The organism is Lysobacter enzymogenes, assembly GCF_900106525.1.
GTDB lineage: Bacteria > Pseudomonadota > Gammaproteobacteria > Xanthomonadales > Xanthomonadaceae > Lysobacter > Lysobacter enzymogenes.
On sequence record NZ_FNOG01000003.1, the window covers coordinates 345,811 to 400,433 of the forward strand.

Sequence of the window (54,623 nt, forward strand, 5' to 3'; positions counted from 1 at the left end):
CTGCGGGGTAGCCGGTTGCGTCGTAGGCGAGATGTCGCGGTCGCGGCTTGCGCCGCTCCTACAGGGAGCGGCCGGGGTTTCGATTCAGATGAGCCGCATCGACGCTCAAGGATCCTCGACGGTATAGCCCGCCGCGCGCAAACGGTCGAGCAAGCCGCCGTTTTCCAGCAGGTCCGACACCGGCAGCGAGGCGAAGGTGCTGTTGTTCTTGGCGATGGCTTCTTCCGCCACCGCCAGCCAGTTCGCGCTCACGCGCTGGCGCAGGTCGCCCAGGTTGAGGCGGCGGGCCACGCCGGTCGCGGCCAGCGCTTCCAGGCAGATGCGGTATTGGTCGCCCTGCGGCAGCGTGCGCAGGGTGGCGATGTCGCCGATCGCCCAGGCGTTGCCGCGCGCGCGCATCGCTTCCAGGTCGGTCTCGATGCGCGAGAGGGTCTTGGCGAAGCACTCGCGGTCGTCCATCGCGCTGTCGGCGAATTCCTTGAGCGTGGCCTTGGGGTCGTCGATCTTGAGCGTGACCCGCGCCTCGGTCACCGGCACGCCGTGCTGCTTGGCGGCTTTCTCCACCACCGGCTGGACCACGCCCTTGAGCGACATTCCCGATTGCTTGATCGCCGCTTCGTAGAGCTCCTGCGCGGCGAAGATCGGCCGCCATTTCTCCACCCCGCCGTCGCGGCCGATGTAGCGCGCCTTGAGCACGCTCCAGCGCGCGTACAAGTCGGCCGGCACCACTTCGTCCAGGGTCTTGCCGTCCGGGTTCTTGCGCGCCTTCAGCGCGGTGGGGATCAGCATCATGGTGCGGAACATGCCCAGCTCGGTGCCGAGGCTGACCGAGGGCGGGGCGATGACTTCCTGCGAATCGGCGATGGTCGCCTCGACCTGGCGCGACAGCCAGGTCATGTCCTTGGGCAACGGGGTGACCGTGCCGAGGATCCACAGCACGTGGCCGCCGCGCATCACTTTCCACAGGCCGGGGCCGGGCTGTTCGCCGGTGACCACCAGGGTGTCCATGTCGCGGATGTCGCCGGCGGGCGGCGTCGGCGTCGCGGCGGGCGGCGTCTGCGCCGAGGCGGCCGGCAGCAGCGCCAGCAGGGCGAGGGCGGTGAGGGCGCGGCGCATCCTTGGCGTTCCTGAAGAGGGGGAGTGGGGGCAGGCAGGCGTGGCGGATCGTAGCCGGTCCGCGCCGTCGCCGGTGTGCGCATCTGTAACACGTTGCGGCGTCTGCGCGGTGTCGGTTTGGCGGATTGGCTGGCCGGTCCTGGTTTGCAAATGAGAACTATTGCCAACTAGACTGAGCGGGACCGGCGCGCCCGGGGCGGGCGATCCCGCCCGGCCGCGCCACCCGATCCGATCCACGGCTGTCCCTTGCTCCGTGCCCGTTCCAGACGTTCCGGCTCCCGGCAGGACGCCGCCGGCCGTTCTCACCGCCCAAGCCGCCATGACGCAAAGCTCCGCCCCCACGGCCGTCGCGACCGCCGGCCCCGACCCGCGCGCATCGGTACGCAAGCCGCGCGCGGCGCTGTCGTGGCGCTATCGCGGCGAAGTCGCGGCGCGCGCGTTCGCGGCGGTCGTGATCGGCTATTTCGTCGCCTACGGCTTCGCCGCGTTCTTCAGCATGGCGTTGCCGTTCGCGCGCGTGGACAGCGTGATCGCGGCGAGCTTGCTGAGCTTCTTCGTGTGGTGCGCGGCGGCGATGTACGCCTTCGCCGCGCGCAGCGCCTGGCGCGCGTGCTGGGCGCCGGCGGCGGTCGCGGCGTTGTTGCTGGGCGCGGCCAAGCTGTGCGGCGCGGTCGCGCTGTTCCCCGCCATGACGCCGACGAGCTGAGGCGGGAGGTCCGATGAAAAACACTTTCTCGCAAGCGATGGCGTGGCTGCACACCTGGGCCGGATTGGTGATCGGCTGGCTGCTGTTCGTGATCTTCGTCGGCGGCACCATCGCCTGCTTCGACAAGGAACTCACCCACTGGATGCAGCCGGCCCTGCACGGCCACGAGCGCAGCGCCGACAGCGTCGACCTGGACGCGGCGATGGCGCAGCTGCAGAAGGTGTCGAAGGAACACCCGCACGCCTACTACATCACCTTGCCCGGCGAGCGCAGCAAGTCGCTGCAGGGCGGGGTGTATTACGACCTCGGCGATCCGGACCTGTTCAACCTCGATCCGGCCACCGGCAAGCAGATTCCCGAGACCGCCGGCGGCGAGTTCTTCTTCACTCTGCACTTCAACCTGCATTCGCCGACCTGGGGCATGTATATCGTCGGCCTGGCCGGCATGTTCATGCTGATCGCGATCTTCACCGGCATCGTGATCCACAAGCGCATCTTCAAGGACTTCTTCACCTTCCGCCCGAAAAACGGCGGCCAGCGCGCGTGGCTGGACGGGCACAACCTCACCGGCGTGCTCGGCCTGCCGTTCCATCTGATGATCGCCTACACGGGCGTGGCGATCTTCGTCGCCAACTACATGCCGGCCGGCTTGTTCGCCGCGTTCAACGGCGACACCGAGAAGTTCTTCGTCGAGGCCGCCGACAGCTACGAACGCCCGGAAACCGGCAAGCCGCTGAAGACGATCCACTCCATCGACGCGCTGATCAAGGACGCGCGCGCGCGCCTGGGCCAGCCGGTGACCTGGGTCAGCGTGCACCATCCCGACGACACCAGCGCGACGATCTCCTTCGGCGGCGACCACAGCAAGGATGTGGCCTGGAACTTCCGCCAGGCGTTCTACGACGCCAACGACGGCCGTTTCCTGCACGTCAGCGGGCCGATGGCGGCCGGCTACCAGACCTACACCTTCATCGGCGGCATGCACATGGCGCAGTGGGGCGGCAGCGCGCTGCGCTGGCTGTACTTCGTCATGGGCATCGCCGGCTGCGTGATGATCGCCAGCGGCATGCAGGTGTGGGTCAGCAAGCGCGCCAAGAAGATCGCCGAAGCGGGCAGCCTGTCGGGCTACGGCCTGGTGCAGGCGCTGAACCTGGGCGTGGTCGGCGGCCTGCCGCTGGCGAGCGCGGCGATGGTGATCGGCAACCGCCTGATCCCGGCCGATGCGGCCGCGCGGTCCAGCGCCGAGATCACCGTGTTCTGCGCGGTGTGGATCGCCGCAACCTTGTACGCGGCGATTCCGGCCGTGCACAAGCGCGGCTGGGGCCAGTTCTTCGCGCTCAACGCGGCCGCGTTCGCGCTGGTGCCGCTGGTCAATTTCGCCACCGCGCCGAACAGCCATTTGGTCGCGACGATCGCGCGCGGCGACTGGACGCTGGCGGCGGTGGACCTGACCGCGTTCGCGCTGGCGGCGGGCTTCGCGCTGCTGGCGCGGCACAGTTTCGTCAAGGCGCGGCAGCCGGCGCCGCAACGCAAGCCGCGGCGCGAGCGCGCCGGCGGCAGCGGCGGCGAACCTTCCGGCGGCAAGCCGGCGTTGGCGGATCGCTGAGGAGCGCGCATCGATGCTTTGGTTGGGAGTGTGTCTGGGTATTGCGGCGTGGTGCCTGCTGAGCCTGGGATTGGAGAAGCACCATCAGCACGTGTTCGCCGGCGCGTTCCGCCCGGCGCGCGCGCGTGCGCTGCGCGGCGCCGGCTGGGCGCTGCTGGCGCTGGACTTCGGCCTGTTCGTCTACGGCTGGGGCTGGGCGCAGGGGCCGATCTTCTGGACCGCGGCGCTGATCGTGTCGGCGCTGGCGTGGACCTTGTTGATGACGATGGCGCCGAAGGCGAGTGCGAAGGTCGCGGCGGCTGCCTTGTTGAGCGCGTTCGTGGCGATGCCGTTGTGGGTCGGGTGATCGCGACAGCGGCTATTGCGGCAGGGATCTTTGTGGGAGGGACTTCAGTCCCGATGCTCTCCGCTCCGATCGCCTGATTGCCCGATTGCCCGATTGCCCGGCGACCCGACAGAAAAGCGTCGGGGCTGAAGCCCCTCCCACAAACGCTTACCCCCAAAAACCAAAACGCCCGGCGCGAAGCCGGGCGTTTTGCGTTGCAGCGTTCGCTCAACCCGCCGCGGACTGCGGCGCCGGTTGCGCCGCCAACGCCGGCCAGCGCTTGAGCACGCTGGCGCGGATCGAGGCCGCGTCCAGCCCGGCTTCGGCCAGCAACTGCTCGCGGCTGGCGTGGTGCTGGAACTCGTCCGGCAGGCCCAGGTGCAGCACCGGCAATACGATGCCCTCGGCCGCCAGCAGCTCGGCCACGCCGCTGCCGGCGCCGCCGGCGACGACGTTGTCTTCCAGGGTCACGAAGCCTTCGTGGCTCTTGGCCAGTTCCAGGATCAAGGCGCGGTCCAGCGGTTTGACGAAGCGCATGTTGACCAGGGTCAGCCCCAGTTCGGCGGCGACCTGTTCGGCCGCCGGCACGATCGCGCCGAACGCGAGCAGGGCGATGCGCTTGCCGCTGCGGCGCAGCTCGGCCTTGCCGATCGGCAAAGTGTCGAGGTTCGGCTGGATCGCCGCGCCCGGGCCGGTGCCGCGCGGATAGCGCACCGCGGCCGGGCCGGAGTACTGGAAGCCGGTCGACAGCATCTTGCGGCACTCGTCCTCGTCGGCCGGCGCCATCACCACCATGTTCGGCACGCAGCGCAGGAACGACAGATCGAGGTTGCCGGCATGGGTGGCGCCGTCCGGGCCGACCACGCCGCCGCGGTCGATCGCGAACATGACGTCGAGATTCTGGATCGCCACGTCGTGCACGAGCTGGTCGTAGCCGCGCTGCAGGAAGGTCGAGTAGATCGCCACCACCGGCTTGGCGCCTTCGATCGCCATGCCCGCGCCGAGCGTCACCGCGTGCTGCTCGGCGATGGCCACGTCGAAATAGCGCTGCGGGTATTCCTTGCTGAAGCGCACCAGGCCCGAGCCTTCGCGCATCGCCGGAGTGATGCCCATCAGGCGTTCGTCGGCGGCGGCCATGTCGCACAGCCACTCGCTGAAGACGTCGGTGTAGGTCGGCTTCTTGGCGCCGGGCTTGCTGATCAGGCCCTTTTCCGGATCGAACGGGCCGACCGCGTGATAGCCGATCTGGTCGCCCTCGGCGAGCTCGTAGCCCTTGCCCTTGGTGGTGATGATGTGCAGCAACTGCGGGCCCTTGAGGCCCTTGAGCGTCTTCATCGCGCTCAGCAGCGCCGGCAGGTCGTGGCCGTCGATCGGGCCGGTGTAGTGGAAGCCGACTTCCTCGAAGAAGGTCGAGGGCACGAACATGCCCTTCCAATGCTCTTCCCAACGACGCACGAACTTGGCCGCGGGCTTGCGCTTGTCGCCGAGCAGCTTCTTGCCGCCTTCGCGGATCGCGTTGAGGGTGCGGCTGCTGGTGAGGCGGCCGAGCATCTTGGTGACGCCGCCGACGTTCTCGGAGATCGACATCTGGTTGTCGTTGAGGATCACCAGCAGGTTCGGCTCGGGATCGCTCATGCCGCCGGCGTGGGCCAGCGCCTCGAACGCCATGCCGGCGGTCATCGCGCCGTCGCCGATCACCGCCACCACCTTGCGCTCGTCGCCGCGGCGCTGCAGCGCCACCGCCATGCCCAGCGCGGCCGAGATCGACGTCGAGCTGTGGCCGACGCCGAGGGTGTCGTACTCGGATTCGTCGCGCTTGGGGAACGGCGCGACGCCGTCCTTCTGCTTGACCGTGTGGATGCTGTCGCGACGGCCGGTGAGGATCTTGTGCGGGTAGCTCTGATGGCCGACGTCCCAGACCAGGCGGTCGACGGGCGTTTCGTACAGCCAGTGCAGGGCGACGGTCAGCTCGATCACGCCGAGCCCGGCGCCGAAATGGCCGCCGACGAGGGCGACCTGCTCGATCAAATAGGCGCGCAATTCCTCGGCGATCGCCGGCAGTTCCTCTTCCGGAAAGCGGCGCAGGTCGGCGGGGACCTGAATACGGGAAAGACGCGGGTAGCGCTGCGAATCGATCATTACGACCACTGGCGTTCAGCTGGTCGAGCATTGTCCCGCCGACGTGTGAGGCGGGCAAGAAGTGTGACGGTTCGTGGTTCAGGCAGGTGCCTGCGGCCAGATTCGGTCAGGCCCGGACGCGAAGCCGGTCACAACGGCATTGGCGGCCGTAGCGCGCCGATGGCGCACGTTGGCCGGCGTTCGCCGCAGAGCCCCGGCCGAGGCTCTGCGACGCCCGGACGCAGCCGCTCAGCGGCCGCGCAGACGCCCGAACAGCCCGCCGGACTTGGCCTGCTCGGCCGGCGGCGGATCGCCCTCGGCCTCGGCGAAGCCGGTGGCGAGGTTGGCGTTGATGAAATCGGCGACCTCGGGCTCGGTCACGCCGCTGGCTTCGGCGATCTCGGCCAGGTGCGCGGGGCCTTTCATCATCACCGTGGCGATGCGGAAGTGCTTGGGGTATTCGCGCTCGGTCTGCGGCCACTTGGTCATGCGGTAGCGGCGTGCGGCGTCGTAGCCCGGCGCGAGGCGGCCGCGGCCGGCGAGCAGGTTGCCGAACCATACCAGCCGCGCCAGCGGCATCGGCGCGCCCATCTGCGCGGCGGCGGCGTCCCACTGCGCCGCCGGCAGCAGTTCGAATTCGGACGAGGCGAAGCCGCGCTCGAACAGCACCGCCAGCGGCTTGAGCGCCGCCGGGCCGTGGTAGCGGCGCTGGTCGGCGTCGATCAGCAGGCGTTCTTCGCCGCTGCCCACGCGCAGCAGGCCGCGCAGGCGGCCGGGTACCAGCCAGTCGAGCAGGCCGTCGCCGCTGGCGGTGACGCCGGGCGCGGCCGGCGCGGGGGCGGCGGCTTGCGGTTGTGCCGGGGCCGCGGCGGGAGCCGGCGTCGGTGCGGGCGCGGCAGGAGCCGGCGCAGCGGCAACTGCCGGTGCGGGCGTCGCGACCGCCGCAGCGGGCGCGGCCGGCGCAGGCGCAGGCGCAGCAGGTGCAGGAGCCGGCGCAGCCGCCTTGGCCTGGGCCAGGTCGGTCTGCAACAGCTCCACCACCACGTCCGGCAGCGCCGCGGTCGGGTCGGTGCGCGGCTGCTGCGGAATCTCGACCGGCTTGGGCGCCGCGGGTGCTTCGGCCGCGCTCACCGGCTCACCGTTCTGGCCGGCGATTTCGCCGAGCAGGGCGGCGATCGAGTCGGCGCTGAAAGGATGTCCGAGCAGGAAGTCGGCCTGGGTGCGCTGGGCCGCGGTCAGCGCGATCACCGACTTGCCCGCAGCGTGCAGGCGCAGCCAGCTCATCGGTCCGTACATGCTGTCCATGTCGACTACGACGAAATCGGCCTGCGGTTCCGGGACCAAGGTCCAACGGCCTCCGAGACGGGCGTTGGCCACCTTGAAAGCGGTCTGCAGGGCAGACTCCGTCGCCGGGTCCATACCGGTCAGACCGAGGGTCAAAGGCATCGCGAATGTGTCCGTAAGTCGATGGCGACGAGTGTCCGGGACGACCGTAGTGTCGTCAACGAGCGCTTTGCGTCGCTTATGCGCGCACATCGGCACTTGAGCCAGGGCAGCGGCCGCGATACTGCGACCGCGTTCACGGCTTCTAGCCGCGCACGCGCGCGTTCTTCGGCAGCTGGTTCTTCAAGAACGCCATCTGGTCGGCCAGGATGTTCCTGTTCGACAGGATCAGGTGCTCGACCCAGCTCGGCCGGTACGGCACCGCCAGCAGCGGCATGCCGGCCTGCTGCGGGGTGCGGTTGCCCTTGCGCGAGTTGCAGGCGAAGCAGGCGGCGACCACGTTCTCCCACAGGTCGCGGCCGCCCTTGGACACCGGCACGACGTGATCGCGGGTGAGGTGCGGGCGGTGGAAGTCGTGGCCGCAGTACATGCACAGGTGGCCGTCGCGCGCGAACAGCGCGGCGTTGGTCAGCGCCGGGGTCGGGTCGAGCGCGCCGGGACGCGCGTGGCCGCGCGCGGCGACGATCGGGTGCAGCTCCAGCACGCTGCGCTCGCCGGTGAAGCGGTTGATGCCGCCGTGCACTTGCAGGCAGGGTTCGCCCAGGGTCCAGGCGACGGCGCCGCGCGCGTAGAGGCAGGCGGCGTCTTGCCAGTTCATCCAGTCGAGCACGCGCCCGTGCGCATCGAGCGACAGCAGCCGCACCGAGTTCAGTCGTTCAAGGGGGTTGCGCGGCACTGCGCGCGGCCCGGTCCAGGGCGAGTAGGGATCGCCGACACCGGAGACTTCCGGCTCACGCTGAAGCATTTCAGCGTGGGTTCCGGTGCGGACCAGGCGGATCTTCGCTCTATCGGTCTCCATCGGAGAATGAGCTTATACCCTGTCGGTTACATTTTGTGTAGACGCGGTGCGCCGCCGGTCAGTGCGCGAGCGGTCCGGGCGGCGCGCAATCCGGGCGCGCCGGGGCGGTTCGCGTCGGCCGCGACCGGCCCGGCCGATCAGCTGGAGGCGCTGAGATAGACGGTGTAGCGATCCGGACGCGATACGTCGACTTCGAGCTCGTACATCCAGTGCTCGATCTGGCTCTCGCAACGGCGATGGGCCTGTTGCGGGCGCGGAGCGAACCAGGGCGGATCGCCGTTCTGCGCCGCGCGCGCGCCGTCGTTGACCTCGCCGAGCTCGCAATGCAGCGCCGCCACCAGCGCCGGCAGTTGTTCCGGCGGCAGGTCGAAACGGTAGTACGCGGTCATCGTGCGCAATTGGTCGTCGATGTGCTCGCGCAGGTCGGTCGCGCCGGCCGGGATGGCGATGCGGCCGGGGAATTCGGTCAGCGGCGGCTGCGCCGAACAGGCGGCGAGGACCAACGCTGCCGCCGCGGTGGCGGCGAGGCTGCGAAGCCGCGATGCGGCCGTCTTCGCAGACTCGCCGCGGCGGATCACGCGTCGAAGCCTTCCGCCGCCAGCGCCATCAGCGGCGCGGTGCCGCTGTCGATCGCCGCCTTGTGCGCCTGGGTGCGCGGCAGCAGGCGGGCGAAGTAGAAGCGCGCGGTCTCGCGCTTGCCGTCCTTGAACGCCTGGCTCTGGCCCGAGGCCTCGGCCGCGGCGACGCTGCGCGCCCACCAATAAGCCAGGCACACGTAGCCCGAATAGAACAGGTAGTCGTAGGACGCCGCGCCGACCTCGTCGGCGTTGGCCGCCGCGCGCTTGCCGACCGACATGGTCAGCTGCAGCCATTCGCCCGCGGCCTTGCGCAGCGGCGCGACGAATTCGCTGACCGCTTCGTTGCTTTCGTTCTGCGCGCAGAAGGCTTCGATCTTGGCCAGCATCGTCTGCAGCCCGGCGCCCTGCAACTGCATGACCTTGCGGCCGAGCAGGTCCAGCGCCTGGATGCCGGTGGTGCCTTCGTACAAGGTGGTGATGCGCGCGTCGCGGGCGAGCTGCTCCATGCCGTGTTCGGCGATGTAGCCGTGGCCGCCGAAACACTGCAGCGCGTGGTAGGTGCATTCCACGCCCCATTCGGTCAGGCAGGCCTTGACGATCGGGGTCATGAAGCCGATCAGCGCATCGGCTTCGGCGCGTTCTTTCTCTTCCGGTGCGGCGTGGGCGATGTCGACCAGCAGCGCGGCGTCGTAGCCCATCGCGCGGCCGCCTTCGACCAGCGCCTTGCAGGTCAGCAGCATGCGCCGCACGTCGGGGTGGACGATGATCGGATCGGCCGGCAGCTCGGGGAACTTCGGGCCCGACAGCGCGCGCATCTGCAGGCGGTCGCGCGAGTAGCGCAGCGCATTCTGCAGCGCGCGATCGCTCAGCCCCAGGCCCTGCAGGCCGACCGCGAGGCGGGCGGTGTTCATCATCGTAAACATCGCCATCAGGCCCTTGTTCGGCTGCCCGATCAGATAGCCCTGGGCGCCGTCGAAGTTCATCACGCAAGTGGCCGAGCCGTGGATGCCCATCTTGTGCTCGAGGCTGCCGCAGCGCACCGCGTTGGCCTCGCCGACGCTGCCGTCGCGCGCGACCTTGACCTTGGGCACGATGAACAACGAGATGCCCTTGCTGCCGGCCGGGGCGTCCGGCAGGCGCGCGAGCACCAGGTGGATGATGTTGTCGGTGAGGTCGTGCTCGCCGGCGGTGATGAAGATCTTGGTGCCGCTGATCGAATAGCTGCCGTCGGCCTGCGGTTCCGCCTTGGTCTTGAGCAGGCCCAGGTCGGTGCCGCAATGCGGTTCGGTGAGGCACATGGTGCCGGTCCAGCGGCCTTCCACCAGCGGCTTGAGGAACACTTCCTGCTGCCATTCCTCACCGTGATGCAGCAACGCTTCGGTGGCGCCGTGCGAGAGCAGCGGGAAGTTGCCCCAGGCCAGGTTGGCCGCGTCGATCATTTCCTTGAGCGGCACGCCGGCCGCGTGCGGCAGGCCCTGGCCGCCGAACTTCGTTTCGGCGGTGAGGCCGGACCAGCCGCCGTCGACGAACTGGTCGTAGGCCTGCTTGAAGCCCGGCGGCGTGGTCACAGCGCCCGTGGCCTTGTCGTGCTTGCAGCCGATCTGGTCGCCCACGGCGTTGAGCGGGGCGAGCACGGTTTCGTTGAAGCGCGCGCCTTCTTCCAGCACCGCGTCGAGCACATCGCGGGTGGCGTCGGCATAACCCAGGCGCTGGAACTGCGCTTCGGCGCCGAGCACGTCGAACAGGACGAAACGCATGTCGTTGAGGGGGGCTTTGTAAGTGCTCATGGGCTCGTTCGGAAATGGAATAGGGAAGGGGGAATCGGAGCAGGAGGCGCGGGGCGAGAGGGAAACTCGGGAGAGACGGCTGCGGCCTGCTCTCGATTCCCTCCCGGCCTCAGCGCATCACGCCCGGCAATCCGGGCGCCGGGCTCAACGCGCTGCTGCGCTCGACCTGGAAGGTGCGCTGCTTGGCCTCGCTCGGGGTGGCGACGAGGTCGCCCTTGAGGCTGTAGTTGACGCTGCGGCCGCCGGCGAGCGCGTCGGCGATGGCGATCTTGGCGCCGCCGGCGGGCTTGAGCGCGAGGGTGACCACGTCGGCCGATTCCGGGCCGATCGATATCGCCGGCTGGGCCTGCAACTGGCCGGCGGCTTCTTCGCCGAGCTTGAGCTGCAGGTCGATGCGGTCGAACTGCATCGGGATGCTGCTGAAGTTCTCCAGGCGCAGGTCCACCGACCAACTGCCGTCGGCCTTGACCGTGAGCTGCTGGATGCGCGCGGCCGGCTCGGACACGCGCCGCACCGGACCGGACTTGCATGCCGCCAGCGCGGCCAGGACCAGCGCCGCACCCAACACCCGCACCCAGACCCCTGCCTTCATGCCGCCGCTCCGTTAAAACGCTTGTTGGGATCCCGAGGATACTACGGCGAATGGTGGGGCGGTCAGGGGGCGGGATGGCGGTTTTGGGACGGTGGGGGCGGGGCGCCGGGTGAGGGGGCGAGAGGGCGATAGCGGTCGTTGCCGCATCAGCGGGTTAGCGGGGCTCGCCGTAGTTGGGTTGGCGCGGTCGCGGCTTGCGCCGCTCCTACAGGGGCTGCGGCCGGTCCGTATCCGACTGTAGGAGCGGCGCAAGCCGCGACCGCGACACCTCAGTTACGACGACCGCCGCGCCGCAGCCGCGCATCGCGCAACGACCAACGCCCCGCACCTCAATCCACCAACCCCTTGCGCGAGGCATAACGCACCAGCTCCGCGCTGTTGCGCACATCGAGCTTGTCGAGCACCCGCGCGCGGTGGTTCTCCGCGGTCTTGACGCTGATCGTCAGGCGCCGGGCGATTTCCTTGGTGGTCAGGCCGTCGGCGATCAGGTGGAACACCTCGCGCTCGCGCGCGGTCAGGCGGCCGTAGGGATCGCCGAGGTCGCGTTCGGGATGGCGCAATTGCTCGGCCAGCGCGCGCGCCGCCTGCGGGCCGAAATAACCGCGGCCGGCGTGCACCTCGCGCACCGCCGCGAGCAGTTCCGCGGCGGGGCTGTCCTTGACCACGTAGCCGCTGGCGCCGGCGCGCACCGCCTGCAGGATGTACTCGTCTTCCTGGTGCATGGTCAGCACCAGCACGCGCGCGGCGGGCGCTTGTTCGCGCAGGCGGCGGACCACTTCCAGGCCGTTGAGGCCGGGCATCGACAGGTCGGTGACGACCACGTCCGGGCGCAGCTCCTGCGCGCGCTGCAAGGTTTCCTCGCCGTCGGCGGCCTGCGCCACGACATCGACGCCGGCGCCGCGCAACAGGCCGGCGAGGCTCTCGCGCACCATGGTGTGATCGTCGGCGATGAGCACGCGCACGTTGGGATCGGACATGGCCGCAGGGTGCGCGGGCGCGGCGCGGGGCGTCAAGCCGCGCTCAGGCATAGTCCAGCGGCACTCGCGCGCTCAGGCGCAGGCCCGCGCCCGGCGCGCTGGACAGGTCCAGGCGGCCGCCGTACAGGCGCAGGCGTTCGCGCATGCCGCTCAGGCCGTTGCCGCCGCTGGCCATCGCCGCGGCCGGGTCGCAGCCGCAGCCGTCGTCGCGCACTTGCAAGTGCAGTTCTTCGCCGCTGCGCTGCAGGCTCAGCCGGATCCGCCGCGCCTGGGCGTGGCGCGAGGCGTTGGCCAGCGCTTCCTGGGCGGTGCGGAACAGCAGGGTCTGCAGCTCGCCGTCGAGTTCGGGCAGCTCGCCCAGTTCCAGTTCGACCCGCGCGCCGCCGCGGCCGTCGTGGCTGCGCGCCAGCCAGCGCAGGGCCGAGGCCAGGCCGAGGTCGTCTAGGATCGGCGGGCGCAGCAGGCGCGAGAGTTCGCGCGTGTCTTCCAGGGTGTCGCCGCACAGCGCCAGCGCCTGGGCGAGGCCGTCGTGCAGCGCGGCCTGGGCCGGATCGAGCGCTGACTGCAGTTCGTGCAGGCGCAGCTTGAGCGCGGTGAGGTTCTGGCCGACGCCGTCGTGCAGATCGCGGGCGATGCGGCGGCGTTCGTCTTCCTGCACCCGCCACACCGCGCGGCCGAGGCGGCGGAATTCGCGTTCGTTGCGCTGCAGGCGTTGCAGCAGATCGCGATAGAGCGCGCGCAGTTCGGACGGGTCGCTCATGGCGCGGTCGCGGCGGCGCCGGTGGGTTGGGCGTTGGCCTGGGCGCGGGCCGGGTCGTAGCCGGCGCGCAAGGCCGGCGGCAGTTGTTCGCGCAGGCGCTCGCGCTCGGCCAGTGCGCGCGCGTCGCTGTCGGCGGCGTCGGCGGCGCGGCCCTGCGCGCGTTGCGCCTGCGCGGCCAGCGCGTACAGCGCGGCGGCTTCGAGATGATCGCCGCGGCGCAGCAGCGGCTGCGCGTCGCGATACGCGCGCAAGGCGGCGGCGCCGTCGCCGGCGGCGAGCGCCAGGCGCATGCGCGCGCCGGCGGCCTGCAGGCGCAGGCCGGTGTGGCCGAGCGCGGCGATGGCCTGCTCCAGCGTGGGGTCGAGGCGGCCGTCGGCTTCGGCGGCGTGCAACGCCACCTGCAATTGCAGCAGGCGCACGCCGGACTGCTCGGCCTCGCGCCGCGCCTGGGCCAGCGCGGCGCGTTCGCCGCTGCGGTCGCCGCCGCTGCGCGCCAGTTGCGCGCGCAGCAGCGCGGCGATGCCGCGTTGTTCGGAAGACGCGTGCGCCAGTTGTGGCGCCAGCGCATCGAGGCTCGCGCGCGCCTGCGCATCGGCGCGCGCGGCGGCCTGCGCCTGCGCGCGCAGCAGGCCGACGTCGGCCTGGCCGCGCGCGTCCTCGCGCTGGCGGAACAGCGCCGCGGCGGCATCGAGCTGCGCCAGTGCGGCGCCGATGCGGCCCTGCATCAGTTCCAACTCGCCGAGGTTGCGCCGCGCCACCGCGGCCTCTTCCATCATCTGCGCGGCCAGCGCGGCGTCGAGCGAGGCCTGCAGCGATTCGCGCGCCTGCGGCCACTGCCCGCGCGCGCTCGCCAGCAGGCCCAGGTTCTGCGCGGTGCGGACCTTGCCGGTCTCGTCGCCGAGCTTGGCGTAGGCCTCGCGCGACTGCACCAGATAGGCCTGGGCGTCGTCGTAGGCGCCGAGCTGGTAATGGGCGAAGCCGATGTCGTTGAGCGCCTGGGCGGTGCCGGCGGCGTCGCCGGCCTGCTGCCAGGCGGCCAGCGCGCGCCGGAACGCGGCCAGCGCGGCGGGGTAGTCGCCGCGTTCCTCGGCCAGCAGGCCGAGTTCGTTCTCGACCGCGGCCAGGCCGTGACGGTCGTCGAGCGCGGCGTAGAGTTCGCGCGCCTGATGCAGGCTGCGCGCGGCCTCGTCGAAACGGCCGGTGAGCACCAGCACATTGCCCAGGTTGCGCAGGCTGGTCGCCAGCCCGCGTCGGTTGCCGACCGTGCGGCGCAGTTCCACCGCGTTGCGGTACTGATCGAGCGCGTGATCGTTCTGGCCCAAGCGGGCGTAGCCGATGCCGAGCGCGTTCTGGGTTTCGCCTTCGCCGTAGCGGTTGCCGCCGCGCCTGTACTGGACCAGGGCGCGGGTCAGATAGTCGTCGACGGCCGGTTGCGCCTGACCGTGCAGGATCGAAAACTTGCCCAGTTCGAACCAGGCGCGCGGGTCGTCGGGATCGCGCGCGGTCAGCGCGCGCAACTGCGCGATCGCCGCGGCCGCGTCGCCGCCGGCGCCGAGCGCGCGCGCCAGCGCGAGTTGCGCGTAGGCGTCGTCGGGCGCGGCCTGCGCGCGTTCGCGCCAGTACTTGGCGACGGCGTCGAAGTCGCCGTCGAGCGCGGCGCGTTCGGCGGCGAAGCGAGCGACGGCTACGGTGTCGCCGGCGGCGGCGCGTTCGCCGCGTTCCAGCGCCGCGTAGGCGGCGTCGCCGTCACCGGCGGCGTTGCGCGCTTCGGCCAGCGCGAGCCAGGCCGCGGCGAAGCCGGGCGCGGCGGCGGTGGCGCGTTCGAAGGCGGCGATGGCGGCGGCGAGGTCGCCGCTGTCGCGGGCGCGCAGGCCGCTGCCGTAGGGTTCGAGCGCGGACGCAGGCAGGAGTGCGGCCGCGGGCGTTCGCGTCGTCGCCGCGTCCGCGCCGGGCGCCGCGGCGAGGCCGAGCGCGCTGCGCAACTGCGGCTGCGCCAACAATGCTTCCAATGCCGCGGCCGGATCCGCGCCTTGCGCCGCGAATTCCTGGATCGCCCCGGCGTGCAGGCGCGCGCGCAGCCGCCACTGGGCGCCCTCGGGCGCGAGCGCGAAGGCGAGCACGCGGTCGGCGCGCGCCAGCCGCGCCAGTTGCGTCGCCGGCGGCGGCGCCGCGCCGCTGGGGTCGAGCTGGCGCAGCGCCTGCTGGCTGCGTTCGTCGTCGACCACGGTCGCGCCGCGCGCGGTCAGCGCCTGGCGCAGCGCGGCGGCGAGCGCGCGCGGGTAACCGGGTTCGGCGGCGGAGGCCGGCGCTGAGTCCAGCGGCACGATCAACAGACGATGTAACGGCGTCGCTGCGGGCGTCGCGCTCGCTGCCGACGCGCCGGCCGGCGATGCTGCCGGCCGCAGCGACCACGCCCCGGCCGCCGCCGCGGCGAGCGCGGCGGCGCCGGCCAGGCCGATCCAGGTGCGCCGGCCCGGCCGCCAATCGCGCGGCACGCGGCGGCGGTCGATCGCGGCGATCACCGCTCCGGCATCGGCCAGGCGATGCGCGGGTTGCGGGCGCAGCAGGCGGTCGATCAGCCGCACCAGCCACGCCGGCGTATCCGCGCGCAGCCGGTCCACCGGCGGCGGCGTGCGCAGCATGCGCTGGGCCAGCACTTCGCTGGCGGTGCCGCCGGCGAAGGGCATGCGCGCGGTCAGCATCTCGTGCAGGATCAGCCCGAGCGCGTACAAGTCGCTGCGCGCGTCGGCGCCTTCGCCGCGCGCCTGCTCGGGCGAAAGGTAATCCGGCGTGCCGACGATCGCGCCGGTCTGGGTCAGGCCGCTGCCGGCGAGCGAACGGGCTACGCCGAAGTCGGCGATCAGCGCATCGCCGTTGCGGTCGAGCAGCACGTTGGCGGGTTTCAGATCGCGATGGATCACCCCGCGCGCATGCGCCGCGGCCAGGCCTTCGGCGATCTGGCGGGCGATGCGCACGGCGTCGTCGACGGCCAGCGCGCCGTCGCGGTCCAGGCGCCGGTCCAGCGCTTCGCCGTCGATCCAGTCCATGCCGATCAGCCACTGGCCTTCGTGGCGGAACAGGTCGTGGATGCGCACCACGCGCGGGCTCGATACCTGGCGCGCGGTCAGCAGTTCCTGGCGGAAACGTTCGAACGCATCGCTGCGCGCGGCCAGTTCCGGGCGCAGCAGCTTGAGCGCGACCTGGATGTCCAGGGTGGTGTCGAAGGCGCGGTAGACCTCGCCCATGCCGCCCAGGCCGAGAAGGGTTTCGATGCGGAAGCGCCCGGCCAGCAGGCTGCCGGGGGCGAGGCCGCGACCCGCGTAGCGGCCGGTCGCGGTGGCGTCGGTCACGACGAGGTGGCCTGGGCGCCGACCACGCGGGCCCAGCGCAGCGGCGCGGATGCCGGTTCCAGCGCGTCGAAGGCGCGCTGCGCCAGCAGCCACAGCGCGGCGCTGTCGGCGAAGGCGGCGAGCAGTTCCAGGTCGAACTGGCTGATCGCCTCGCCGGCGCCGCGGCGGTCGGCGTAGACCGCGCCGAGCACGCGCCCGGCGTGCAGCAGCGGCAGGCACACCAGGCTTTGCAGGCCGCCGGTGACCACCGAGGAGCGCTGCGCCAGCCACGGATCGTCGTCGATCCAGTTCACCACCACCGGCTGGCGTTCGCGCAGGCAGCGCTGGACCGCGCCGACGCTGCCGGAGAAGGCGCGCGCGTTGAGGTCCTCGCGTTCCAGCGACAGGCTGGCCTGGACCAGGAAATCCTCGCCCTGGGCCAGCAGCACGAAGCCGCGGCTGCAGCCGGCCAGCTCGACCACGCCGCGCAGGATGTCGTCGGCCAGGCCGGCGCCGGCGGCGGCGACTTCCTCGGCCGGCGCGGGCGCGTCCGCGCCGCCGCCTTCCAGCCGCCGCGTCCACGCCGCCGACAGCGCGCGGCGTTCGCGCTCGCGTTCCTGCCAGGCGCGCGCTTCGGCGTCGTCGTGCAGCGAGAACTCGCACAGCACGTCGCCGAAGCGCAGCCAGCCTTCGCTGCGTTCGAGCAGGGCCTGGACGACCTGGATGCCGTCGACGTGCGAGCCGTTCTTGCTGCCCAGATCGAGCAGCCGCCAGCCCTCGTCGTCGTGGATCAGTTCGGCGTGCTGACGCGAAATGGAGGGATGGTCGATGCGCAGCTCGCACACGGGATCGCGGCCGATGCGCAAACGCGAACCGGCGGGGATCCATCGGCTGATGGCTGCGGCTTCGGGCGGGTAAACGATCAGGCGCGCCGGCATGGCCGCATCTTACGCGCAACTCCCGCGGCCGCGACGGCGCCGGTGCGCCGGCGCCGCGCTCAAGGTCCGTAGTCGCGCAGGTAGGCCAGGCTGAAGCGCAAGGTCGCCGCGCCGGCGACGAGTTCGCCGGCATCGTTGCGATGGGTGCGCGCGGCCCGCCACTCGTTGTCGATGAAGGTGCCGCCGCGGGCGACGGCGCGTGCGCGCACGGCGTCGGCGGCGGCCAGCGCGGCGGTGTAGTCGGGCACCGCCAGCGCGGTTTCGACATCGTCGAGCAGGGCGTCGAAGCCGGCTTGCTCGCTCGCCGGCAGCAGGTCGACGCGGTCGCGCAAGCGCTGCAGCTTGGAAGCGATCACCACCGGCGTCGGCCGTGCGTCGGCGAGGATCAGGAACTGCGAGAAACCGCCGTAGGTGCCGCGGGCGCGCACGCTGCCGGCGGCGATCTCGTCGGTGACGTCGTAGAACGCGCCGCCCAGCGGCGCCTTGAACAGGCGCAGGCGGGTGCCGGCGGCGTAGGGCAGCCAATGGGTGTGGATTTCGGCGCGGCCGCTGCCCTTGAACTTCAAACCGCCGGACAGCGGCGGCTGCACCGTCACCAGCAGCGGCAGGCTGCCGGGCACGGTGGTCAGGTCGGTGTCGGGCAGGCGCGCGATGAGGTTGGGGTCGTACAGGCTGACCGTGCGCGCGGACACGCCCAGGGCGGCCGGGCTGAGCCCGCTGGCGTCGTCGAAGTCGAGCGACAGTTCGGCCAGCACCGGGCCGGGCCAGCCGGGCAGGAACGGCAGGCGCACGGTCGCTTCGGCGTGGTTGCCGGCGGCGGTCACCGTCACCGGCAGCGGGATCTGGGCGGCGGCGCCGCCGGCGCCGAGCAGCAGCCCGACGGCGACGATCCAGGCGGCCAGCCGGGGCAGGGCGCGGCGCGCGGCGCGGGCGGCGCGCGGGGTTGGGTCGGTGTGGCTCATGGTGTGGCGGTCCCCTGTGCGTCGTCGCGGGCGTGCGTGGTGGTGCATGGTCTGGAGCGTTCGGATCGAATCGGCATCGCGGCGGCGTCCGCATCGCAGGGCGCCGACGGCCGTCGCGACGGTAACCCGGAACCTGTCGCGTGCGCATGAACCGGCGCGTGCGCGTGCGTGGCGGGCGACCGCGACCCCGAGGCTACTGTGCGGCCGGTCGCCGGTCTGTAGGGGTTTTCCCCCACGCCGGCTGGGCGGTCTTCCGGATGTCGCCGCGCGGCGGCGGCGGGCCAAGGTGAGTCCACCCGGTCCTCGGGGGAACGCAGGGAGTCCGCACGACATGCAACGCAATCGCCGCACCCTTTTCAAGCTGACCGCGTTGGCCCTGGGCATGGCCGCCAGCGGCGTCAGCCTCGCCGCCGCCCGCCTCGACGCCGCGCTCGAGCGCGCCCTGGCCACGGCCGACGCCGCTGCCCCGCTGGAGGTGGTGGTGTCCTACGACCAGCCCGGCCCGCTGCGCGCGGCCCAGGTGCAAGCGCTCAAGCTGCTCGGCATCGGCCAGGGCGTGAGCATGCGCGCGCTGCCGATCGCCGGCGCATTGGCGACCCCGGCGCAGATCCGCGCCCTGGCCCAGCGCGGCGACGTGCTGTCGATCCATCTCAACAAGCCGCTGCGTTATTACAACCAGGAAGCGCGCGAACTGTCGGGCGTCAACCGGGTGCAGGCCAACCCCGGCGATTTCGGCCGTACCGTGCCGTTCACCGGCCGCGGCGTGGCGGTGATGATCAACGACTCGGGCATCGACGCCACCCATGCCGATCTCAAGTACGGCCAGCGCGTGGTGCAGAACGTGCAGGCGCTGACCAACCTGCATTCGCTGCTGGACTTCCTGCCGGTGACGGTGCTGGAAAACCAGCTCAATACCGACATCAGCTCCGGCCACGGCACCCATTGCGCCGGCACCGTCGGCGGCAGCGGCGCGCAGTCCGGCGGGCTGTACCGCGGCGTGGCGACCGGCGCGGACCTGGTCGGTTACGGCTCCGGCGCGGTGATCTCGATCCTCGACGCGGTCGGCGGTTACGACTACGCGATCTCGCACAAGAACAGCTTCGCCTCGCCGATCCGGGTGATCTCCAATTCCTGGGGCACCTCGGGCGCGTTCGACCCGACCGACCCGGTCAACCTGGCTAGCTACGAGGCCTACAAGAACGGCATCGTCAGCGTGTTCGCCGCCGGCAACGACGGCCCCAACGCCAACACCCACAATCCGTATGCCCAGGCGCCGTGGGTGATCTCGGTCGGCGCCGGCAACAAGGACGGCACGCTCGCCGACTTCTCCTCGCGCGGCAATCCGGGCGAGAGCGGAAGTTTCACCATGTCCGACGGGCAGAGCTGGACCTACGTCAACGAGCCGACCCTGGTCGCCACCGGCGTGGACATCGTCTCCACCCGCGCGCTGACCGGCGCGCTGCCGCTGCTGGCCGCGCAAAAGGACGCCGCGCTCGGCGCGCGCGCACCGTTCTATACCCACATGAGCGGCACCTCGATGGCCACGCCGCACGTGGCCGGCATCGTCGCCCTGCTGCTGGAGGCCAAGCCCTCGCTCAAGCCGCTGGAGGTCAAGCAAATCCTCGCCCAGACAGCCAATCCGATGGCCGGGCGGCAGCGGTTCGAAGTCGGCAGCGGCCATGTCGACGCCTACGAGGCGGTGGGCGTGGCCAACGCGTGGTGAGCGCCCGCTAGTCGTTGGCTCAACGCCGGTACCCGCCGGCAGGCCGGCCGCGCGCGGCGGGTGCGTGCGCGGGCCCGGCCACCTGTTCGGGCGGGTGGCGAACCCCGCCCGTTCTCCGCCCGCAGCGTCGCGTCCCCGGCGTTGCGGGCGATCTCTGCGTAGACCTGGAAGAATCAGTGCAGTGTTTGTCATGAACGGATGCCCGGGAAGGTGCGGGCATCCGTTTTTTTTGCGGCAACGCGGCTGCGTGGGTGTCGAGCCGATGAGCGCGGAAGGCGCATCGGGCGATGGGCAACAGGCGAGAGTCGAGGGGCGCGACTCGAGGGGCGCGACTCGAGAGGCGAAACCCACTGATAGCTCAGGTCGAGCGCGGTCGCCGCGCCGTCAATGCGGTGTCGCGGAAAGCGGCGTCTGCGCCGCAGCGAAATAACGCAGATGCATCGGCGGACGCGAGTCCAGCCGGAACGGTCCGGGCAAGCGCGTTTGTGCGGCGAACGCCGGAGCCAGTGGCAACATCGCGGCCGGTGTCATGGAACGGCGTGCCGCAGGCGATGCCGGATCGAGCGCGGCAGCGGCCGCCGCAACGGCGAAGGCCGAAGCGACGGGCTCAGGGAATCGGTGTGGGGAAGAGACAGAAGAAGGAACCGCCGCTCGGGCCAACAGCGCCAGCGCCGAGACGGCGGTCAGTACGAAGAGATAGCGCGGCAGCGCGCGGAACGAATCCTGGACCAAGATCGCTGCCTTCATGCACGCCCCCCGCGCACTCCTCGCGGGATCGACCGAACGGCCGTCCTGGCCGTCGGCGCCACTTCCTGTTTGCCGTGCATTGCCGCTAACCCCAACTTCTGTAATCAGTGGCCCCAGCTCCGCAGCATCGCTTGCTCAAGGCGGCGGCCTCGTCCTTTGCTGAGCGGCGTCCGTGTCGTCGCATGGCCGTGCTGCCGGGGCCCGCACAGATTGCGCCTGGGCGCCCGGCCGGCACAGTCGGCCGACAGCGCGGTGGCGTGTAGGATTTTTCTGACACTCGTCACGCCGCGGATGCGGAATCCGTCGGCTGGCCGACCCCGGCAGGAGCGGCTCTGGTCCTTTCCGCGCAGGGGCTTTGCCTATCGCGCCGGGCATCCGCGCAGACGCGGCGCGCATCGCCGCCGCATCCGCGCGTTGCCGCCCTGGCTCAGGACTTCGGCTCTTCCGGCATGGTCCCGGCCGAGCGGATCTCCTTCTGCGCCTGCTTCAACGCCTTGACGTCGAGCGGCAGGATCCGGTCGATGAAGCAGGGAATCTTGATCGACTGCTGGCCGAGCACGATGACCTTGTCGAAGCGGCGATGCACGCTGCCCATCTGGTTGGTCACCGAAATCGCCTGGGCGAAGTCGAGATCCTGGCAGCGGCCCTGCAGCTCCAGCAGATAGGCCTGGTTGGGCCGGGTCCACAGCGCCAGCGCGCTGTCGCCCAGCGGCGTCCAGCCGTCGATGCTGTCGAAGTACTGGAAGCGATCGACCGGCGCGCCGGCGTGTTCGCGATACAGCGCCAGGCGTTGGGCATCGTCGAGCTTGGGGCCGGAACTGGCGCAACCGGCGAGCAACGCTGCAGCCAATACCGCGGCCGACAACGCGGCGAACCGGCGCCGCGGAACGTGCGGATGCACAGCCGGCGAACGCGCGGACTGCGGACGCGAACCTTGCGAAAGCAGGCGTTTCATACGGGTTTCCTTTGGCGGCCAAGCCGCCGGTGGGGCTTGCGCCGCCATCATGCGCCCGCCGCGCGCGGCCGCCGCATCGACGGCCCGAATCGTTCAGCGGCGGGGAGGCTTGCCATCCGTCGAAAGCCTCCGTATCATGCCGCCTCTCTCACGGGTTGCCCGTGAAATGGCCGGGTAGCTCAGTTGGTAGAGCAGGGGATTGAAAATCCCCGTGTCGGGGGTTCGATTCCCTCCCCGGCCACCAGTTTCATCAAGGGCTTAGCAGCGATGCTAGGCCCTTTGTTTTTTGGCTTGGGCTTTCTTTGTGGCGGAATCGGTTTGCATGATTCCCTCGATGCGCGAGGCGTCGTTCGCCAAGTGCTCGGGCGAGAGGTGCGCGCAACGCAGCACCGACTTGATGGAGCGCCGGCCGTCGAGTTTCATCAGCGCACGAAGGCTCCCGCAAGCCATCACGTGTCAGCTTGCTCAGGTGTGGCGTACGTCACTGGACTAGCATCATCACGGCGTGGGCTTCGTCCGACGCGTGGTTCGTCGATTTCTACGACGGCTACGCCTACTACGGTCACCGCCTCAACGACTACGGGCTCGTGCGTTCGGTCCGGTCGTTGCCGGCCTGCACGTGATCCGCGCCTGTCGCGGGCTGCGCGAATGCGGCCGTTACCATGCGGGCCCGGCCCGCTGCGCGCGCCCCCCGACGCTTGCTGCTCTCGCCGAGTTGTCTCTGCTGCCGGCGCGGACAGTGTCGCTATCCGGGTTTCCGGCGATCTGGCCCACCTCGAGGGCGTCGCGTATCGCTACGGCCCGCATCCTTGCTCGACGAGTCGAAAGCGGCATCGTATGTTCCGACTTGCGGCGACCTTCGAATCTTTACCTTTTTTGGGCCAGCAATGAACCTCAGTACTTCTTCGGACCTTGGCCTGGAAGCTCGACCCCGCTTTATCGACAACGACGACGGCACCATCACTGACACCGTCCTGCGCCTGATCTGGTCGAAGGCGACGCTGTGCGGTGTCGAGCGCGTTAGCTACGCCGAAGCAGCCGAAGCGTGCAAGGCGCTCGGACAGGAGTGGCGGCTCCCCACGCGTGTGGAGTTGTTCCAACTGGTGGACGACACGCGCTGTAGCCCCGCCATCGACACTGCCGCATTCCCCGATACCATGGGGGGAGCGTATTGGACCGCCACCGAATACGCGTTGGTTCCGCTCTGCGTGCGGGTCGTCGGCTTCATCAGCGGCCGCGCCGACGGCTGCCACCGCGACGAAGTCCGTAACTTCGTGCGTGCGGTCCGATCGTTGCCGGCCAGCACGTGATCCGCGCCTGTCGCGGGTTGTGCTAATGCGGCCGTGACCACGCGGGCCCATCGATCCTCGCTGTTCTCGCCGAGTTGCCGCAGCTGCCGGCGCGGACAGGTCTGCTCTTATCCCTGATCAAACGACAAGTAGTTCACCCAGCCGTCCGCTGTCCACACGGCGCACCAAGAGTTAACATCGCTCTCGTTCGAAAACGCGATTGTGGCCGATGAACTGGCGCGATCCTGAAACGGGTGCCTGTTCGTGTCGATGAACTCTCGGACGTCATAGAGCAGGTCGTTTGCCGTCGCTTCGCCTCGAATCAACCGTTCGAAACTCTCGCTCCAACCCGGGGATGCCATCGCCTCATCGGGCGATTTCAAACGGCATTTTTCGCAAAGAATGGGCCAGCTAGACGCATCGAGCACGAATCGGATCGCCAGTCTGTCGTCAGCTCCGCTGCCGTCGCCATAGAGCGCCAGCGAATACCGCAGCCCATCCGAATTGGGGCGGAAGCCGAGTACGTTGCTCATGATCTCGATCGCCTTGGTCTTGTCCGCGTCAGACGATGAGTAGCGATGGTGGATTCCGTCGTATAACGAATGCATGCAGCCGACCTCGGCAGTTGACCAAAGATTGTCCGATAGGCTTCCTGTAGGAGCACTTGAATCGAACAGGGCTTAGTAAACATCGTAGCTGTAAACGGCTAACGACGGTCTACAAAAAACTGGACGATTCACTCCGCGACTGCCGCTGGACATGTCGTCATGTTCAAAGCCATCGAACGGCGGCAAGCCGGGAACGTCATCGCGAGGCTGCTGAAGCCGCGGCATTGCCCTCACGTGAAGTCGGGCGATGCGGTGTGCATCGCGTATCCGGCCCGACCATTGAGGTCTATGGCGCGCGACCGGCTTACGACGAGATCGTCGAAATTCCGGTCGTCAAGTTCCGCTACGTTCGGACGCGCCAGGTCGGGCAGTTGTTCTGGCTCCGGGCCAGCGGGAAATGGCAGGGTTACGGCCCAATGCTGGAAGCTCTCGGCCTACCAGAACTCGTGGAGGAGGTCAGGCGCGATCCATTCTGCTGCTTCTGGGGTTGACGCTCGCGCTCGAATCTCGGCCGTGCGACGCCCGCCGCTAAAATCCTAGGCATGCCGATCTGCCACTCCAGCGACAGGCTGCCTGAACTCTAAAGCTGGGCTTGCCATCCTGCATCAGCCAATTATAAAAGCCACGTCTGCACGACGCTCTACTGCTTCGGTCATCCGTAACTTGAGGTTGGCGAAGCGTTGATCGATATGCGGCTGCAGCGTGTGTTCTTGCTCGGTTACTGCTGCGGCAAGCAAGTCGAGTTGACGAAAAAACTCCGGCGTCATTCCAGCGCCGACATCGTTGAAGGTGCCCCAGTTGTCGCATAGGTCTAATCCCAGGCGTTTCGCAATAGGGCTGACTATTCGGCAAATGGACTCCACCATGATGGGGATGTTGAAGTTCTCTTCGTCCTTGCATATCGGATTGTCGATTTGTGCAGTGACAGACATTGCGTCTCTTCCATAAGTGGGGCATCACTTCTCGCGTTTGGCCGAGAGAATCGTCAGGGGCCATCCTCGGGCGAGTAAATCACAAGAGACGGCGCACCAGGTACTCGTCGCGATTACTCAGTCAGATTTTAAGCTCTTGTTCGGGGGCGCGAGTAGAACACTTGTGGGTGCCCTGACCGGCTCTTTTGACGGTGCCTGCTGTACGTGGAAGGGCCTGGCGGCCTATCCTGCGTGGATTGGCATCGATCACGCGGATTGCGGTGGATCCTTGCTTGAACTCGGGCAGCGGATTGGTGGGCTGACTTGGGCGCCGCAGCTTTAAAGGCCCAGATGTCTACGGAACCTTAGACGATCCACAATGACTAAAGTCGATACTGAATTCTTTTTTGACGACATGGGCGTCGGGGTGTTGTATCGCACGCCAACGAAACCGGGTCGGTATGGCTACATGGCGTTTCGCGGGCCGGGGCACTATGAGATGTGCCGCGCAATAGAAGCCAACGGCACCGCGCGATGTTACTCCCTGACAGGTAACGGGAGCAGGGTGGCTTTCAGTGTGGTGGGGTTCTCCAAAGACGGCGACCTGATTTTGGAGGACTTTGTCGACGAGTTGGCTCGTTAACGTGGCTCTTAGTGTGGATAACAGTGGGTGTCCACGAAATCCTGATAACTGCAGTGAAATGGTAGTGCCATCCTATTCCCCCTCGTTGTTGCGCTTCGCTAGAGCTGCCTCCAGGAATCTGAGAGGCACAAAGCAGTAAAGATGGTCGTCCGATTCGTGCCAGGTGAAAAAGCATGGCCCCTTGCCATCGATGTCTCCGTGACAAGTCCGCCTCAGCGATTCGTCTGGAAGCATCATGGAGCCGAACTTTGAGTCGCCGCATCTAGGACAAACGAAACGGCTTGCAAAGAAGACTTCTTCCGGCACGTTGTTGACCGAACCAATTTTCCGCGTACCCATCGTTGCTCCAAGAAAATGTGGGCCTGTGGTTTTGGGTCTAGCAGGCAGTTGTGAGGCCGGCCTTCGACTTGTCTTGCGGTTGATGCTTGCTCAGATTGTCCGACATGTGTGTGTCCTGGCGGCCGGCGACATCCCGAGACTGGCCGCAAGTTCAGGGGACGACGACGCGATCCAGCGCCGCCCAATCTCCTACGCACCAGGGGCCCCAGCGCGGCCAGGGTAGGGCGGTCGAACTTGCACGGAATTTGCACGGGCAGCGGGCGGCGCTCACACTGTAAGCCATTGATGTGCGGCTACAGGAGTGCGAGGTACATTTCTGCCGTTGCTGATAAATCAATCACTTGCAAAAGTGGGTGGGGATTGAAAATCCCCGTGTCGGCAGGCGACTCCCTCCCCGGCCACCTCAACACAGATCCTGCGATGGTTCGTCTTAAATCGCCGGATAAGCAAAAAAAGCCTCCTTTTCGGGAGGCTTTTTTGTTGCCTGAAATCTGCCGGGCACCGCCGGCATGCAGAGCGCGGGATCCGGCCACGCATGAGCGCGCGAGCTCTTTCCTGCGTTGGCGCCGTCGCGCCAAAGACGCGGCGATGTTCTTCGCCGACGCTTACAGCCGTCCGTGCAAGAACACAGCCAGGATCAGGACGCATCCGGTCACCGTCGTAGCCCAGTACGAAAAAATCATCGATCGGCGGTTGTCGTCGCAATGTCCGGTGCCGCCGCGATCGAAGCTGAGGCGGAAGCTCTTGTCGCGCAGGTACAGCATCGTGGCCCGTGCGTTGCGGCGGGCGAGCGGGTGCGCGCCGGAGCTGAGATTGAAGTGCGCGAGTTGGGTGGGATGCAGGTCCTGCATCAGCCGCCAGAACCTGGCCTGGATGAACGATTCTATCGACAAGGCCACTGCGAACCCGATGAAGGCAATGGCGGTGGCGACGTGCATATCCATGGATCCCGTTGGCGAAGATGCGACGGCAAGAGCGACGGAAAGGTCCCGTCGCCGCGTAGGGACGCTGCGCGTTACCCCTGCTTTTCCGCCGCGGCCGCCGGGATGTTGACCTTGTCGATCCCGTGCAGGATGCCATTGCTGGAATCCATGTCGCGCGAGGTCATGGTGGCGCCGTCGATGGTCAGTTTGTCGCCGCTGTATTCGATGGCCGCTTCCTGGCCGTTCGCGGTGCGCGCGCTCGACCACTTGCTGAGCTGGGTCGAGGTGCGGCGGCCCTTGATCACGTGGTAGTTCACGATGTCCGCGAGTTCGCGCTTGTTCTCCGGCTTGAACAGCTCATCGAGCTTGCCGGCGGGCAGCCTTTCGAACGCAGCGTCGGTGGGGGCGAGGATGGTGTACGGTCCCGCGCCGCTCAGCAGTTCCTTGAGTCCGGCCTTGTCGATGGCCTGCAGGAAGACGTTGAAGGTGCCGTTGGACGAGGCGATGTCCGCCAGGTTGAGCGCCGGGCGGGCCGAGTTCTGGTTCGCGTTCATGAGAATTCCTGGAGAGGGATGCGCCGATGCGAATCCGGGACGGCCGAAGCCACGGCCCCGACGGGTCGGGGCGGAAACTCAATGCGGAGACTGGATGGAAGCGCGACGCGGCTTGAGCAGCCGTTGCAGCGTTGCACTGCAGCTCCTCGACCATGGACCTGCGTGCGTTAGTCGGGTGTGAGCGCAGCCGGCGCGAAGGCGCACTTTATCGATGGCGGCGTCTCGATGGCCGCCCATGCGACCCTGCGTTTCCGCCCGTTCGCGCAAAACGCATCGCCGCCGCACCGGATCGACGCGATTGCCATCACGGATTGGCGATGCGGGCCGCTCCGGCGCGGGCCAAGGCTGGCTACTCTTCCGCATCGTCCGGCCTGGCCTCGCGCTCGCGCCGGATCCGGTTTCAGATCGATATCGAACAAGGAGACGGGCCAGTGAGCACGGGCGCACAGCTGAAGGTCGTATTGCAGGACGCGCAGGGGTTCTACTTCTCCGGCGACAAGGCGGCGAAGAAAGAGAACGAGGCGACGGTGAAGTGGCTCAACACTTTGCTGAAGAACGAGGATTACTACGGCGAGTTGTGCGGCAGCAAGGGCAAGCTCGCGGTCGGTTTCAACTTCCCGCCGAAGGAAGTGGCGCCGGAGCGGGCGAAGGAAATCATGTCGCGGGCATACGATCGCATCGGCAATGGCGTGGACGAGCTGCGCTCCGAGAACCAGATGAAGACGGCCGGCGCGCTGATGCGCGGCACGGTGGTCGAACACCCGCTCAATCGCGACCGGGTCGAGGAGAAGCTGTACGCGGGTTACGCGCGCCCGCACGACCCGGAGCAGGACGCCAAGACGCTGCTGGCCAGCCCGATGCTCGCCGGCCATCCGGCGCGCTCGGCGGAGGGCTTCGACAAGCTCAGCTCGGTCGGCAAGCTCGAGGCGATCTCGCACGCCAATCTGCAGGAGATGCGCGGCGAGATCGCCAGGTACAAGGAGCTGCATGCCGCCAACGGCCTGGCCGACACCTTCGGCAAGAAGATCGACACGTTCGTCGCCGATGTCGGCGAGCGCTATGCGCAAGGCATGGCCTCGCACGCCAGCAACCGGCCCATCGCCGGGCACATCCTGGCGACCTCCGACCGCGAGCAGATCCAGGACTTCGCCCAGGCGCTGACCAACAACAAGTCGCAGCCGCAGAGCGTGTCGCACACCTCCGAGTACAACACGCGCTATTTGAAGTCGCACGATTTCGCGTTCTTCAACGTGTATCCGGCGACCAATCCCGAGATGCAGAAGCAGATGCTGTCTTCGACCCGCTATCTGTGCGAGAAGCCCGAGATCGCCGGTTCGGCGATCGCCAAGGACGCGCAGTCCTTCAGCTTCAATCTGCCCGGGCTGGTGAACCAGACCCAGGACGGCGCGCAGCGGCTGACCCTGCTGACCTTGCGCGACCCGGTGCGTCCCACCCACGGCGGCAGCGAGGACGAGGTCAGGGCGCGGATGGAGGGCAAGGAGGGTCTGGCGAGCTACAACGCAGGCAGTCCGGCGGTGGGAACCGCCACGCGCAAGTTCGGCACCGAAACCGACAGCTACGATTCCGCCCGCCGGGTGTTCGTGAAGGGCGATTCGCTGGAGGCCTTGAAGGCGAACGTCGAGCTCGGTTTGTACAAGGCCGCCTATGGCCTGTCCAAGGGCGAGAAGAGCGTGGATCCGACCCAGAACAAGGATTACAAGCTGTACGGCATGCTCAACGAGGCGACGGCGCCGGGCGAGAGCCCGGCCAAGGACCGCGCCACGATGCAGTTGGTGAAGCTGTTCCAGTACCCGCAGCTGATGGTGTCCGGGCCGGTGTCGGTGCAGGGCGTGGAGCCGTTCCGGCCGGGCCAGACCCAGGCGACCCAGCTCGCTGCCGAGACCAGCGCGCCGTCGGTTTCGGCGACGCAGACGAATCAGGCGAATCAGTCCAACGAGCAGCACAAGGCGCAAGTCAGGACCATGTAATTGCGCGCTTGCCGCATCGCCGCGTCGAACGATGCGGCGGGTTTCGATGCGGCGCCGTCCTGGCGCGATTGAGCGCAGGCATCGCGCGGCCGACCTCGCACGACCGCAACGCCGGGCTTGCGCGCATGCGCGACGCAAGCCCGGCGCCGGCGGCGGTTACGGCGCCTGGCAGCCGTTGGCCAGCAGGCACTGGCTCCATTCGTCGAAGCACTTCTGGAATTCGGCGTTGGTGAGCGTGCCGTCGGCGCGGCCGTCGGCGAGGCACTGGTTGTAATTCTTGCTGCACCAGCGGTCCTGGCAGGCGGCGTAGACCGTGGCCGAGAACCCGAACAGGGCGACGGCGGCGAACAATGCGGTGCGGCGGGCGAACAAGCCTTTCATCGGTTCTCTCCTTGATAAACGGACGATTGGACTGCGCTTGCGGATGCGGCGGGCGCCTGCGGCGCGCGCCGCGACGGCGCCCGCGGGGCGGGGCCGGCCGGCGCAGTGTGGACCGCGGCGGTCCCCGCCGCTGCGACCGGGTGCGCGAGTGGGCGAGCCGGCGTCTGCGCGCGCGCCGGCGCAGGCCGCGCCGAGACGTGAATGCGGCCGCCCGCGCGGTTGACACGCGCGCCGCCGCCTACTAGGGTGCGCTTCCCCGTACTCCCGCCGATCGGCGGCCAAAGAGGGAAGCATGTCGGAGATTGTGGCCACCCGCTGACCTTCGTTTTTCGCGAAGGTGGGTAACGCGTCGAATCAGTTCGCCGTCCGCGCAACGCGGGCGCGCGTCGTCGCGTTCGTTCCGGCTACGACCGACATGCCAAATGAATCTATCCAGATCCGAACAGCGCGTGCTGCACGCGCTGGCTCAAGGCGGCTGCATCCAGCACCGCCGCGCCGCCGATAGCGCGGCCGTCCTCGACGTGGACTGCTACAACCGCGATGGCTATCGCCTCGCGGACTGCACCGTAGCGGTGTTCAAGAAACTCAAACGACGCGGCCTGATCTGCTCGCACGACGGGCAGCCCTACCGCATCAGCCATCTGGGGCGGCAAAGCGTGCGCCCTCAACACGACAACCGGTGACGGCCATGCTGAGCTTGCTGATGTTCGGCTCCGCCCTCGGCCGCAACCCGTTGTCCGCACAGGAGGACGCTATGCATATCCAAGACGAAACGCCCGAACAGCGCGCGCAGGTGCACGCGCTCAACCGCGCCGCGTTCGGCCGCGACGACGAGGCCGACCTGGTCGAGCGCCTGCGCGCCGACGGCCTGGTGCGGCTGTCGCTGGTGGCGCAGGACGACGACGCGATCGTCGGCCACATCCTGTTCACCGATTTGCCCACGCAGGTGGACGGGCGCGCGGTGCGGGCGGTGGCATTGGCGCCGATGGCGGTGGATCCGCAACGGCAGAGCGCCGGCGTGGGCACCGCGCTGGTGCGCGCGGGGCTGGCGTGCCTGGCCCGCGACGGCGTCGAGGCAGTGATCGTGCTCGGCCATCCGGCGTACTACCCGCGCTTCGGCTTCAGTGCGCAGTTGGCGGCCAAGCTCGCGTCGCCGTTCCCCGGCGAGGCGTTCATGGCGCTGGAACTGGCCGCGGGCGCACTGCGCGGCGAAGCCGGGCAGGTGCGTTATCCGGCTACGTTCGGTATCGACGAAGCGGTTTGAAAACGTCCGCGTCGCGGGCCCGGCATCGCGCCGGGCCCGCGTCGTGGCTGTGCTGTGCGCGCAGGCTTACGGCAGGCCGCCGTCGCCGCACACGACCTTGGTCAGGTTGAAGTAGCGGCTGGTCTGGCCCCACTGGAAGGGCTCGCCGCAATGGCCGTAGGAACGCTCGCCGATCAGGTTGGTGCGGGCGGCGTCGGAATAGTAGTGCTGGACGTAGCCTTCGCCCGGATTCGGGTAAGGCAGCGCGCTGGCGGCCAGCGACAGGGTCATGCCGACGGCAAAGGCGATCAGGGCGAGCTTGCTCTTGGACTGCTGACGCATTTCGACTCTCCTTGTGATGAAGCGCGGTGGCGCGACGCAGCCGCGGCTGCGGCGGAGCGCCGCTTTCCTGCGCAGTTCGTTTTCCCGCACCGCCGCAGGGCGATGCCGGAATGGCGATTCAACACGAAGGCCGCCGCGGCGCGAACGTGCCTGCGGCGGGCAATGGGTCGCAGTTTCGCAGCGAACGCGTGCGCGTTCGCTGTTCAGGCGCGCGCGGCGCTCACTGCTCGGGCACGTAGCCGGCCGGCTTGTCGGCGCCGCCGCCGAACAGGAACTTCTCCATCTCGTCCTGGAGGAAGGCGCGGTGCTTGGGGTCCATCGGCGAGAGCCGGTTCTCGTTGATCAGCATGGTCTGGTGGGCCAGCCACGCGGCCCAGGCGGCCTTGCCGATGTTGGCGAAGATGCGCTTGCCCATCTCGCCGGGCCAGGGAATGAAGTCGAGGCCTTCGGTCTCGCGCTGTTCGTACTGGCAGAAAACGCTGCGGCTCATCGGGGATCCTGGTGCGATAACGGGGTGGGGAGCGGCGCGGCTCAGGCCGCGGCTTCAGTCGGTTTGCTTCAATCGGGATTGCTTAGATCGGTTCGTGCCGATCAGCCTGCCGCTTCGATCAGCTTGCGGATCGGCGCGGGAATGCCGAGCTCGGCCAGTTCCTCGCGCGCGACCCAGCGCAGAGCGTCATTGTCGCCGACCCGCGCGCGCAAGGCGACCGCGCGCCAGCGCCGCGGCTGCAGTTCCAGCTTGTAGTGGCTGAAAGCGTGGGCGACCGGCGCCAGCGCTTCGCCGTCGGCGTATTCGGCTTCGACGTGGGTTTCGAACCAGCGCTCGGCGGCTTCTTCGTCCTCGTGCTGCGGCAGCGTCCACAGCGCCGCCCACACGCCGGTGGGCGGGCGGCGCTGCAACAGCACTCGGCCGCTGCGGTCGAGCAGCCACAGCACTTGCGCATGACGCTGCGGCACCGCCTTGCCGGGTTTGGGCACCGGCAGTTCGGCGGTGCGGCCGTGGATGCGGGCGACGCAGTCGCTCTGCAGCGGGCACAGGATGCAGGCCGGGTCCGAGCGCGTGCACACGGTCGCGCCCAGGTCCATCTGCGCCTGGGTGTAGTCGGTCATGCGCGTCGGCGGCAGGTGCGATTCGGCCAGCGCCCACAACTGCCGTTCCACCGCCGGCAGGCCGGGAAACCCGTCGATGCCGTGGTAGCGCGACAGCACCCGCTTGACGTTGCCGTCGAGGATCGCGTGGCGGTCGCCCCAGGCCTGCGACAGGATCGCCGCGGCGGTGCTGCGGCCGATGCCGGGCAGCGCGGTCAGCGCGTCGAGGTCGCGCGGCAGTTCGCCATCGTGGCGTTCGACGCACAGCTTGGCCGCGGCGTGCAGGTTGCGGGCGCGGGCGTAGTAGCCCAGGCCCGACCACAGGCCGAGCACGGTGTCCTGTTCGGCCGCGGCGAGCGCGGGCAGGTCGGGCAGGCGCGCGACGAAGCGTTCGAAATAGGGCGCGGCGGTCTTGACCTGGGTCTGCTGCAGCATGATTTCCGACAGCCACACCCGGTAAGGCGAGCGCGGATGCTGCCAGGGCAGGTCGTGGCGGCCGCTGACGTCGAACCACGCCAGCAGGCGCGCGGCGAAGGCGTCGGGCGAGCCGGTGGCAGTGGCGGCGGGCGTCGCCGCGGCCGTGCGGCGGGCGGGGCGGGCGTTGGCGCTTTGGCTACGTGCGTTCATTGCGATGTCAGGAGGCCGGCGCGGGCGACGCGGCGGCGGGCGGATCGTCTTCGATGTGCACTTCCACGCCTTCCAGCGCGGCGCCGGAGATTTCGATCTTCGGCGTGCTCAGGCGGCCGCTCAGCGGCGGCAACGGCGCGGCGTCCTTGGCGTCGATCCAGGCCAGCATCTGCGGCAGGCGCAAGCGGCCGTCGAAGCGGGTCTGGTCGCGTTGCGTGCTCAGCGCGACGGTGTCGGACAGGTCGGCCTTGCCGGCGTAATCGAGCTGGAAATCCAGCGGCGTGCGCGATTGGCCGAGCGGCGGCGGCAGCGTCGGCCAGGCCTGCGGCCAGGCGTGGATACGGCCTTGCCAGTGCAGTTGCAAGGCCGCGCCGAAGCCGAAGCGGCCGCCGGCGTCGAGGTTGGGCACGGCGCTGTCGGCGGCGGCGCGCAGGGCTGCGCCCATCGGCGCCAGGGTCAGTTCGCCGGCGCGATAGCGCAGCGGGCCGGCGAGGCCGAAGGCGAACGGTAGATCGGTATCGCCGCTGACATAACGCGTGTCGGCGCCCAGGCGCAGCGCGTCCAGGCCGAGGCCGTCGGGGCCGTCGTGCAGGCGCGCGCCGGCGCGCATGCGCATCGGCAGGCGCCAGTCCTTGGCCGCCACCGCGAGCGCGCCGGACAGGCCGAGGCCGCGCGCCGGAGCCGGGCGGTGCAGGGTCGCGGCCAGATCGAACGGCACCGCCACGCCCGCGCTCAGTGCGCGTCCGCGCACGCGGGCGCGCAGCGGTTTGTCCGGGTCGAGTTCGGCGAACTCCAGGCCGATGTTTTCGACCGACCAGCCGTCGCCGACCGCGCGCCCGTCGCTCACGCGCGCGCCGCGGATCAGGCGCGGGATGGGCGTGGGGCCGGGCGAGGGCGGGCGCGTGGCCAGCCAGCGGTCGAGTTCGCCCAGGTCCAGTTGCGGCGCGTCGAGTTCGACCCGCTCGATGTCGAGCACGGCGCCGGCGGCGCGGATCGTGGTCCACGGCGCGGCGAGATAGACGCGCTTGGCGCGCAGCAGGGGTTTGTCGCGGCCGGGCGCGCGCGCGACCAGGTCGCGCACCTCCAGCATCGGGGTGCCGCGCAGACGGTATTCGCTGGCGCCGCTGGCGCTGATCTCAAGGCCGAGCGCGCGGCCGGCCTGGCTCAGCACGATCCAGCTGACCTGGCTGGGCTGCGAGACCCAGCGCAGAGCGAGCAACGCCGCCAGCAGCAGCGCCAGGACGATCCAGAGCCGCTTGCGCGAGCGGCGGGCGGGCTGCTGCGGCGCCGTCGGTGCGGCGGCGGCGGGCATCGCGCCTCAGCCGCCGAGCGCTTCGGGCAGCAGGGCGTCGACGAAGGCTTCGGCGTCGAACACGCGCAGGTCTTCCGGGCGCTCGCCGATGCCGGCGAAGCGGATCGGAATGCCGAACTCGCGCGCCAGCGCGAACACCACGCCGCCCTTGGCGGTGCCGTCGAGCTTGGTCACCACCAGGCCGGTGACGCCGACCGCGGCGTGGAACTGGCGCAACTGCGACAGCGCGTTCTGGCCGGTGGTGCCGTCGATGACCATCAGCACTTCGTGCGGCGCGGCCGGATCGACCTTGGCCAGCACCCGGCGGATCTTGCCCAGTTCGGCCATCAGGCCCTGCTGGGTGTGCAGGCGCCCGGCGGTGTCGGCGATCAGCACCTGGGTGCCGCGCGCCTTGGCCGCGGCCAGCGCGTCGTAGGCGACCGAGGCGGCGTCGGCGTTCTGGCCTTGCGCCACCACCGGCACGCCGTTGCGTTCGCCCCAGGCTTGCAGCTGGGCGACCGCGGCGGCGCGGAAGGTGTCGCCGGCGGCGAGCATCAGCGAGCGGTTTTCGTCGCGGAAGCGCTTGGCCAGCTTGCCGATGGTGGTGGTCTTGCCGACGCCGTTGACGCCGACGGTGAGCACCACGAACGGCTTGGCGTCGGTGTCGATCACCAGCGGTTTGGCCACCGGCTGCAGCATGCCGATCAGATCGGCGCGCAACGCGGCCAGCAGCGCGTTGGCGTCGGCGAACTCGCGCGACTTCATCCGCTTGCGCAGGTTCTCGACCAGCGCGGTGGTGGCGGTGACGCCGACGTCGGCGGTGATCAGCGCGGTTTCGATTTCGTCGAGCAGGTCGTCGTCCAGGCGCGGATTGCGCGAGAACAGGCCGCCGAAGCTGCGCGCGAAGGTGCTGTTGCGCAGGCGCTCGCGCCAGCCGCTCTTGCCGGCGGGGGCGGCGGGTTTGTCGACGTACTCGATCGGGGTGGTTTCGGCCAGCGCGGTTGCGGGCGCGGCGGGTGCGGGCGTCTGCGGCGCGATCGTCGGCGCTTGCGCGGCCGGCGGCGCGGCGGCGGGCGGGGCGAACGGAGTCGGTGCGGCGGCCGGCGCGATTTCCACCCGCGCGGCTTCGGCGACGGGCGCGGCCGGCGCAGGCGTCGCGGGCGGCTCGACAGCAGGCGGTTTGACGGCAGGCAGTTCGACAGCAGGCGCAAGCGCGGCGGCAGGCTGCGTCGGCGCGGCTTGCGGCTGCGGCTCCACCGCTGCCGGCGGCGCGGCTACGGCCGCTTCGGCGGTCGCGGCATCGGCGGTTTCAGGCTGCGCGCCGGGAATGGCAGCGGCGAGCTCTTCGAGGCTGTATTCGCGCTCGGCCGGCTTGCCGGCGTCGGGCTTCTTGCGGCGGAAAAAACTGAGCATGAGACGGGAGATGGGGGCATGCGCGAGAATCCCCACATGCTAGCACCGGCCTCCCTCCGCCCCCGATGAACCACGGTCCGAGATGAACATGTCCAAGCGCGGCCGCTCCGGCGCACGCACGCCGGCCCATCCCGCCGCGGCCTCTTCGGGACGCGGCGGCAACGCGCCCGGCCGCGGCCAGGCCGGCAAGGTGCGCATCATCGGCGGCCGCTGGCGCGGCACCCGCCTGAACGTCGGCGACGCGCCGGGCCTGCGCCCGACCTCCGACCGGGTCCGCGAGACCTTGTTCAACTGGCTGCAGCCGATGCTGCCCGGCGCGCGCGCGCTCGACCTGTTCGCCGGCAGCGGCGCGCTGGGCATGGAGGCCTTGTCGCGCGGCGCCGCCAGCGCGGTGCTGGTCGAGCGCGATCCGGCCCTGGCCGCGGAGCTTCGTGCGCTGGCCGCGCGCCTGCCCGGCGGCGAGGCCGCGCAGGTGGTCCAGGCCGACGCGCTGGCCTGGCTGGCGCAACCGCCGCTCGCGGACGCGCCCGGCTTCGACCTGGCCTTCGTCGACCCGCCGTTCGCGGCCGGGCTGTGGGACGCGGTGTGGCCGGCGCTGTTGCCGAGGCTGGCGCCTTCGGCCTGGCTGTACGTGGAAGCCCCGCTGGACGCGCCGCTGGCGTTGCCGGCGGCGTGGATCGCGCACCGCGAGGGCAGTACGCGCGAGGTGCGCTACGCCCTGTACCGCCGCGCTGGCTGAGCGCGGCCCCGGCCCGGGCGCCGCCGCAAGCGGGCGGCGAGCGGCCGCGCAAGTGGCCGCACAGCGGCGGTTTGCGCCCCTGCGCGCGGGCTTCCCCGCGCGCGGACGGCTGCTACACTGCGCCGCAACCGGCGGGGGAGGCCTACCCGCCCCCGCTCTTTCCCGCCAAGAACGACCCCACGAATGAGCTCGGCCCGCCTGCGTACCGCCGTTTATCCCGGCACGTTCGACCCGATCACCAACGGCCACATCGACCTGGTCGACCGCGCCGCGCCGCTGTTCGAGCGCATGGTCATCGGCGTGGCCGAAAGCCCCGGCAAGGGCCCGGCGCTGCCGCTGCAGGTGCGCGTGGACCTGGCGCGCCAGGCGGTGGCCCACCACGCCCACGTCGAGGTGCGCGGCTTCAACAGCCTGCTCGCCCACTTCGTCGCCGAAGTCGGCGGCGGCGTGCTGCTGCGCGGCCTGCGCGCGGTGTCCGACTTCGAATACGAGTTCCAGCTGGCGAGCATGAACCGCCACCTGATTCCCGATGTCGAGACCTTGTTCCTGACCCCGGCCGAGCAGTACGGCTTCATTTCCTCGTCGCTGGTGCGCGAAATCGCGCGCCTGGGCGGCGACGTTTCCGGCTTCGTGCCGCCGGCAGTGGCGCAAGCGCTGCAGGCCGAGTGGCAGCGCAGCAAGTCCTGACCGCGCGCCTGCCGACGACCGCAGGCCGCTCCCGTCCGATCCATTCCGCAACGCCACACCCGAACCGATACCCAAGGGGCCTAACGATGAAGACTTCCTCCCGCCTGATGTTGATCGCCTGCCTGGCGCTGCCGTTCGTCGCCGCGTGCAAGAAAGAGGAGCAGAAGGAGGTCGCCACCCAGGCCGCGCCGCTGTCGGCGCCCAAGACCAGCGACGAGAACGCCTGGAACGCTTATCTGACCGACGTGATCAAGCGCAACCTCGACGGCGTCAGCGGCAGCACCTACGTCTACACCCTGCCGGCGCCCGACGCGCCGACCTTCCAGGGCGACTACGAGCGCATGCTGGAAAAGGCCCAGACCGACATGAGCCGCGGCGTGCTGGAAGGCAACCTGGTGGCGTTCGGCTCGCCGGACTCGGCCAAGTCGGCGGATCTGGCGGTGGCCTCGTTCTCCAAGGTCGACCCGAACACCATGAAGGGCGTGAAGTTCATCTTCGTCGGCGCCGCCGCCGACAACGATCGCGTCAAGGCCGCGGTGACGCCGGCCGGCGTGAACTACAACTTCGTCGAAGTGAAGTAAGCCCGCGGCGCCCTTGCGGCGCGGCTTTGGCCGAAAGACGGGTTTGCCGATTCGGGCCGCCTTTGGGCGGCCCGAATCTTTTTGGGTTCGCCCCCGACCCGTTCCGCGGGAAAGCCCCGCCAGGCCCGGCCCGCGCCGCGCAGCGCTCGCCGCGGCACGCAGCATCCCGGCGCGGCGCTATGCCCCGGGCCGGCGGCGGCCTAAACTGGGCGTCCGAGCCGGCCCCCCGCGCACTGCGAACCATTGCGCCGGCGTCTTCGAACCGCCCATGTCGCTGAAGATCAACGAACTCTGCGTCAACTGCGACGTCTGCGAGCCGGCCTGCCCGAATCAGGCCATCGCCCAGGGCGAGAGCATCTATGTCATCGACCCGGCGCGCTGCACCGAGTGCGTCGGCCATTACGACGAGCCGCAGTGCGTGATGGTGTGTCCGGTGGAATGCATCGACAAAGATCCCGAGTTCGTCGAAAGCGAAACGCAGTTGCTCGACAAGCTGCGCCGTCTACAACAGGAGTGAACCCGATGCGCAAGGCGCCGTGGCCGCGAGCCGGTCTGCTGTCCCCCTGGTTGCTGGCCTCGTTGCTGCTGATCGCCGCCCCCGCCTATTGCGAAGCGCCGGCCCAGGGCGCGCGCGCGCAGGCGGCGAAGCCCGCTTCGAGCAAGCCGACTTCGAACAAGGCCGCTGCGAACAAGCCCGCCGCCGCGCATCCGCCGGGCACCGTCATCGCCAGCGCGCATTCGCTGTCGACCCAGGCCGGCCTGGACATCGTGCGCCAGGGCGGCAACGCCTTCGATGCGGCGATCGCGGTGTCTTCGACCTTGTCGGTGGTCGAGCCGATCAGCTCCGGCATCGGCGGCGGCGGCTTCTTCCTGCTGCACGACGCCAAGAGCGGGCGCGACGTGTTCGTCGACGCTCGCGAAACCGCGCCGGCCGCGGCCACGCCGGCCGCTTACCTCGACGCCAAGGGCGAACTCAACCGCGACCGCGCCACCAACGGCCCGTGGTCGGCCGGCATTCCCGGCTTGCCGGCGGCGCTGGTGCACCTGGCGCAGAAGTACGGCAAGTTGCCGCTGAAGACCTCGCTGGCGCCGGCGATCCGCATCGCCCGCGACGGCTTCGAGGTCTATCCGCGCCTGGAGAAGGGCTATGGCAGCCGGCGCGAGGTGATGGAGCGCTACCGCGGCACCCGCGAAGTGTTCCTCGCCGACGGTTCGCCGCCCAAGGCCGGCGAAATACTCAAGCAGCCCGATCTGGCGCGCACCCTGGAACTGTTGGCCGCCAAGGGCTTCGACGGGTTCTATCGCGGCGAAGTCGGGGCCAAGCTGCTGGCCGCGGTCAAGGAGGAAGGCGGGCAGTGGAAGCCTGAAGAATTGTCCGGCTACAAGGTGGTCGAGCGCGAACCGCTGCGGTTGAAGTACCGCGGCTGGGACATCGTCACCGCGCCGCCGCCGTCGTCGGGCGGGGTGGCGTTCGCCGAAATCCTGCAGATGCTCGAAGGCTGGGACCTGGGCAAGCTCGACCCGGCCCACCGCACCCACATCATCGCCGAGGCCATGCGCCGCGCTTACCGCGACCGCACCATTTACCTCGGCGATCCGGACTTCGTGAAGATCCCGCTGCGGCGGCTGACCAGCGCCGACTACGCCGCCGGCCTGCGCGCCACCATCCACCCGGACAAGGCCACGCCCAGCGACCTGCTGCCGGGCCAGCCGGCGCCGCTGGAAGACGACGAGACCACCCATTTCTCGATCATCGACGGCGAAGGCAACCGGGTCTCGGCGACCCAGACGGTCAACCTGCTGTACGGCTCGGGCATGGTCGCGCCGGGCACCGGCGTGCTGCTCAACAACGAGATGGACGACTTCGCCCTGCGTCCGGGCACGCCCAACGCCTTCGGCGTGATGGGCTTCGCCGCCAACGCGCCGGAGCCGGGCAAGCGCATGCTCAGCTCGATGACGCCGAGCTTCCTGGAATCCAAGGACAAGGTGATCGCGGTCGGCGCGCCCGGCGGCAGCCGCATCATCACCCAGGTGCTGCTGGCGGTGCTGGCCTACGACGCCGGCCTGAGCCCGCAGCAGGTCGCCGCGCAGCCGCGCATCCACCACCAGTGGATGCCCGACGCGATCTCGGCCGAGGCCGGCGCGCTGGATGCCGACACCGTGGCCAAGCTGCAGGCGATGGGCCACAAGGTCAACGCCGGCGAATCGACCTGGGGCAACCTGCAGACGGTGATGTGGGACAAGCGCGCCGACGTGCTGTCGGGCGGGACCGATCCGCGCAATCCGGTCGGCAAGGCGGATGTGCTGCTGAGCAAGCCGTAAGCGCCGAGCCGTAAAGGCGCGGCAATCGGGGCCGGCCGGGCAGCGAAGGCCGCACCGGCCCTGCCGTCGCCTGGATTGCCCTCATTCCCGATTCCGCCTTCGCAAGGTAGATTGCGCCCCATAGCCGCACCCGGACGCGGCCGCACAGGGGACCACGGCAGTGAGCGACGACAACGACAAGCGCTGGTACACCCGCCTGCCGACGATCTCGGTGGCGCTGGTGGCCTTCCTCGTCACCCTGACCACGTTGATCAACAACGTGCGCGAGATCGGCGGGCTCAAGGAGAAGAAGCCGGCCGTGTCCGCCGCCGCCGCGCCGGCCGCGTCCGCGCCGCTGGCGCAACCGGCCCAGCCGAAGGCGCCGACCCGCTATTCGGTGGTGCTGACGTTGGAGAAGATCGAAGTCGTCAACGACGGCACCAGCGGCAGCACCTCGTGGACCTTCGATGTCAGCGCCGGCGGCCAGGACCTGTTCGAACTGCCTTCTCGCGATTACAACGACGCCGAGGACACCCGCATCGCCACGCCGCGCACCAGCGATCCGTCGATGGGCCGCGTGACCCTGGTGCCGGGCCAGGAAATGCTGGTGAAGATCAGCGGCCGCTCCGGCGGCCTGATCAGCAAGCTCTCGGCCAGCGGCACCGGCACCTTGGTCGCCGAACGCGCGCTGGCGCCGGTGAAGGTGGTCGCGGCCGATCCGCGCGACGGCGAGTTCATTTTCCACTTCGCAACCGCAGCTACGCCGCAGTGACGCCGGGGAACGGGAAATAGGCGATCGGAGGCGAGCATTCGGTTTTCCTGCGTCGCATCGCCGGTTCCCCATTCCCGCTTCACGCAGCAACGCCTAAAATCGAGCCACATTCAGCCGACGCCCGCGAGGGCGATGCAGCCATGAAACTCTGGTCGATCCTGGGCAACTCGCAGAAGCTCGACGGCGGCGCGATGTTCGGCAACGCGCCGCGCGCGATGTGGTCCAAGTGGGCGCCGCCGGACGAGCACAACCGCATCGACCTGGCCTGCCGCGCGCTGCTGGCCGCGCCGCTGGCCGGCAAGACGGTGCTGTTCGAAACCGGCATCGGCGCGTTCTTCGAACCCAAGCTGCGCGAGCGCTACGGCGTGGTCGAGCAGCGCCACGTGTTGGTCGATTCGCTGGCGCAGGCCGGCTTCGCGCCGGCGGACATCGACGTGGTGGTGCTCTCGCACCTGCACTTCGACCACGCCGGCGGCCTGCTGGCGCCGTGGGCCGAAGGCGAGCCGGCGCGCCTGCTGTTCCCCAACGCGCACTACCTGATCGGCCGCGAGCACTACGAGCGCGCGCGCCATCCGCATCCGCGCGACCGCGCCAGTTTCATCGCCGAACTGCCGGACTTGCTGGAAGCCACCGGCCGGCTGGAGCTGGTCGACGGCGAGCATTCGCAACTGCTCGGCGACAGCGTGCGTTTCCACTACAGCCACGGCCACACGCCGGGATTGATGCTGGCCGAAATCGTCGGCCCCGAGACCGTCGACGGCCGCGCCCACGGCGGCGTGGTGTTCTGCGCCGACCTGATCCCGGGCCGGCCGTGGGTGCACGTGCCGATCACCATGGGCTACGACCGCAACGCCGAGCTGCTGATCGACGAGAAGCGCGCCTTCCTCGGCGACAAGCTCGAGCGCAACGTGCATCTGTTCTTCACCCACGACCCGGGCTGCGCGCTGGCCCAGGTGGTGCGCGACGACAAGGGCAAGTTCGGCACCGCGCACGAAGTCGCCGAGTTGCAGGCCAGGGCGCTGGCGGCATGAATCGTTTCGCCGCGGTGCGCGCGTGGTTCGCATTCGCGCTCGCGGCGATGGTGTGCGTGGCGGCGCCGGCCGCGGCGCAGGACGAGGACAGTGGCGAGCCGCTCGGCGAACCGGTCGCCGGCCCGGGCCTGCGCGATCGCGATTTCGGCGTGCTCAGCCGCCAGTTCGGCCTGGACCGGCGAGTGGAGATGTACCAGTGGCGGCGCAGCGCCGATCCGGTCGCGGGGCAGGGCGGTTACGAGCGGATCTGGAATTCCGCGCCGATCGATTCCTCGCAGTTCGCGCCCGGCCACGTCAATCCCACACGCATGCCGCTGGAGAACCGGCGCTGGTGGTCGGAGTCGGCGACGCTGGACGGCCGCCCGCTCGACAGCGAGGTGCTGCGCGCGCTGGGCGAGTGGAAAGTCTTCCGGCCCAACTTCAGCCGGCTGCCGGCGAATCTGTCGGCGACGTTCCAGCCCGAAGGCGACGGCCTGGGCAGCTCGGAGAATCCGCTCGCGCCGCAGATCGGCGACCTGCGCGTGAGCTGGCGCGAACTGCGCCTGCCGCCGTTGGAAGGCAAGCTGGAACTGCGCGACGCGGCCTGGCGGCTCAAGCCCGAAGCGGCCGCGGCCGCGCTCAATACCGCGCCGCCGCGGCCCATCGCGACCGTGCTGGGCGAACAACCGCGCGACGACCGCTGGCCGTGGGGCTGGCTGGTCGCGGGCGTGGCCTTGGCGGCGGCGTTGCTGCTGTGGTTGCGAGCGCGGCGGCAAAAGCGCGCAGCGTAGGCGTGGACATCGAAATGGATTCCGGCTTTCGCCGGAATGACGGGACATGCAGGGCGTGCGTTCGCCTACGAGCGTCCGCGTTCTCCCAACACTCGTCATTCCGGCGAAAGCCGGAATCCATTTTGATCTTCGCTCCGCTCGCGCGACGGCGGGCAGCGCGAAGCGGCGTCGGGCTTCCGCCGTATGTGCGGTGTCGCGGTCGCGACTTGCGCCGCTCCTGCAGGGGCTTCGGGATGCCGTGTCGCGTCGTGCGAACGCGGATCAGGAGTAATGCTTGGTACCGAAGATCTTGTCGCCGGCGTCCCCGAGCCCCGGCAGGATGTAGCCGACTTCGTTGAGGCGCTCGTCGACCGAGGCGGTGAACACTTCCACGTCCGGGTGGCGGGCTTCCAGCGCCTTCAGGCCTTCGGGCGCGGCGACCAGGAACAGGCCCTTGATGCGCTTGCAGCCGGCGGCCTTGAGCAGGTCGATGGTGGCGATCAGGCTGCCGCCGGTGGCCAGCATCGGGTCGAGGATCAGCGCGGTGCGCTCGTCCATGCGGCCGGTGAGCTTCTCGTAATAGCCGACCGGTTGCAGGGTTTCCTCGTCGCGCTGCAGGCCGACCACGCCGACCTTGGCCGCCGGGATCAGCTCCAGCACGCCCGGCAGCATGCCCAGGCCGGCGCGCAGGATCGGCACCAGGGTGACCTTGGCGCCCTTGATCTTGCGCGTGGTCACCGGCCCGGCCCAGCCTTCGACCACGGCTTCTTCGGTTTCAAGGTCCGCGGTGGCTTCGTAAGTGAGCAGCGTGGCCACTTCCGAGGCCAGTTCGCGGAACGACTTGGTGCTGTTGTCGGCGCGGCGCATCAGGCCGAGCTTGTGTTGGACCAAGGGGTGGCGGACTTCGACGATTTTCATGCGGTGGTCTCGGGCGGGTGCGGGCGATCCTTGCCGCAAAGGATTGATGGTTGTCGGGCGGGGCGCAAGTTCGGCGCGCGTTGGCGGCCGTTCCCGCCCCGCGGCGGGTAGCGACGTGGGGCGTCGCGGGGAGTGCGGTGGCGCGGCCGGGCGATGCGGAGTCCGCGCTCCAGGCGCGAAACCCGCGCGACGGTCGCGCGGTAATTCAGTCGGCGGTGGCGTACAGATTGTCGCCATCGGCGATGGCTTGCTCGACGAAGCGCGCGAACTCATGCACTTGGCTGGGCTCGGTGAACTGCGCGGCGATCCGTGTCAGCTCTTCCAGCAGCCGCGGCAATTCGCCGAGCAGCAGCGTGGTGTCGGCGTAGTAGTCGCGCAGCTGGTGCAGCAGCGGATACGCGCTGCGCGGCTGCGCGCGGGCGAACAACTGCGCATGCAAGCGTTCGTCGATGGCGAACAGCCGGCGCGAGGCGTGGATCTCGCGTTCGTGCCGGGCCTGGATCAGGTCGAGCGCCATGACGGACTCAGCCGGTGCGCGGGGCGGACGCATCGCGCAGGCAGGGCCGCGGCATGCCGCAGCCGGCCCGCGCCGCGGCCTCAGGCCGTACGCACGTAGCGGATCTCGACCCCGTCGCTGTCGCCGATCGCCGCGCGCAGCACGGTGATCAGCGAGCCGGCGTTGAGATGATCGATCTCGATCATGTCCACGGTGGCATGGTCGATCCAGTAGTCCTGGTCCTTGCTGTCTTCCTCTTCCAGCGCCAGCACCAGGATCTGCAGCTCTTCCTCGCTGATCTCGCCGATATCGGCGCCGGTTTCCTTGTTGGACAGACGGATCATTCGGTTTCCTGAAAGCTGGGAGATAGAGAAGCAGAATCTAGATAGAAGTCAGCGAAAGCACCAGCGCCGCTCTTCGCTGACTCCTAGCTCCTATGCGCCAACTCCTGCCGTCAAGCCGCCGCGGCCTGCTGCGCCCGCGGCCCTTCGCGCAGGGCGCGGCCGACCATCGACACCAGCAGCTCCAGCTCGTCGCTGGCGATGGTGAAGTTGGGGGTGAAGCGCAGCGAGTTGGCGCCGCCGTGGATCACGCCGATGCCGCGCTCGCGCAGCCATTCCTCGGTGGAGCCGGCGCCGAAGCACTTGAACTGCGGGGCCAGCTCGCACGAGAACAGCAGGCCGGTGCCCTGGACCTTGGTGATCAGGCCGCCGAGCTCGTGCTTGAGCTTCTCGAGCTTTTCGATGGCCTCGGCGCCGCGGTTGCGGATGTTGGCGCGCAGTTCGGGCGTGACCTGCTCGAGCACGGCGACGGCGACGTCGAGCGCGCGCGGGTTGCTGGTCATGGTGTTGCCGTACAGGCCCTTGCGGTACAGCGAGGCCACGCGCTCGCCGACGGCGAGCACCGACAGCGGGTACTGGCCGGCGTTGAGCGCCTTGGAGTAGGTCTCCATGTCCGGCGCGTCGAGGCCTTCGAAGCCCGGGTAGTCGACGATCGACAGCACGCCGTGGGCGCGCAGGCCGGCCTGGATCGAGTCGACCAGCAGCAGCGAGCCGTGGTCGCGGGTCAGCTCGCGCGCCAGCGCGTAGAAGCTCGCCGGCACGCCGCGGCCCGGGTCGCCTTCGCCCATCACCGGCTCCAGGAACATCGCCTCGATGAACCAGCCCTTGGCTTCGGCGTCGGCGAAGGCTTTCTTCAGCGCGTCGGCGTCGTAGGGCTCGATCGCGATCACCGAGTCTTCGCCGCGGAAGCTGGCCAGGTGCTGGCTGTAGGCCTTGCGCGAGGAATCCGAGTACAGCGCCGGGCGCTCGGTGCGGCCGTGGAAGCTGCCCTTGATGACCAGGCGCTTGATCGCGCGGCCGGCGTGGCGCGCGCCCGGGTCGGTCATCAGCTTGCTGTTGACGTCGGCGATGCGCGCGGCCAGCGAGACCGATTCGGAGCCCGAGTTGAGGCAGAAGAAGCGCTCGTACGGGCAGCCGCCGCGTTCGATGCCGATGGCCCCGCGCAGGGCGCGCTCGAAGCGCAGCTGCGACAGCGACGGGGTCATGATGTTGGCCATTACCTGCGGCTTGGCCATCGCCGCGATCACCGCCGAGGGGGTGTGGCCGAAGCCGAGCATGCCGTAGCCGCCGGAGTCGTGCAGCACCGCGCCCTTGAGGGTGACGACCCACGGGCCGCGCGCGCTCAGGGCGACGTAGGGGTTGACGCCGTCGTCGGGGTAGAAGTTGACGTAGCCGGCCTGGATCGCCTGGATCTGCGCGTCCTCGTCGAGGTCGAGCAGGTCGGCGTGCAGGTCGCGGATCAGCGCGTACTCGGCGGCCGCGGCGGCGATGGCTTCGGCCAGCTCCGGATGGTTGACGGCGAAGCGGGCGACGGTCTCGTCGTCCAGGCCGACGGTGCGGCGCTGGCCGGCGTGGGCGCGCAGCGGCGCGAGTTGGGCGAGCAGGTGGGTCATGGCGGTCTCCTGTGTTTCGTGTCGTCGGCGTCCTGCCGGTTGTTGCGTGAGCAGACCGGTCCGCCCCCTGGCCGGACCCTCGCAGTTGCAGCGGCCCCCCGGGCCGCCAAGCGCCATCTCTCACAACGGGAATGGGTGTTCAGCTAACTCCTTGAAACGCCGGAAAACCACGCAAAATTTTTGCGTAAGGCCATGGCCTTTTGACGATTTTTCGTTTCATTTCAATGATTTATGGGAGTCTATCACGTCCTCCCAGGCTCGATAACCCCCTGCGCCGGGCCGCAGTCGTGGCCGCTTCGGGCCGGCCGCGGCGGGGTTCGTGACGCTTGTCACCGGCGATCGGTGGCTGGCCGCACTGCCGGGCGCGGGCGCCGGAACCGACAGTGGCATCCGACATCGGCGTCCGCGAGGCAAGCCATGAGCGCGATCCATCCGTTCCACCGCGTCGTCGCCGCGACCGCGCGCCAGCCGCGCCCGGCGCCGCTGCCGCTGCGCGCGCCGGCGCGCATGCCGGCCTATGCCCGCGCCGCCTGCGCCGCGCCGGCGGCCGTGCGCGCCGCCGCCGCGCCGCGCGCGGGCGGCCTGGAGCGGGCTACGGCCGCATCCGGCCGGCGCCTGCGGCGGGGCGGGACGGGCGGTTCGGCCGAACCCGTCGAACTCCGCTAAAGTCCGCATCGTTCGTGGCCTGCGTGCATCCGAATCGTTCATTTCCCGCTGCCGCGCCGCGCACCGAGGAGGGATCGCCCGGCCGCGCCGCCTTCGCCGCGATCTTCGCCGCCGTCGCCGCCCGCTACGGCGGCACGCACGGCGCGACGCGCCCGACCTCCAGGATCCACACCCTCATGCGCACGCCCGGCCCACCGCTCGACGCCAACGACAACCTGCTGGGTTGGCACCTGGCGTCGCTGCTGTACCTGAGCTTCGTGTTCATCCCGGTGTTCAACTTCCCGGCGCCGTGGTGGATCCTGGCCATGGCGGTGGCCTCGGTGCTGGTGTTCCTGCCGCTGTATTGGGCGTTCTATCGCGGCGGCGCCACCTTGCGGCTGTGGCTGGTGCTGGCGGTGGCGGGGCTGGGCTTCGTCACCGTGCCGTTCGGCATCGGCGGCGGCACTTACCTGATTTTCTCCGCCGGCATGATCGCCAGCTTCCTGCCGCTGTGGCGCGGGCTGTCGCTGACCGTGGCGCTGTTCGCGCTGTTCGCGGCCGAGTCGATCGCGACCTTGCCGGCGCAGGGCGCGCCGGTGTTCAGCGTGCTGATCCAGTCGCTGGTCGGCGCGATCGTGTTCACCGGCGTGCTGGCCGCGCGCTCGCGCGAGCGCCGCAACGCCGAACTGCGCCTGACCCAGGAAGAAGTGCGGCGGCTGGCCAGCCTGGCCGAGCGCGAGCGCATCGGTCGCGACCTGCACGACCTGCTCGGCCACACCTTGTCGGTGGTGGTGCTCAAATCGCAATTGGCCGCGCGCCTGATCGAACACGACAAGCGCGCCGCGCAGGACCAGATCAGCGAGGTCGAGCGGGTCGCGCGCGAAGCGCTGACCCAGGTGCGCGAAGCGGTCGCCGGGATCCGCGCCAACGGCCTGCAGGCCGAACTGGCCGCGGCGCGGTTGGCCCTGCTCGGCGGCGAGATCAGCCTGGACCAGCGGCTCGACCCGATCGACCTGCCGGTGGCGGTGGAAACCGCGCTGGCGCTGGCGCTGCGCGAGTCGGTCACCAACGTGCTGCGGCATGCGCGCGCGCGCCGGGTCGAGGTGGAACTGACCCAGGACGCGCGCGGCGGCATCGCCCTGCGCATCGTCGACGACGGCCGCGGCGGCGTGTGCGCCGAAGGCCACGGCCTGACCGGCATGCGCGAGCGCCTGCGCTCGGTCGGCGGCGTGCTGGAAATCGAATCTCCCCCCGGCGCGGGCACGCGCTTGAGCCTGCTGGTGTCGCGCGAGGCGCTCAGCGCCGCGCGCCGGCTGCCGGCCTCCGCCGCTCCCGCCGGGTCCGTGCGCCAACCGGCGCTGCTCGAACGAGGTACCGCATGATCCGCCTGCTTCTCGCCGAAGACCAAGCCCTGGTGCGCGGCGCCTTGGCCGCGCTGTTGAACCTGGAACCCGACATCGAAGTGATCGCCGAGGCCGGCGACGGCGCCCAGGCCTGGGAGGCGGTCAAGCGGGTGCAGCCGGACATGGTGGTGACCGATATCGAAATGCCCGGCATGACCGGCATCGACCTGGCCATGCGCGTGCGCGACTCGGGCATGCCGACGCGGGTGGTGATCGTCACCACCTTCGGCCGCGCCGGCTACCTGCGCCGGGCGATGGACGCCGGCGTGCGCGGCTATCTGCTCAAGGACGCGCCGGCCGGGCAACTGGCCGAGGCGCTGCGCCAGGTGCACCGCGGCGGCCGCGCGATCGACCCGCAACTGGCGGTGGCGGCCTGGAGCGACGAAGACCCGCTGACCGAACGCGAGCGCCAGGTGCTGCGGCTGGCCGGCGAAGGCCTGTCGACGGCCGAGATCGGCGAGCGCCTGCATCTGAGCCAGGGCACGGTGCGCAACTACCTGTCCGAGGCGATCGGCAAGCTCGACAGCAGCAACCGGATCGAGGCGTATCGGCGGGCGCGGCAGAACGGGTGGTTGTGAGGTTGGGGTGCGGGCGTGTCGTTTCCGCCTGAGGGTCGCGTAAGCATCGAAGTCTCGCTGTAGGAGCTGCGCAAGCTGCGACCGCGCAAATACAGCTGCGACGCGGCTTACGGCGCGAGCGGGCGCCCCTGCGGTCGCGGCTCGCGCCGCTCCTACAGGTAGATCGCGTAGCGGCCGAAGCCGTTGCGGGAACTGCGCCTGCGGCCGCGGCCGGCGCCGTTCGGGTCCGGGACTCGCGAATTTCGGCCCGCCTGAACCCCCGTTTTGGCGCTCGCGGGCCATACCCGGGATAATGGCCCGTTCTCCTGCTCTCTCCGATCCGGCCGGCTGGCCGGGAAACGTCCGGTTGGCCGGGCTTCGGAGGGGGCGGCGCTTCGCGCTCAATTACTTCGGTTCCTCTTGAAAAAGTCCGACTTCCACTACGATCTCCCGCCCGAGCTGATCGCCCAGGCGCCGCTGCCCGAACGTTCGGCCAGCCGGCTGCTGCAGGTGCCGCCGGCGCCGGCCGCGCTCGCCGATCGCAGCTTCCGCGACCTGCCGCAGCTGCTGCAGCCCGGCGATCTGCTGGTGTTCAACGACACCCGGGTGATTCCGGCGCGGCTGTTCGGCAACAAGAGCACCGGCGGCCGGGTCGAGATCCTGATCGAGCGCCTGCTGGGTTCCAACGAGGCCCGCGCCCAGTTGGGCGTGAGCAAGTCGCCGAAGGCCGGCGCGCGCATCGCCCTGGACGCCGGCGGCGAGGCCGAGGTGCTCGGCCGCGACGGCGAGTTCTATCGCCTGCGCTTCCACGTCGCCGAATCGCTGGAGCAATGGCTGCTGCATGCCGGCCGCCTGCCGCTGCCGCCGTACATCCAGCGCGAGCCCGGCCAGGACGACACCGAGCGCTACCAGACCGTGTTCGCGCGCGAAGTCGGCGCGGTGGCGGCGCCGACCGCCGGCCTGCATTTCGACGAAACCCTGCTGCAGGCGCTGCGCGAGCGCGGCGTGCAGTTCGGCCAGGTCACCCTGCACGTCGGCGCCGGCACCTTCCAGCCGGTGCGTGCGGACGACCTGTCCCAGCACGTGATGCACAGCGAATGGCTCAACGTCGGCGCCGGCCTGGTCGAGCAGGTCCGCCGCACCCGCGCCGCCGGCGGCCGGGTGATCGGGGTCGGCACGACCGTGGTGCGCGCGCTGGAAAGCGCGACCCGCCAGGGCGGCGGCGAGCTGCAGCCGTTCGCCGGCGAGACCCGCTTGTTCATCCTGCCGGGCTACCGCATCCGCTCGGTCGACGCGATGGTCACCAACTTCCATCTGCCGGAAAGCACGCTGCTGATGATGATCTCGGCCTTCGCCGGCAAGGACCGCGTGTTCCAGGCCTATGCGCACGCGATCGCGCAGCGCTACCGGTTCTTCTCGTACGGCGATGCGATGTTGTTGTGGGGGAGCGAAGCGGCGTAGTGCTGCTGCGTTGCCTGAAACCGAGAACCTCCAGGCCGCCATTGAATCTTCAGGCCGTCATTGAACCTCCAGGCCGTCGTTCCGGCGAAAGCCGGAATCCATTTCGCCGTCGACCTTGATCTGTCGCGGCATGCGCCAAAATCAAAATGGATTCCGGCTTTCGCCGGAATGACGGTAACCAGGGTTCCGGCGCGAGTTGCGCTCGAATCCCGCCCCCGAACGCCCCCGAACCACCCGCGCGTCGCCCGCATGCGTCCGCTACTCACTCAAGGAACCCGCGCATGAGCCGCATGTCCTTCCAACTTCTCGGTCAAGACGGCGCCGCGCGCCGCGGCCGGCTGACCTTTCCGCGCGGCACGGTCGAAACCCCGGCGTTCATGCCGGTGGGTACCTACGGCTCGGTCAAGGGCATCATGCCCGAGCACGTGCGCGACCTCGGCGCGCAGATCATCCTCGGCAACACCTTCCATCTGTACCTGCGCCCGGGCCTGGACGTGATCGGCGACCACGGCGGCCTGCACGGCTTCGCCCGCTGGAACGGCCCGATCCTGACCGACTCCGGCGGCTTCCAGGTGTTCTCGCTCGCGCACCGGCGCAAGATCACCGAGCAGGGCGTGACCTTCGCCTCGCCGGTCGACGGCAGCAAGGTGTTCCTCGGCCCGGAGGAGAGCATGAAGATCCAGCGCGTGCTGGATTCGGACATCGTCATGATCTTCGACGAATGCACGCCGTACCCGGCCACCGAAGAGGTCGCGCGCAAGTCGATGGAGCTGAGCCTGCGCTGGGCCGAGCGCTCCAAGCGCGCCCACGAGGGCAACGACGCGGCGCTGTTCGGCATCGTCCAGGGCGGCGTCCACCACGACCTGCGCACGCGCTCGGCGCAAGCGCTCAAGGCGCTGGACTTCGATGGCTACGCGGTCGGCGGCCTGGCGGTGGGCGAGCCGGAGGCCGAGCGCAACGAGATGCTCGAACACACCTGCCCGCAGCTGCCCGAGCACCGCCCGCGCTATCTGATGGGCGTGGGCCGGCCCGAGGACCTGGTCGAATCGGTCGCGCGCGGCGTGGACATGTTCGATTGCGTGATGCCGACCCGCAACGCCCGCAACGGCCACTACTTCACCGCCCAGGGCACGGTGCGGGTGCGCAACGCCAAGTACGAGCGCGACCTGCGCCCGATCGAAGAGGGCTGCGACTGCTACGCCTGCGCCAACGGCTTCAGCCGCGCCTACCTGCGCCACCTGGACCGCTGCAACGAGATGCTCGGGCCGATGCTGGGCACCCTGCACAACCTGCGCTACTACCAGCGGCTGATGGCGCAGATGCGCGCGGCGATCGAGCAGGGAACCTTTGCCGCCTTCCGCGAGTCCTTCTACGCCGCACGCATGTAGAACGCCGTTCGCCCGCGCCGCGGGCGAACTCCCTGTCCCCCTCTCCCGCCCGCGGGAGAGGGCAGGGGTGAGGGCCTCCCCGCTGCCGCAGACCCCGCCGCCGCCCCGTCCGAGGGCCGGCGCGGGCCGCGACAGCGCCCGGCCCAGGGCCAAAACGTGCGCCGCGGCCCAGATCCGACCTAAATCGGGGCCGCCCGTAGCCCCGGCCCGGCCGTGGCATAATCCCCGGCTATTTTAGTTCCAGGACTTCACAGATGAACCTGCTCGACCTCCTGATCGCTCCCGCCTACGCCCAGGGCGCCGCTCCGTCGGCCGGCGGCGGCCTGACCACCCTGGTCCTGCCGCTGATTCTGATCGCGGTGATGTACTTCCTGATCTTCCGCCCGCAGATGAAGCGCGCCAAGGAACACCGGGCGATGCTGGAAAAGCTGTCCAAGGGCGACGAGGTGCTGACCAACGGCGGCATCGCCGGCACCGTCACCAACATCGGCGAGAACTTCATCACCGTCGAAATCGCGCCGAACGTGGCCATCCGCGTGCAGCGCGGCGCCATCTCCAACGTGCTGCCCAAGGGCACCTTGAAGTCGGCCTGAGCCGACGCCACGCCACTTTGAAAAGCGGCGGCCGGGGAGGTCGCCGCAGGGGTTTTCGATGCTGACCTTCGCGCGCTGGAAATACTTCGCCATCCTCGCGGTCCTGATCTTCAGCGTGATCTATGCGCTGCCCAACGCCTATCCTCAGGACCCGTCGGTCCAGGTGTCCGCCGCCAAGGCCGGCTCGATCGCGATCGACGCGCCGCTGGCCAAGCGGATCGAGGGGATCCTGGCCGAGGCCAAGATCCCGGCCAAGTCGATCAAGGTCGAAGAGCAGGGCAACCTGCTGGTGCGCCTGGCCGACACCGAACAACAGACCCGCGCCGCCGACTTGCTGCGCCCGCGCCTGGGCAGCGACTACGTGGTCGCGCTGAGCCTGGCGCCGACCGCGCCGCAGTGGCTGGAATCGCTGGCCGCCAAGCCGATGCCGCGAGGCCTGGACTTGCAGGGCGGCGTCCACTTCGTCATGCAGGTGGACCAGAACGCCGCCCTCGACAAGCGCCTGGACGCCTATGTCGAAGACGTGCGCTCGACCCTGCGCGACGCCGGCGTGCCCTACACCTCGGTGGTGCGCCGCGGCAACGAAGCGCTGATCGCCACCCTCGGCGTCAACGCCGACAAGGCCAAGGCGCAGCAGCATCTGCGCCAGTCGTTCCCGAACCTGGGCCTGAGCCTGGAAGGCCAGACCCTGACCCTGGACGTGCCGCAGTCCGAGCTCAGCCGGATCTCGCTGGAAGCCATCGAGCAGAACCTCAACACCCTGCGCAACCGCATCAACGCCTTCGGCGTGGCCGAGCCGGTGATCCAGCGCCAGGGCACCGACCGCATCGTGATCCAGCTGCCGGGCCTGCAGGACACCGCCGAGGCCAAGCGCCAGATCGGCGCCACCGCGACCCTGGAGTTCCGCGCCGTCACCGGCGAGGAAGCCGCCGCCGCCGCCGCGGTCAAGGACCGCAGCGTGCCGCCGGATTCGCGCGTCTACTACACCGCGCAGAAGGTGCCGCTGCTGCTGTCCAAGCGCCTGCTGGTGTCGGGCGATCAGCTGGTCAACGCCCAGCCGATGACCGACCCGCAGACCGGCCGCCAGGGCGTGCAGATCACCCTCAACAGCGTCGGCGGCCAGCGCATGCTCGACCACACGCTGGAGAACGTCGGCAAGCGCCTGGGCATCGTCTACGTCGAGCAGATCCCGACCACCTCCATCGTCGACGGCAAGGAAGTGCAGTCGATCCGCACCGACGAGCGGGTGATCAACTCGGCCACCATCCAGGGCGTGTTCGGCAAGAACTTCCAGACCACCGGCCTGAGCGCGGAAGAGTCCAAGTCGCTGGCCAACCAGCTCAAGTCCGGCGCCCTGGCCGCGCCGATGGTGTTCGTCGAAGAGCGCGTGGTCGGCCCGAGCCTCGGCGCGGAGAACGTCAAGCGCGGCACCACCGCGGTGCTGTACTCGTTCGTGTTCGCGCTGACCTTCTTCCTGATCTACTACCGCATGTTCGGCCTCATCACCTGCCTGGCGCTGCTGCTGAACCTGCTGATGGTGATCGCGCTGATGTCGCTGATGGGCGCCACCATGAGCCTGCCGGGCTTCGCCGGCCTGGCCTTGTCGGTGGGCATGTCGGTCGACGCCAACGTGCTGATCAACGAACGCATACGCGAGGAATTGCGGGCCGGGGTACCGCCGCAGGCGGCGATCGCCACCGGTTACGACAAGGCCTCCGGCACCATCTTCGACTCCAACATGACCGCGCTGCTGGCCGGCGTGGCGTTGTGGGCGTTCGGCACCGGCTCGCTGCAAGGCTTCGCGATCACCATGATCATCGGCATCCTGACCTCGGTGTTCACCGCGGTCACCGTGTCGCGCGGCATCGCCACGCTGATCTACGGCGGCCGCCGCAAGCTCAAGTCCATCGCGATCTGACGGGAGAACCCAGACATGAAGATTTTCCCGCTGACCCTGCTGCCCAACGACGCCAACATCGACTTCATGCGCATGCGATGGGTTTCCATCGCAATCGCCGCGATCATCATGTTCGTGGCGATCGGCGCGATGGGCACCCGCGGCTTCAACTACGCCCTGGACTTCACCGGCGGCAACCTGATCGAAGCGCATCTGGACAAGCCGATGCCGCTGGACGCGGTGCGCGAGAAGCTCGCCGCCGACGGCTACGACAGCGCCCAGGTGCAGACCTACGGTTCGGGCAACCAGCTGCTGATCCGCCTGCAGCCGCGCGAGGGCGAGAGCGGCGACGTCGCCACCAAGCACGCCGCCGAGGCGGTGACCAAGGCGGTGACCGAGGCCGGCAACAAGGCCGACATCGTGCGCAACGAGTTCGTCGGCCCGCAGGTCGGCAAGGAGCTCGCGCTCAAGGGCATGTACGCGCTGGTGTTCGTGGTGGTGGGCTTCCTGATCTACATCGCCTTCCGCTTCGAGTGGAAGTTCGCGGTGGCGGCGATCATCACCACCTTGCACGACGTGATCGTGGTCGCCGGCTGGTTCGCCGTCAGCGGCCACGAATTCGACCTGACCGTGCTGGCCGGCATCCTGTCGGTGATGGGCTACTCGATCAACGACACCATCGTGGTGTTCGACCGCGTGCGCGAGAACTTCCGCACCATGCGCGCCGACCCCGAGACGGTGCTCAACAAGTCGATCAACCAGACCCTGTCGCGCACCATCATCACCTCGTTCGTGGCCTTCCTGACCGTGCTGGCGCTGTACCTGTACGGCGGCGGCTCGCTGCGCGGCATGGCCGAATCGCAGATGCTGGGCATCATCATCGGCACCTTGTCCTCGATCTTCGTCGCCTGCCCGCTGCTGACCCTGGGCATGCTGAAGGTCACCAAGCAGGACCTGCTGCCGAAGGCGAAGGACGAAGCGGCGCTGGCGCGTCGCCCGTAAGCCTCCGCCACGCCGCACCCCGGAAAAGGCCGCGCACTCGCGCGGCCTTTTTCGTTTCTGCGACCGCGGCCCGCGCCCGGCGTTTGCGCCGGCGGCGCGGCTCGGTGTACTTGTGGCCGGGCTCGATGTCCGGTGGAGGTGCGCGATGGATCCATTCAACGACGGCCGATCCGACGAGAACGGATCCAACCAAGATCGATTCAGCGGCGGCTGCCTGTGCGGCCGCGTGCGCGTGCTGGCGCGCGGCCGCCCGTACCGGGTCGGCATCTGCCATTGCCTGGATTGCC

At 69.6% G+C, this 54,623-nt stretch carries 55 protein-coding genes and 1 tRNA gene (1 of these 56 running past the window's edge); 28 read left to right on the forward strand and 28 right to left on the reverse strand.

Annotated features, from left to right (window positions below; genetic code table 11):
• Nucleotides 1-105: 105 nt before the first annotated feature.
• Nucleotides 106-1,116, reverse strand: coding sequence for a TraB/GumN family protein (locus BLU84_RS09335; RefSeq protein ID WP_074865619.1), 1,011 nt, complete (start codon nt 1,114-1,116; stop codon nt 106-108).
• A gap of 319 nt (nt 1,117-1,435) precedes the next feature.
• Between BLU84_RS09335 and BLU84_RS09340 the strand changes: the two genes are divergently transcribed.
• From BLU84_RS09340 to BLU84_RS09350, 3 genes are read left to right on the forward strand one after another with little or no spacing between them, the layout of a single operon-like run.
• Nucleotides 1,436-1,822 carry a hypothetical protein gene (locus tag BLU84_RS09340; protein ID WP_211664514.1) on the forward strand — a complete coding sequence of 129 codons (387 nt, stop codon included), beginning with the start codon at nt 1,436-1,438 and terminating at the stop codon, nt 1,820-1,822.
• A 13-nt stretch (nt 1,823-1,835) separates the two neighbouring features.
• The gene (locus BLU84_RS09345) at nt 1,836-3,428 is read left to right on the forward strand and encodes a PepSY-associated TM helix domain-containing protein (protein WP_074865621.1); all 1,593 of its coding nucleotides are present in this window, start codon (nt 1,836-1,838) and stop codon (nt 3,426-3,428) included.
• A 13-nt stretch (nt 3,429-3,441) separates the two neighbouring features.
• Complete coding sequence (locus BLU84_RS09350) at nt 3,442-3,774, forward strand: DUF3325 domain-containing protein (protein ID WP_074865624.1); 333 nt, start codon at nt 3,442-3,444, stop codon at nt 3,772-3,774.
• Between the two features lie 207 nt (nt 3,775-3,981).
• On the opposite strand, the gene dxs is transcribed toward BLU84_RS09350, so the two are convergent.
• The 11 genes from dxs to BLU84_RS09405 all read right to left on the reverse strand — a co-directional run bounded on the left by dxs (nt 3,982) and on the right by BLU84_RS09405 (nt 18,096).
• Nucleotides 3,982-5,892: a 1-deoxy-D-xylulose-5-phosphate synthase gene (dxs, locus tag BLU84_RS09355; protein ID WP_074865627.1), complete on the reverse strand. Its 1,911-nt coding sequence runs from the start codon at nt 5,890-5,892 to the stop codon at nt 3,982-3,984.
• A gap of 228 nt (nt 5,893-6,120) precedes the next feature.
• The gene (locus tag BLU84_RS27485) at nt 6,121-7,317 is read right to left on the reverse strand and encodes a hypothetical protein (protein ID WP_211664515.1); all 1,197 of its coding nucleotides are present in this window, start codon (nt 7,315-7,317) and stop codon (nt 6,121-6,123) included.
• A gap of 142 nt (nt 7,318-7,459) precedes the next feature.
• A complete protein-coding gene (locus BLU84_RS09365; protein ID WP_425479354.1) occupies nt 7,460-7,972 on the reverse strand; it encodes an HNH endonuclease in 513 nt (170 codons plus the stop codon).
• Nucleotides 7,973-8,310: 338 nt separating this feature from the next.
• Complete coding sequence (locus BLU84_RS09370) at nt 8,311-8,676, reverse strand: hypothetical protein (RefSeq protein WP_139174860.1); 366 nt, start codon at nt 8,674-8,676, stop codon at nt 8,311-8,313.
• Nucleotides 8,677-8,747: 71 nt separating this feature from the next.
• Nucleotides 8,748-10,538 carry an acyl-CoA dehydrogenase C-terminal domain-containing protein gene (locus BLU84_RS09375; RefSeq protein ID WP_074865636.1) on the reverse strand — a complete coding sequence of 597 codons (1,791 nt, stop codon included), beginning with the start codon at nt 10,536-10,538 and terminating at the stop codon, nt 8,748-8,750.
• A gap of 109 nt (nt 10,539-10,647) precedes the next feature.
• The gene (locus BLU84_RS09380) at nt 10,648-11,130 is read right to left on the reverse strand and encodes an LEA/WHy family protein (RefSeq protein ID WP_074865639.1); all 483 of its coding nucleotides are present in this window, start codon (nt 11,128-11,130) and stop codon (nt 10,648-10,650) included.
• Between the two features lie 329 nt (nt 11,131-11,459).
• Nucleotides 11,460-12,107 carry a response regulator gene (locus tag BLU84_RS09385; RefSeq protein ID WP_074865643.1) on the reverse strand — a complete coding sequence of 216 codons (648 nt, stop codon included), beginning with the start codon at nt 12,105-12,107 and terminating at the stop codon, nt 11,460-11,462.
• Nucleotides 12,108-12,150: 43 nt separating this feature from the next.
• Entirely contained in the window at nt 12,151-12,867 is a 717-nt protein-coding gene (locus BLU84_RS09390; RefSeq protein WP_074865645.1) for a sensor histidine kinase, read from the reverse strand.
• Nucleotides 12,864-16,217: a serine/threonine-protein kinase gene (locus tag BLU84_RS09395; protein ID WP_233431106.1), complete on the reverse strand. Its 3,354-nt coding sequence runs from the start codon at nt 16,215-16,217 to the stop codon at nt 12,864-12,866. The genes BLU84_RS09390 and BLU84_RS09395 overlap by 4 nt, the downstream gene beginning before the upstream one ends.
• A complete protein-coding gene (locus tag BLU84_RS27490) occupies nt 16,214-17,134 on the reverse strand; it encodes a GAF domain-containing protein (RefSeq protein WP_232518447.1) in 921 nt (306 codons plus the stop codon). Before BLU84_RS27490 ends, BLU84_RS09395 begins: the two co-directional genes overlap by 4 nt.
• 59 nt (nt 17,135-17,193) lie before the next feature.
• Nucleotides 17,194-18,096, reverse strand: coding sequence for a DUF6689 family protein (locus tag BLU84_RS09405; protein WP_233431107.1), 903 nt, complete (start codon nt 18,094-18,096; stop codon nt 17,194-17,196).
• Between the two features lie 331 nt (nt 18,097-18,427).
• Here BLU84_RS09405 and BLU84_RS09410 point away from each other — a divergent pair, with 331 nt between their 5' ends.
• Nucleotides 18,428-19,819, forward strand: coding sequence for a S8 family serine peptidase (locus tag BLU84_RS09410; protein ID WP_074865647.1), 1,392 nt, complete (start codon nt 18,428-18,430; stop codon nt 19,817-19,819).
• 384 nt (nt 19,820-20,203) lie between these two features.
• On the opposite strand, the gene BLU84_RS26325 is transcribed toward BLU84_RS09410, so the two are convergent.
• Together BLU84_RS26325 and BLU84_RS09415 are read right to left on the reverse strand one after the other, a co-directional pair.
• Nucleotides 20,204-20,566: a hypothetical protein gene (locus tag BLU84_RS26325; RefSeq protein ID WP_139174864.1), complete on the reverse strand. Its 363-nt coding sequence runs from the start codon at nt 20,564-20,566 to the stop codon at nt 20,204-20,206.
• 427 nt (nt 20,567-20,993) lie between these two features.
• A complete protein-coding gene (locus BLU84_RS09415; RefSeq protein ID WP_233431108.1) occupies nt 20,994-21,521 on the reverse strand; it encodes a DUF6491 family protein in 528 nt (175 codons plus the stop codon).
• 168 nt (nt 21,522-21,689) lie between these two features.
• Here BLU84_RS09415 and BLU84_RS09420 point away from each other — a divergent pair.
• Both BLU84_RS09420 and BLU84_RS09425 read left to right on the forward strand, forming a co-directional pair.
• Nucleotides 21,690-21,765 (forward strand) — tRNA-Phe (locus tag BLU84_RS09420).
• Nucleotides 21,766-22,330: 565 nt separating this feature from the next.
• The gene (locus tag BLU84_RS09425; RefSeq protein WP_170849131.1) at nt 22,331-22,831 is read left to right on the forward strand and encodes an Lcl C-terminal domain-containing protein; all 501 of its coding nucleotides are present in this window, start codon (nt 22,331-22,333) and stop codon (nt 22,829-22,831) included.
• Between the two features lie 107 nt (nt 22,832-22,938).
• Here the strand turns inward: BLU84_RS09425 and BLU84_RS09430 are convergent, their stop codons facing one another.
• Nucleotides 22,939-23,343, reverse strand: coding sequence for a hypothetical protein (locus BLU84_RS09430; protein WP_139174866.1), 405 nt, complete (start codon nt 23,341-23,343; stop codon nt 22,939-22,941).
• A gap of 329 nt (nt 23,344-23,672) precedes the next feature.
• On the opposite strand from BLU84_RS09430, the gene BLU84_RS27135 reads away from it, so the two are divergent.
• Nucleotides 23,673-23,909, forward strand: coding sequence for a DUF3024 domain-containing protein (locus tag BLU84_RS27135; RefSeq protein WP_074865655.1), 237 nt, complete (start codon nt 23,673-23,675; stop codon nt 23,907-23,909).
• A 114-nt stretch (nt 23,910-24,023) separates the two neighbouring features.
• Here the strand turns inward: BLU84_RS27135 and BLU84_RS26330 are convergent, their stop codons facing one another.
• A complete protein-coding gene (locus BLU84_RS26330) occupies nt 24,024-24,350 on the reverse strand; it encodes a hypothetical protein (protein ID WP_139174868.1) in 327 nt (108 codons plus the stop codon).
• Nucleotides 24,351-24,708: 358 nt separating this feature from the next.
• On the opposite strand from BLU84_RS26330, the gene BLU84_RS09440 reads away from it, so the two are divergent.
• On the forward strand, nt 24,709-24,972 hold the full coding sequence (locus BLU84_RS09440; protein WP_074865659.1) for a hypothetical protein: 264 nt from the start codon (nt 24,709-24,711) through the stop codon (nt 24,970-24,972).
• 944 nt (nt 24,973-25,916) lie between these two features.
• On the opposite strand, the gene BLU84_RS09445 is transcribed toward BLU84_RS09440, so the two are convergent.
• Nucleotides 25,917-26,249 (reverse strand): hypothetical protein, encoded by a 333-nt coding sequence (locus tag BLU84_RS09445; RefSeq protein ID WP_074865662.1) that lies wholly within the window; start codon nt 26,247-26,249, stop codon nt 25,917-25,919.
• 77 nt (nt 26,250-26,326) lie between these two features.
• The gene (locus tag BLU84_RS09450) at nt 26,327-26,788 is read right to left on the reverse strand and encodes a fasciclin domain-containing protein (RefSeq protein WP_074865665.1); all 462 of its coding nucleotides are present in this window, start codon (nt 26,786-26,788) and stop codon (nt 26,327-26,329) included.
• Nucleotides 26,789-27,219: 431 nt separating this feature from the next.
• On the opposite strand from BLU84_RS09450, the gene BLU84_RS09455 reads away from it, so the two are divergent.
• Complete coding sequence (locus tag BLU84_RS09455) at nt 27,220-28,776, forward strand: hypothetical protein (RefSeq protein ID WP_074865668.1); 1,557 nt, start codon at nt 27,220-27,222, stop codon at nt 28,774-28,776.
• Between the two features lie 156 nt (nt 28,777-28,932).
• On the opposite strand, the gene BLU84_RS09460 is transcribed toward BLU84_RS09455, so the two are convergent.
• Nucleotides 28,933-29,157 (reverse strand): hypothetical protein, encoded by a 225-nt coding sequence (locus BLU84_RS09460; RefSeq protein WP_074865672.1) that lies wholly within the window; start codon nt 29,155-29,157, stop codon nt 28,933-28,935.
• A gap of 422 nt (nt 29,158-29,579) precedes the next feature.
• Between BLU84_RS09460 and BLU84_RS09465 the strand changes: the two genes are divergently transcribed.
• Together BLU84_RS09465 and BLU84_RS09470 are read left to right on the forward strand one after the other, a co-directional pair.
• The gene (locus BLU84_RS09465; RefSeq protein WP_074865676.1) at nt 29,580-29,840 is read left to right on the forward strand and encodes a YjhX family toxin; all 261 of its coding nucleotides are present in this window, start codon (nt 29,580-29,582) and stop codon (nt 29,838-29,840) included.
• 71 nt (nt 29,841-29,911) lie between these two features.
• Complete coding sequence (locus tag BLU84_RS09470; protein ID WP_074866559.1) at nt 29,912-30,421, forward strand: GNAT family N-acetyltransferase; 510 nt, start codon at nt 29,912-29,914, stop codon at nt 30,419-30,421.
• 66 nt (nt 30,422-30,487) lie between these two features.
• Here BLU84_RS09470 and BLU84_RS09475 read toward each other — a convergent pair whose 3' ends face one another.
• The 5 genes from BLU84_RS09475 to ftsY all read right to left on the reverse strand — a co-directional run bounded on the left by BLU84_RS09475 (nt 30,488) and on the right by ftsY (nt 35,162).
• The gene (locus BLU84_RS09475) at nt 30,488-30,742 is read right to left on the reverse strand and encodes a DUF6289 family protein (RefSeq protein ID WP_074865679.1); all 255 of its coding nucleotides are present in this window, start codon (nt 30,740-30,742) and stop codon (nt 30,488-30,490) included.
• Nucleotides 30,743-30,962: 220 nt separating this feature from the next.
• Nucleotides 30,963-31,232: an oxidative damage protection protein gene (locus BLU84_RS09480; RefSeq protein ID WP_074865682.1), complete on the reverse strand. Its 270-nt coding sequence runs from the start codon at nt 31,230-31,232 to the stop codon at nt 30,963-30,965.
• 101 nt (nt 31,233-31,333) lie between these two features.
• Nucleotides 31,334-32,458: an A/G-specific adenine glycosylase gene (gene mutY / locus BLU84_RS09485; RefSeq protein WP_074865684.1), complete on the reverse strand. Its 1,125-nt coding sequence runs from the start codon at nt 32,456-32,458 to the stop codon at nt 31,334-31,336.
• Nucleotides 32,459-32,465: 7 nt separating this feature from the next.
• The gene (locus tag BLU84_RS09490; RefSeq protein ID WP_074865687.1) at nt 32,466-33,770 is read right to left on the reverse strand and encodes a hypothetical protein; all 1,305 of its coding nucleotides are present in this window, start codon (nt 33,768-33,770) and stop codon (nt 32,466-32,468) included.
• A gap of 6 nt (nt 33,771-33,776) precedes the next feature.
• Nucleotides 33,777-35,162 (reverse strand): signal recognition particle-docking protein FtsY, encoded by a 1,386-nt coding sequence (gene ftsY / locus BLU84_RS09495; protein WP_074865690.1) that lies wholly within the window; start codon nt 35,160-35,162, stop codon nt 33,777-33,779.
• Nucleotides 35,163-35,250: 88 nt separating this feature from the next.
• Between ftsY and rsmD the strand changes: the two genes are divergently transcribed.
• The 8 genes from rsmD (at nt 35,251) to BLU84_RS09535 (ending at nt 42,043) form a co-directional block, all read left to right on the forward strand.
• Nucleotides 35,251-35,901, forward strand: a complete 651-nt coding sequence (gene rsmD / locus BLU84_RS09500; RefSeq protein WP_083382500.1) for a 16S rRNA (guanine(966)-N(2))-methyltransferase RsmD — start codon at nt 35,251-35,253, stop codon at nt 35,899-35,901.
• A 183-nt stretch (nt 35,902-36,084) separates the two neighbouring features.
• Nucleotides 36,085-36,588, forward strand: coding sequence for a pantetheine-phosphate adenylyltransferase (gene coaD, locus BLU84_RS09505; RefSeq protein ID WP_074865693.1), 504 nt, complete (start codon nt 36,085-36,087; stop codon nt 36,586-36,588).
• An 86-nt stretch (nt 36,589-36,674) separates the two neighbouring features.
• Nucleotides 36,675-37,169: a hypothetical protein gene (locus BLU84_RS09510; RefSeq protein WP_074865696.1), complete on the forward strand. Its 495-nt coding sequence runs from the start codon at nt 36,675-36,677 to the stop codon at nt 37,167-37,169.
• A gap of 268 nt (nt 37,170-37,437) precedes the next feature.
• Complete coding sequence (locus tag BLU84_RS09515) at nt 37,438-37,686, forward strand: YfhL family 4Fe-4S dicluster ferredoxin (protein ID WP_074865699.1); 249 nt, start codon at nt 37,438-37,440, stop codon at nt 37,684-37,686.
• Between the two features lie 53 nt (nt 37,687-37,739).
• Nucleotides 37,740-39,491, forward strand: a complete 1,752-nt coding sequence (ggt, locus tag BLU84_RS09520; RefSeq protein WP_425479355.1) for a gamma-glutamyltransferase — start codon at nt 37,740-37,742, stop codon at nt 39,489-39,491.
• A 160-nt stretch (nt 39,492-39,651) separates the two neighbouring features.
• Nucleotides 39,652-40,242 (forward strand): hypothetical protein, encoded by a 591-nt coding sequence (locus BLU84_RS09525; protein ID WP_074865704.1) that lies wholly within the window; start codon nt 39,652-39,654, stop codon nt 40,240-40,242.
• A gap of 140 nt (nt 40,243-40,382) precedes the next feature.
• Nucleotides 40,383-41,273 carry an MBL fold metallo-hydrolase gene (locus BLU84_RS09530; protein WP_074865707.1) on the forward strand — a complete coding sequence of 297 codons (891 nt, stop codon included), beginning with the start codon at nt 40,383-40,385 and terminating at the stop codon, nt 41,271-41,273.
• Nucleotides 41,270-42,043 carry a TMEM43 family protein gene (locus tag BLU84_RS09535; protein WP_074865710.1) on the forward strand — a complete coding sequence of 258 codons (774 nt, stop codon included), beginning with the start codon at nt 41,270-41,272 and terminating at the stop codon, nt 42,041-42,043. Before BLU84_RS09530 ends, BLU84_RS09535 begins: the two co-directional genes overlap by 4 nt.
• Nucleotides 42,044-42,304: 261 nt before the next feature.
• Here BLU84_RS09535 and upp read toward each other — a convergent pair whose 3' ends face one another.
• The 4 genes from upp to BLU84_RS09555 form a co-directional block, all read right to left on the reverse strand.
• Nucleotides 42,305-42,940: a uracil phosphoribosyltransferase gene (gene upp, locus BLU84_RS09540; RefSeq protein ID WP_074865714.1), complete on the reverse strand. Its 636-nt coding sequence runs from the start codon at nt 42,938-42,940 to the stop codon at nt 42,305-42,307.
• A gap of 205 nt (nt 42,941-43,145) precedes the next feature.
• The gene (locus BLU84_RS09545) at nt 43,146-43,457 is read right to left on the reverse strand and encodes a hypothetical protein (RefSeq protein WP_074865717.1); all 312 of its coding nucleotides are present in this window, start codon (nt 43,455-43,457) and stop codon (nt 43,146-43,148) included.
• Between the two features lie 80 nt (nt 43,458-43,537).
• Complete coding sequence (locus BLU84_RS09550) at nt 43,538-43,780, reverse strand: hypothetical protein (RefSeq protein ID WP_057948353.1); 243 nt, start codon at nt 43,778-43,780, stop codon at nt 43,538-43,540.
• Between the two features lie 110 nt (nt 43,781-43,890).
• The gene (locus BLU84_RS09555; protein WP_074865719.1) at nt 43,891-45,390 is read right to left on the reverse strand and encodes an aminotransferase class III-fold pyridoxal phosphate-dependent enzyme; all 1,500 of its coding nucleotides are present in this window, start codon (nt 45,388-45,390) and stop codon (nt 43,891-43,893) included.
• Between the two features lie 417 nt (nt 45,391-45,807).
• On the opposite strand from BLU84_RS09555, the gene BLU84_RS09560 reads away from it, so the two are divergent.
• The 9 genes from BLU84_RS09560 to BLU84_RS09600 form a co-directional block, all read left to right on the forward strand.
• Nucleotides 45,808-46,056 (forward strand): hypothetical protein, encoded by a 249-nt coding sequence (locus BLU84_RS09560; RefSeq protein WP_074865721.1) that lies wholly within the window; start codon nt 45,808-45,810, stop codon nt 46,054-46,056.
• 176 nt (nt 46,057-46,232) lie between these two features.
• On the forward strand, nt 46,233-47,417 hold the full coding sequence (locus BLU84_RS09565; RefSeq protein ID WP_139174870.1) for a sensor histidine kinase: 1,185 nt from the start codon (nt 46,233-46,235) through the stop codon (nt 47,415-47,417).
• On the forward strand, nt 47,414-48,016 hold the full coding sequence (locus tag BLU84_RS09570) for a response regulator transcription factor (protein ID WP_074865727.1): 603 nt from the start codon (nt 47,414-47,416) through the stop codon (nt 48,014-48,016). Before BLU84_RS09565 ends, BLU84_RS09570 begins: the two co-directional genes overlap by 4 nt.
• A gap of 399 nt (nt 48,017-48,415) precedes the next feature.
• A complete protein-coding gene (gene queA / locus BLU84_RS09575; RefSeq protein ID WP_074865730.1) occupies nt 48,416-49,456 on the forward strand; it encodes a tRNA preQ1(34) S-adenosylmethionine ribosyltransferase-isomerase QueA in 1,041 nt (346 codons plus the stop codon).
• A gap of 281 nt (nt 49,457-49,737) precedes the next feature.
• Complete coding sequence (tgt, locus tag BLU84_RS09580) at nt 49,738-50,844, forward strand: tRNA guanosine(34) transglycosylase Tgt (RefSeq protein WP_074865733.1); 1,107 nt, start codon at nt 49,738-49,740, stop codon at nt 50,842-50,844.
• Between the two features lie 254 nt (nt 50,845-51,098).
• The gene (gene yajC / locus BLU84_RS09585; protein WP_074865736.1) at nt 51,099-51,437 is read left to right on the forward strand and encodes a preprotein translocase subunit YajC; all 339 of its coding nucleotides are present in this window, start codon (nt 51,099-51,101) and stop codon (nt 51,435-51,437) included.
• A gap of 58 nt (nt 51,438-51,495) precedes the next feature.
• The gene (gene secD, locus BLU84_RS09590) at nt 51,496-53,355 is read left to right on the forward strand and encodes a protein translocase subunit SecD (protein WP_074865740.1); all 1,860 of its coding nucleotides are present in this window, start codon (nt 51,496-51,498) and stop codon (nt 53,353-53,355) included.
• A 15-nt stretch (nt 53,356-53,370) separates the two neighbouring features.
• Complete coding sequence (secF, locus tag BLU84_RS09595; protein ID WP_074865743.1) at nt 53,371-54,336, forward strand: protein translocase subunit SecF; 966 nt, start codon at nt 53,371-53,373, stop codon at nt 54,334-54,336.
• A 145-nt stretch (nt 54,337-54,481) separates the two neighbouring features.
• Nucleotides 54,482-54,623, forward strand: the 5' portion of a protein-coding gene (locus BLU84_RS09600) for a GFA family protein (RefSeq protein WP_074865746.1). It continues 296 nt past the right edge of the window; only the first 142 of its 438 coding nucleotides appear in the window; the start codon lies at nt 54,482-54,484; its stop codon lies beyond the right edge, outside the window.

Bases quoted from the DNA above. Each gene is read 5' to 3' on its own strand.
- BLU84_RS26330 (WP_139174868.1), bottom strand. From the start codon at position 24,350: ATGTCTGTCACTGCACAAATCGACAATCCGATATGCAAGGACGAAGAG.
- secF (WP_074865743.1), top strand. From the start codon at position 53,371: ATGAAGATTTTCCCGCTGACCCTGCTGCCCAACGACGCCAACATCGAC.
- BLU84_RS09340 (WP_211664514.1), top strand. From the start codon at position 1,436: ATGACGCAAAGCTCCGCCCCCACGGCCGTCGCGACCGCCGGCCCCGAC.
- BLU84_RS09440 (WP_074865659.1), top strand. From the start codon at position 24,709: ATGACTAAAGTCGATACTGAATTCTTTTTTGACGACATGGGCGTCGGG.
- BLU84_RS09445 (WP_074865662.1), bottom strand. From the start codon at position 26,249: ATGCACGTCGCCACCGCCATTGCCTTCATCGGGTTCGCAGTGGCCTTG.
- BLU84_RS27485 (WP_211664515.1), bottom strand. From the start codon at position 7,317: ATGCCTTTGACCCTCGGTCTGACCGGTATGGACCCGGCGACGGAGTCT.
- BLU84_RS09535 (WP_074865710.1), top strand. From the start codon at position 41,270: ATGAATCGTTTCGCCGCGGTGCGCGCGTGGTTCGCATTCGCGCTCGCG.
- dxs (WP_074865627.1), bottom strand. From the start codon at position 5,892: ATGATCGATTCGCAGCGCTACCCGCGTCTTTCCCGTATTCAGGTCCCC.
- BLU84_RS26325 (WP_139174864.1), bottom strand. From the start codon at position 20,566: ATGAAGGCAGCGATCTTGGTCCAGGATTCGTTCCGCGCGCTGCCGCGC.
- BLU84_RS09555 (WP_074865719.1), bottom strand. From the start codon at position 45,390: ATGACCCACCTGCTCGCCCAACTCGCGCCGCTGCGCGCCCACGCCGGC.
- mutY (WP_074865684.1), bottom strand. From the start codon at position 32,458: ATGAACGCACGTAGCCAAAGCGCCAACGCCCGCCCCGCCCGCCGCACG.
- BLU84_RS09510 (WP_074865696.1), top strand. From the start codon at position 36,675: ATGAAGACTTCCTCCCGCCTGATGTTGATCGCCTGCCTGGCGCTGCCG.
- BLU84_RS09470 (WP_074866559.1), top strand. From the start codon at position 29,912: ATGCATATCCAAGACGAAACGCCCGAACAGCGCGCGCAGGTGCACGCG.
- BLU84_RS09415 (WP_233431108.1), bottom strand. From the start codon at position 21,521: ATGAAACGCCTGCTTTCGCAAGGTTCGCGTCCGCAGTCCGCGCGTTCG.
- BLU84_RS09480 (WP_074865682.1), bottom strand. From the start codon at position 31,232: ATGAGCCGCAGCGTTTTCTGCCAGTACGAACAGCGCGAGACCGAAGGC.
- BLU84_RS09350 (WP_074865624.1), top strand. From the start codon at position 3,442: ATGCTTTGGTTGGGAGTGTGTCTGGGTATTGCGGCGTGGTGCCTGCTG.
- BLU84_RS09410 (WP_074865647.1), top strand. From the start codon at position 18,428: ATGCAACGCAATCGCCGCACCCTTTTCAAGCTGACCGCGTTGGCCCTG.
- BLU84_RS09345 (WP_074865621.1), top strand. From the start codon at position 1,836: ATGAAAAACACTTTCTCGCAAGCGATGGCGTGGCTGCACACCTGGGCC.
- BLU84_RS09365 (WP_425479354.1), bottom strand. From the start codon at position 7,972: ATGAACTGGCAAGACGCCGCCTGCCTCTACGCGCGCGGCGCCGTCGCC.
- BLU84_RS09390 (WP_074865645.1), bottom strand. From the start codon at position 12,867: ATGAGCGACCCGTCCGAACTGCGCGCGCTCTATCGCGATCTGCTGCAA.
- upp (WP_074865714.1), bottom strand. From the start codon at position 42,940: ATGAAAATCGTCGAAGTCCGCCACCCCTTGGTCCAACACAAGCTCGGC.
- BLU84_RS09430 (WP_139174866.1), bottom strand. From the start codon at position 23,343: ATGAGCAACGTACTCGGCTTCCGCCCCAATTCGGATGGGCTGCGGTAT.
- BLU84_RS09545 (WP_074865717.1), bottom strand. From the start codon at position 43,457: ATGGCGCTCGACCTGATCCAGGCCCGGCACGAACGCGAGATCCACGCC.
- BLU84_RS09475 (WP_074865679.1), bottom strand. From the start codon at position 30,742: ATGCGTCAGCAGTCCAAGAGCAAGCTCGCCCTGATCGCCTTTGCCGTC.
- BLU84_RS09530 (WP_074865707.1), top strand. From the start codon at position 40,383: ATGAAACTCTGGTCGATCCTGGGCAACTCGCAGAAGCTCGACGGCGGC.
- BLU84_RS09460 (WP_074865672.1), bottom strand. From the start codon at position 29,157: ATGAAAGGCTTGTTCGCCCGCCGCACCGCATTGTTCGCCGCCGTCGCC.
- BLU84_RS09560 (WP_074865721.1), top strand. From the start codon at position 45,808: ATGAGCGCGATCCATCCGTTCCACCGCGTCGTCGCCGCGACCGCGCGC.
- coaD (WP_074865693.1), top strand. From the start codon at position 36,085: ATGAGCTCGGCCCGCCTGCGTACCGCCGTTTATCCCGGCACGTTCGAC.
- BLU84_RS09405 (WP_233431107.1), bottom strand. From the start codon at position 18,096: ATGAGCCACACCGACCCAACCCCGCGCGCCGCCCGCGCCGCGCGCCGC.
- BLU84_RS09380 (WP_074865639.1), bottom strand. From the start codon at position 11,130: ATGAAGGCAGGGGTCTGGGTGCGGGTGTTGGGTGCGGCGCTGGTCCTG.
- tgt (WP_074865733.1), top strand. From the start codon at position 49,738: ATGAGCCGCATGTCCTTCCAACTTCTCGGTCAAGACGGCGCCGCGCGC.
- BLU84_RS09490 (WP_074865687.1), bottom strand. From the start codon at position 33,770: ATGCCCGCCGCCGCCGCACCGACGGCGCCGCAGCAGCCCGCCCGCCGC.
- secD (WP_074865740.1), top strand. From the start codon at position 51,496: ATGCTGACCTTCGCGCGCTGGAAATACTTCGCCATCCTCGCGGTCCTG.
- BLU84_RS09565 (WP_139174870.1), top strand. From the start codon at position 46,233: ATGCGCACGCCCGGCCCACCGCTCGACGCCAACGACAACCTGCTGGGT.
- BLU84_RS09450 (WP_074865665.1), bottom strand. From the start codon at position 26,788: ATGAACGCGAACCAGAACTCGGCCCGCCCGGCGCTCAACCTGGCGGAC.
- yajC (WP_074865736.1), top strand. From the start codon at position 51,099: ATGAACCTGCTCGACCTCCTGATCGCTCCCGCCTACGCCCAGGGCGCC.
- ftsY (WP_074865690.1), bottom strand. From the start codon at position 35,162: ATGCTCAGTTTTTTCCGCCGCAAGAAGCCCGACGCCGGCAAGCCGGCC.
- BLU84_RS09335 (WP_074865619.1), bottom strand. From the start codon at position 1,116: ATGCGCCGCGCCCTCACCGCCCTCGCCCTGCTGGCGCTGCTGCCGGCC.
- rsmD (WP_083382500.1), top strand. From the start codon at position 35,251: ATGTCCAAGCGCGGCCGCTCCGGCGCACGCACGCCGGCCCATCCCGCC.
- BLU84_RS09570 (WP_074865727.1), top strand. From the start codon at position 47,414: ATGATCCGCCTGCTTCTCGCCGAAGACCAAGCCCTGGTGCGCGGCGCC.
- BLU84_RS09385 (WP_074865643.1), bottom strand. From the start codon at position 12,107: ATGTCCGATCCCAACGTGCGCGTGCTCATCGCCGACGATCACACCATG.
- BLU84_RS09515 (WP_074865699.1), top strand. From the start codon at position 37,438: ATGTCGCTGAAGATCAACGAACTCTGCGTCAACTGCGACGTCTGCGAG.
- BLU84_RS09550 (WP_057948353.1), bottom strand. From the start codon at position 43,780: ATGATCCGTCTGTCCAACAAGGAAACCGGCGCCGATATCGGCGAGATC.
- BLU84_RS09375 (WP_074865636.1), bottom strand. From the start codon at position 10,538: ATGAGCACTTACAAAGCCCCCCTCAACGACATGCGTTTCGTCCTGTTC.
- BLU84_RS27490 (WP_232518447.1), bottom strand. From the start codon at position 17,134: ATGCCGGCGCGCCTGATCGTTTACCCGCCCGAAGCCGCAGCCATCAGC.
- BLU84_RS09465 (WP_074865676.1), top strand. From the start codon at position 29,580: ATGAATCTATCCAGATCCGAACAGCGCGTGCTGCACGCGCTGGCTCAA.